Origin of the sequence: Paracoccus sp. P2 (genome assembly GCF_046335115.1) — a bacterium.
GTDB classification, from domain to species: Bacteria; Pseudomonadota; Alphaproteobacteria; order Rhodobacterales; family Rhodobacteraceae; genus Paracoccus; species Paracoccus pantotrophus.
On record NZ_JBGOSN010000028.1, the window covers coordinates 1 to 50,060 of the forward strand.

Genomic DNA, 50,060 nt, shown 5'->3' on the forward strand with positions numbered 1-50,060 from the left:
GCTCCTCGTCTCAGGCTCCTCGTCATCATCTCCTCCTGGCAAATCACAGGAGCAGTGAATCAGACATTGTTCATCGCGTGAATCCTCAAAGCGACCCGGTGTTGGTCAAATTCGCTCTAGGCGTCCGACCTATCGCTGCGATCGGCCCAATCTCATGCTCGGCCTGCTGCGCTGTCTCAGCTTCGGCGGATCCCGTGTGGACGCCGCGATCGCATCGGAGATACTGCGGGTGGTCGAGCCGATGGCGGTCGAGGCCGCGCTGGAGGCAGAGCGGATGCACAGGGAAGGAGAGGCCGAGCGCCGGCGCATAGCCGAACTCGGCCTGCAGCAGTCAGAATACGATGCTTCGCTGGCGGAACGGCGCTATGCCGCCTGCGACCCGGAGAACCGGCTTATCGCGGCCCAGCTTGAGAAGCATTGGGAAGCCATTGATTTTAAACACCCGAAAAATTGCAGAGTCTCAAACCTTTTGTCATCCATCATCACGCCGGGGGCGCGACTCCCCCGGGATATTTGGACAAGGGAGAATGACGGGGGGGCCGGGGCCGTTCAGTTCTCGCGGAAGGCACGGGTGAAGTAATCCGTCAGGGGCTTGGCCAGATAGGCCATCGGGCTGCGTTCGCCCGTCTGGACATAGACCTCGACCGGCATGCCGGGCATCAGGTCCAGCCCCTTCAGTTTTTCGGCCTCGGTGGCGGGGATCGTCACCTCGCCGCGATAATAGGGTACATGCGTGGCCGGGTCGACCAGGGTGTCGGGGGAGACGCGGCTGAGCATCCCGTCGATCTCGGGCGTGGTGCGCGACGAGAAGGACGAGAAGCGCAGCACCACCCTTTGTCCGGGTTGGACCTCGTCGATATTGATGGTGGCGATGCGGGCGGCGACCAGCAGCGGCCGGTCCTGCGGGATGATGAACAGGATCGGATCGGCCGGGCGGATCACCGAGCGCGGGGTGGTGATCTGCAATTCCTGTACCACGCCCGAGACCGGGGCGCGGATGTCCAACCGGGCGATGCGCTCGGCCAGCGCACGGCGGCGCTCGGCCAGTTCCAGCTCGCGATAGCCCAGTTCGCGCAGTTCGGTTTCGGCGACTTCGCGGCGGGTGGCGGTCTTTTCCAGCCGCGACAGGTCGATTTCGGCCAGCTGCGTCACGGCGCGGGCGCGGGTCGCCGTCGCCTCGCCCAGAAGCCCGTCGAGCCGGGCGGCCTCGCGTTCCAGCGCCAGCACGCGCGGGGCCTGCGCCAGGCCCTTTTCCAGCAAGGACCGCTGGTCGCGCAATTCCTGGGCGATGAAGCCGCGCTGCTGCTCCAGCGCCTGGGTTTGCGCGTCCACGCCGCCGATCTGCGACTGCACCTGTTCGGATTGCTTGGCCAATTGGCCCAGGGATTGTTCGAGCGTGTCGAGCCGGGCCTGGAACAGGCTGGCCTGCCCCTCCATCAGCGCGGCGAGTTCGGGGCGGTTGGCGGCGGCCTCGACCAGTTCCTGCGGGAAGGCGATCCGCTTGCGGTCGGCGCGTTCGGCCTCGAGCCGGCCGCGGCGGGCGAGGATCTCGAAATACTGGCCCTCGACGATGGCGAGCTCGGTCCCCAGAAGCGCGCCGTCCAGCCGGATCAGCGGCTGGCCGGCGGTCACGCTTTCGCCGTCATGGATCAGGATCCCGGCCACCACCCCGCCATCGGGGTGCTGGACGACCTGGCGGCGCTGCTCGACCTCGACCTGGCCGGGTGCGACCACAGCGCCGGCGATACGCGCGGTCCAGGACCAGAGCCCGAAGCCGCCGACCAGAACCAGCATCGCCGCCAGCCCCAGGATGACCGGGCCACGCGCCGACCAGTCGGGGCGCCTGGGCGGTGGGGATGGCCCCGGGGCCGGATGCGGCCCGGCGGAAACGCGGGCCACGTCGCCGGGCATGTCGTCGGCCGGCGCGCGGCCGGATCGGTTCGGATCGCTCATGTCACCCCTCCGCCGTGGCCCTGGGCACGGGCGATCTGCTCGGCGTTCTTGACCAGGGATTTCAGCACCTCGTCGCGCGGGCCGAACGCACGGCGCAGGCCCTGGTCCAGCACCAGCAGCAGGTCGCATTCGGTGATCGCAGCCGGGCGATGGGCCATGATGATGACGGCGCCGCCGCGCGCCTTGATGGTGCGGATCGCCAGGTTCAGCGCCGTCGATCCCTCATTATCGAGATTCGAGTTCGGCTCGTCCAGGACGAAGATGACCGGGTCGGCGTAAAGCGCGCGGGCCAGGCCGATGCGCTGGATCTGGCCGCCGGAAAGCTGCCCGCCGGCCTGGCTGACGCGGGTGTCGTAGCCCTGCGGCAGGTCCAGGATCATGCGATGCGCGGCGGCGGCCGTGGCGGCGGCGACGACGCGCTGCGGATCGGGCTGGGGCGAGAGGCGGGCGATGTTCTCGGCGATGGTGCCGTCGAACAGCGTGACCTGCTGCGGCAGATAGCCGATCAGCCGGCCGAGTGCGTCCGGGTCGTATTGGTCCAGCGTCGCCCCCCCGAGCCGGATCGAGCCCGAGGCGACGGGCCAGGCGGCGATCAGCGCCCGCGCCAGCGTGGTCTTGCCGGCGCCCGAGGGGCCGATCACCCCGAGCGCCTGGCCGGGGGCAAGGTCGAAGCTGACCCCGCGCAGCATCGCCGCGCCCTGGCCGGGGGGCACGACGGCCAGGTTGCGCAGCTCGAGCCGGGCCTCGGGTCGGGGCAGGGGCGTGCGCTGCGCGACCGGCGGGTGGCGCGACAGCAGCTCGGCCAGCCGTTTCCAGCCGTCCTGGGCGCGCTGGACCATGGACCAGCCGCCCACCACCTGCTCGACCGGGGCCAGCGCCCGGCCCATCAGGATCGACGAGGCGATCATGGCGCCCGGCGTCACCTGCTGGCGCAGCACCAGCCAGGCGCCGGCGGCCAGCAGCGCGCTTTGCAGAAACAGCCGGAAGGTGCGGGAGAAGACGGTGAAGCCGGTGGCGCGGTCGCTGGCGCGCAGCGTCGCCTCGGTCGCACGGTCGCGCGCCGCCTGCCAGCGGCGGAAGGCCGCCGCCCGCATGCCGAGCGAGCCGATCAACTCGCCCTCGTCGCGGTAGAGGTCGGACATGCGCTCGGCCGATTGCGCGGCGACGCCGGCCTGCTGCAGCAGATCGCGGCTGAGCCATTGGTTCAAGAGCGTCGCCGCGACCAGCACCGCCATGCCCGCCGTCGCCACCGCGCCCAGGATCGGGTGGAAGATGAAGACCGCTGCCAGGAAAAAGGGCGCCCAGGGCAGGTCGAACAGCGCCATCAGCACCGGCGAGGCGATCAGCCGCTGCACTGCCTCGAGGTCGCGCATGCCGCCGCGCACCACAAGGTCCGAGCCGGCGGCCTGGCCGTCCTGAAGCGCGGCGGTGAAGACCCGCCCCTCCATCCGGTCCTGGAAACGGGCGGCGATGCGGGACATCACGCGGTTGCGCGCCAGGTCGATCACCCCCATCAGCGTGAACAGGAACGCGACCAGCAGAAACAGGGCGGTCAATGTTTCGACCGAGCGGCTGGCCAGCACGCGATCATAGACCTGCATCATGAACAGCGGCCCGGTCAGCATCAGCAGGTTCACCGCAAAGGAAAACAGGCCGACAATGGCGTAAAGCTGCCAGGCCAGGCTGCGCGCGGATTGCAGTTCGCGCTGGCCGTCATGTCGCATCGGCGGCAAGGCCATGCCGGTTCCTTCCTCGTTACCATGACCGGGCTTGCCCGGAATCGCCCCAGCGCATATCCCAAAGCGCAGCCGTGAAACAGTCCGCCGCCGCCCCGCCGTCTGCCCCGAGGCGAATCGCCGCCGGTCCTACCAGTCTTAGCTTCAGAAGGTTATCAAAAGCTTGCCTGCGTGGAATCTCCCCCTGCTTCTTGTCGCGGCCGTCGTGCTGGTGGCCTGTTCGAACCGCGACGGTGACGGCATCCATGACCCTTACGAACCGATGAACCGCAAGGTCCATGCCTTCAACCGCGGGATCGACGCGCATGTCGTCAAGCCGCTGGGCGCAGGCATGTCGGGCGGCGAAGGGAGCGGGATCGGCAGCCATGTCGTCGCGGGCCTTGGCAATTTCGGCTCGAACCTGGCACAGCCGGGCAGGGTGGTGAACCACTTGCTGCAAGGCAAGCCGGGGCCGGCCGCGCGCATGACCCTGCGGTTCCTGGTGAACACGACGGTCGGGCTGGCGGGCTTTCTCGATCCGGCCGCCAGCGATTTCTCCCTGCCCGAGGAGGACACGGATTTCGGCCAGACCCTTGCCACCTGGGGGGTGGGCGAGGGGGCCTATCTGGAACTGCCGCTGATTGGTCCCTCGACCCAGCGCGATGCGGCGGGCCGCGTCGTCGATCTGGTCATCGACCCGATGCGGGGCTGGCTGAACCGCGACCAATACCTGATCGGCATGGGGGCACGCGTCGCCTCAAAAGCCGGTGAGCGGGGCCGTTTCGGCGATTCCGTCGATTCCATCCTGCACGAAAGCGCCGATAGTTATGCCCAGACGCGGCTGATCTGGTTGCAGCATCGCCGTCACGAACTGGGCGAGGAAGGAGAGCACATTGACCCTTATGCCGAATGAAACCCGCCGCGGGTTCCTGGGCCTGGTCGGCGCGGGGCTGGCCATCGCCGTCCGGCCCGCCTGGGCGCTGGACACCGGCGAGGCGCGGGCGCTGATCGAGAAATCCCTGGGCGAAGTCTATGCCGTGATCAATTCCGGCCAGCCGCCGGCGCAGATGTATCGCGCCTTCGAGGCGATCTTCGCGCGCTATGCCGATGTCGAGATCATCGCCCGCTCGGCCCTGGGTCCGGCGGCGCGCCAGGCCGGGGCGGCCGAGTTTGCGGCCTATCGCCAGGCGTTCCAGGGCTATATCGGGCGCAAATACGGCAAGCGCTTCCGCGAGTTCATCGGCTCGAAGATCGAGGTCACGGGCGCCAGGCCGGTGAAATCCTTCTTTGCCGTGACCTCGGTCGCCTATCTCAAGGGTCGCAGCCCGATGGAAGTGGAATGGCATGTCTCGGACAAGTCCGGGAAGAGCCGCTATTTCAACATCATCATCGAGGGGGTGAACATGCTCGCCTCGGAACGGGCCGAGATCGGGGCGATGCTGGCGCGGCGCAAGGGCGATCTGGCGGCGCTGACGGCGGACTTGCAGCAGGCAGGCTGAGCCCCGGCGCGCGTCCCGGCGCCAAGGACAAAGCGGCTTCTTCGTTCCCCAAATACCCACCGCGGCGGCGCGGCCGGGCGGGCACAGTGATGACGCCTGCGGCCTGCACGAAAAACAGGAAGGCCGGTCCCGCGGAACCGGCCGTTCCTCATTCCTGATAGACACCCTGGATGCCGCGCAGCGCCTGGGTCAGCGCGTCGTCGGCGCCGGGCGGCGGCATCTCGGCTTCGGGTCCGCTGGTCACGGTCTCGGCCGGGAAGGTGGGCGGGCCGCCGGGCGTCTGCACGCCGGGATCGGGCAGGGCGCGCCCGGCCCCGTCCCCTGGCTGCGCCTGATCCTGGCGCTGGCCTTGCGGCAAGGGCTGGCCAAGCGCCTCGGACAGCGCCGCGGCCAGGGGATCGGCCGCGCCATCGCCGCCGGTGCTGACCACCTGCGGGACGGCACTGTCCGGGTCGAAGGCGAAACTGCCCAGCGATTCGACCGGCAGGCCCTCGTGGATCTCGGCCATCACCGCCTGCCAGATCTCGGCCGGCAGCCCGCCGCCGGTCACGCCCTTCAGCGGCGTGTTGTCGTCATAGCCCATCCAGACGCCGGTGACATATTGCCCGGTGAAGCCGATGAACCAGGCGTCGCGATAGCTCGAGGTGGTGCCGGTCTTGCCCGCCGCCGGACGGCCCGACAGCCTGGCGCGGGTGCCGGTGCCGCGCTCGATCACCTGCTGCATCATGCCGATCAGCTCGCGCGCCGCCTTTTGCGAGATCACGCGCTGGCCCATGCCGCCGGCCTGGCCGATCAGCGCCTGGTCGTCGCCCTTGATGCGCAGCTCCACCAGGCCGTAGGGGCTGACGGCGGTGCCGCCGTTGCGGATGCCGGCATAGGCGCCGGTCATCGCCAGCAGCGTCGATTCCGAGACGCCCAGCCCCAGCGAGGGGCCGCTGGCCAGGTCGCTGGCAAAGCCGAAATCCTGCGCCACGCGGCGCACGGCATCGCGGCCGGCGATTTCCTGCAGGCGGATGGTGGCGGTGTTCAGCGATTGCGACAGGGCGCGGGTCAGCGTCACCTCGCCCGAATAGCGGCGGGTGTAGTTCTGCGGCGACCACGGTCCCGAGCCGCGCACGTTGATGGTCAGCGGCGCGTCCAGCACCGTGTCGTTCGGGCTGTAGCCCTGGTCCAGCGCGGCGGCAAAGACGAAGGGCTTGAAGCTGGAGCCGGTCTGCCGCTTGGCCTGGGTCGCGCGGTTGAAGGTGCCGGTCGCGGTATTGTCGCGCCCGCCGATCATGGCGCGCACGGCGCCGTCGGGCGACATCACCACCACGGCCGCCTGCGCCTTGGAGCCCTCGGCGACCTTTTCGTCGAAGATGCGCTTCAGCGCACGTTCGGCGGCGCGCTGCACGCGCTGGTCGAAGGTGGTGGTGATGGTGACGTCCTCGGTCGTCTCGCTGGTCAGGAAGCCGGGGCCGGATTCCATTACCCAATCGGCAAAATAGCCGCCGGCCCGCGCCGCCGCCGCCTTGGACAGCGCCGCCGGTTGCGCCTTGGCCTCGGCGAATTGCCTGTCGTCCAGATAGCCCTGGTCATGCATCAGCCCCAGGATCACCGTGGCCCGGTCCTGGGCGCGTTGCAGGTTCGAGGTCGGCGCGAAATAGCTGGGCGCCTTGAGCAGCCCGGCCAGCATCGCCGCCTCGGCCGCGTTCACCTCGGCGGCCGACTTGTCGAAGTAACGCTGCGCCGCCGCCTCGAAGCCGCGCGCCCCGGCACCCAGATACGAGCGGTTCATGTAGATGTTCAGGATGTCCTGCTTGGAATACTTGAACTCCATCGCCAGCGCATAGGGCACTTCCTTGACCTTGCGCCAGATCGAGGACTTGCGGCACTCGGCCTCGAACTCGGCCTCGGATTTCCAGCGGATCGGGTCGAAGCTCTCGCCCAGGCACAGAAGCTTGGCGACCTGCTGGGTGATGGTCGAACCGCCGTTGCCCTCCAGCGGGCCGCGGCCGGCGGCCAGGTTGATCTTGATGGCGCTGGCGATGCCCTGCGGGTCCACGCCCGGATGGCGATAGAATCGCTTGTCCTCGGTGGCGACCACCGCGTCCTTCAGCACCGGTGCGATCTTGTCGGCGCTGACCATGCCGAAAGTTTCGCCACGCCAGGCAAAGACCCGGCCCTCGGTGTCCAGCATGGTGACGGAACCGCGGGCACGGCCGTCGAAAAGCGCCGCAGGTTCGGGCAGCGTGGTGTAATAATAGAAGCTGGCGGCCAGCAGAATCAGCGCCACCGTCAGCCCCAGCCGCCAGAAGGCGCCCCAGATCACCCGCCAGACCAGCGCGATGATTCCGGCGATTCCCCGCGTCACCACATTGCCGCCGCGCCGCCGCCTGGGGGGCTTGCCAGGGGATGATCCGCCGGTTCGTTTCTGCGCTTTCTGAGGGGCTTGGTCGAAATTGCGCTTGTCCGCGACGATGCGGCCCTTGCCGGTCGGTTTCTTCATGCCTGCTTTCCTGCCCGGCCGATTGCTCCGGCCCATTGGCGCGCAACATACATCAAAGCCAGGGGCTTGAGAACCGAGATGACCTATCAGTGAACTGCCCCCGCAGGCTGCAAAACCCGGCATTCCTGCCCTTATTTCGGGCAGGCGAGGGGCGGGCCGGGCCGAAAGCTGCACAAACCTTGTGCCTGGAGGGGGGCGGCGGGTTTCCTGACCGGGACATGGAACTGCTGCAACGCAGAAAGAAGGTGCAGGAAACATGATGAGACCTACCGCGATCAAACCCATGATCCCGGCGCTCGCCCTCCCGCTGATCGGGCTGGCGGTGCCGGCCCTGGCGCAGGATGCCGAGGCCCCGGCGGCGACCGTCGAAACCGTCGTCGAGACCCTGGCGCCCATCGTCGACAAGGGCGACACGACCTGGATGATGATTTCGGCCATCCTGGTCATGGCCATGTCCATTCCGGGGCTGGCGCTGTTCTATGGCGGGCTGGTGCGGGCCAAGAACATGCTCTCGGTGCTGATGCAGGTCTTCACCATCTTCTGCATCATGTCGATCCTGTGGGTCTGTTTCGGCTATTCGCTGGCCTTCACCGGCGCCGGCTCGGCCGAGGAGGCGACCTGGCTCACGCCCTTCATCGGCGGCCTCTCCAAGGCGTTCCTGGCGGGGGTGGACAGCGCGTCCCTTGCCGAGACCTTTACCACCAATGTCTATGTGCCGGAATATGTCTTCATCATCTTCCAGATGGCCTTCGCCTGCATCGCGCCGGCGCTGATCGTCGGCGCCACGGTCGAGAGGATGAAATTCGCGGCCGTGCTGGCCTTCGTGGTGATCTGGTTCTTCTTCTCCTACCTGCCCATGGCGCATATGGTCTGGTGGTGGGGCGGGCCCTCGGCCTATGACGCGCCGGGCGGCTTCCTGTTCGGCCATGGCGACCTGGACTTCGCCGGCGGCACGGTCATCCACATCAATGCCGGCGTCGCCGGGCTGGTGGCGGCGCTGGTCGTCGGGCCGCGGCTGGGCTACGGCAAGGAGTTGATGGCGCCGCACAACCTGCCCTTTACCTTCCTGGGCGGCTGCCTGCTGTGGATCGGCTGGTTCGGCTTCAACGCCGGCTCGAACATGGAGGCCACCGGCACCGCCGCCATGGCGATCCTGAACACCACCGTCGCCACCGCCGCCGCCGCGCTGGCCTGGGCCTTCGGCGAATGGCTGCTGCGCGGCCACCCCTCGCTTCTGGGCGGGGTCTCGGGTGCCATCGCCGGCCTCGTCGGCATCACCCCCGCCGCCGGCTTCGTCGGCCCGATGGGCGCCATCGTCATCGGCCTGGCCGCGGGCTTCCTGTGCATGTGGTTCGTCGTCAGCCTGAAGGCGAAGCTGGGCGTGGACGAAAGCCTGGACGTGTTCGGCATCCACGGTATCGGCGGCATCGTCGGCGCCATCCTGACTGGCGTCTTCGCCGCGCCGTCGCTGGGCGGCTCGGGCATCTACGACTATGCCACCGAATCGGTCGTGGCCGGCTATGACATCGCCGGCCAGGTGATGACCCAGACGTTGGGCGTGACCGTGGCGGTGGTCTGGTCGGCCGTGGTCTCGTTCATCGCGCTGATGATCGTTAAGGCGGTGATCGGCCTGCGCGTCTCGGGCGGCGACGAGCGGCAGGGCCTCGATGTCACCACCCATGGCGAGAACGCCTATAACAGCTGAGGCAGGGCTTCAGGCAAAAGGAAAAGCCCGGCTTCTTGCCGGGCTTTTTCGTCGGCGCGGGGCTTGATGGTCAGGACAGGCGCGAGACCACGAAATCCGCCAAGTCCGCCAGGATGCGGCGCAGGGGCTGGTCGGGCGCGGCTTGCAGCGCCGCCTTGGCGCGGCCGGCCCAGGCGATGGCATCGGCGCGGGCGGCCTCCAGCGCCTCGCGGCGGCGCAGGATCTCCAGCGCAGTGGCCAGGTCGGCCTCGTCCTGCCGGCCCTGGCCGATGGTGCGTTCCCAGAAGGCGCGCTCGGCCTCGTCGGCGCGGGCGATGGCCTTGATCACCGGCAGAGTCAGCTTGCGCTCGCGGAAATCGTCGCCGACATTCTTGCCGATCGTGGTGGTCGAGCCGCCGTAATCCAAGAGGTCGTCGACGATCTGGAAGGCGATCCCCAGCGCATCGCCGTAATCGAACAGCGCCCGCTGCACCGCCGGGTCGGCGCCGGCCACCACCGCGCCTGCCTCGGTCGCGGCGGAAAACAGCGCCGCTGTCTTGCCGCGCACGATCTGGATATAGGTGTCCTCGGTGGTCGAGACGTCCTGCGCGGCGGTCAGCTGCAGCACCTCGCCCTCGGCGATGGTGGCGCTGGCATTGGCCAGGATGCGCATGACCTGCATGCTCTCCGTATCCGCCATCAGCTGGAAGCTGCGCGCGAACAGGTAATCGCCGACCAGCACGCTGGACTTGTTGTCCCACAGCAGGTTGGCCGTCGGCCGGCCGCGCCGCTGCCGGCTTTCGTCGACCACGTCGTCATGCAGAAGCGTTGCGGTATGGATGAACTCGACCGCCGCGGCCAGCAGCACATGGCTGTCGCCGCCATAGCCGCACAGCCGCGCGGCCGCCAGCACCAGCATCGGCCGCAGCCGCTTGCCGCCGGCCTCGACCAGATGCGCGGTCACTTCCGGAATGCGGGAGGCGTGGCGGCTGGCCATGCGTTCGCGGATCAGCGCATTGACCCGGCCCATATCCCCGGCCAGTTCCACGGAGAGCCGGTCGAGCGGCTTGGAGACGTTTTCGTTCATGCCCATCAGCGATCCCCTTTTGCTGCCAGCCATTGCCACGCCATGGACACATGCGCAACAGCCGCGTAACTTTGCTGTGTCATGAAAGAGCTTCTGCGCACCACCGATCCACTTCTCATCACCCGCGCCGCCGACCTGCTGGCGGCCGAGGGGATCCATGCCTTTCCGCTGGACCAGCACATGAGCGTGCTGGAAGGTTCGCTGGGCATCCTGCCGCGGCGGCTGATGGTGGCGGATCGCGACCTGTTCATGGCGCGTGCCATCCTGCGGGACAATCGCATCCATCATGACTGAACTGCGCGAGGACGGATTCCTCGGCGGCCGGCTGCGCATTGCCCAGCCCGCGCAGGGCTATCGCGCCGGGGCGGATGCGGTGATGCTGGCGGCGGCCTGCCCGGCGCGACCCGGCGACAGCGTGCTGGAACTGGGCTGCGGGGCAGGGGCGGCGCTGTTGTGCCTGGGCGCGCGGGTGCCGGGCCTGCGGCTGGCCGGGCTGGAACTCCAGCCGGCTTATGCCGAGCTGGCGCGACGCAATGCCGCGGCCAATGCCATTCCGGCCGAGCTGCATGAGGGCGACCTGGCCCGGATGCCTGCCGCCCTGCGCGGCCAAAGCTTCGACCATGTGATCGCCAACCCGCCCTATTTCACCGGCGGCCCGCCGGCGCCCGATGTCGGCCGCGGCCGCGCCCGGCACGAGGCCACGCCCCTGCCGCTGTGGATCGAGGCCGGGCTGCGCCGGTTGCGGCCGGGCGGCTGGCTGACGCTGATCCAGCGCAGCGAGCGGCTGGCCGAGATCCTGGCCGCGCTTTCGGCCGCGGCCGGGGCGATCACGATCCTGCCGGTCGCGGCGCGCGAGGGGCGCGAAGCGGGGCGGATCATCGTCGCCGCGCGCAAGGGCGCGCGGGCGCCGCTGCGCCTGCTGTCGCCCTTTGTCATGCATGCAAAACCGTTACATTCGGCCGATGAAGAAGACCTGACCGGGGCCGCACAGGCGGTTTTGCGCGAGGGTGCGGCACTTTCGCTCGGCGGGCCGAATTTTCGGTGACAATGTGACGATTCTATGCTGCAATCCCTTGGTTCGATCAATCCAAGAGGAGGACGGAATGTCGGTTGAATCCCATGTGCAGGAGCTTCGCCGCAAACATCAGTCACTTTCGAACGCCATCGAGGCCGCGCATCGCAGCCCCGGCACGGATGACCTCACCATCGCCCGGATGAAGAAGGAAAAACTTCGCCTCAAGGAAGAGATCACGCGCCTGTCGCATTGACCTGCGGCGCGGGCGGGCCCGTGCCCGCCCGAAGGCCAGGACCATGGAATGAGAAACGGCCCGCGACATCTCGCGGGCCGTTGCCTGTCGGGGGAGCCGGCTCAGACGAAGAACTGGCCGCCATTGGCGCTGATGGTCGAGCCGGTGATGAAACCGGCATCCTCGGAAGCCAGGAAGACCACGCAGCGCGCGATTTCCTCGGGCTCGCCCAGGCGGCCGACCGGGATCTGGGGGATGATGCGCTCGTTCAGCACCTTCTCGTCGATGGCGCGGACCATCTCGGTGCCGATATAGCCGGGGCAGATCGCGTTCACGGTGATGCCGGCACGGGCGCCTTCCTGGGCCAGCGCCTTGGTAAAGCCCAGGTCGCCTGCCTTGGCCGCCGAATAGTTCGCCTGGCCGGCCTGGCCCTTCTGGCCGTTGATCGAGCTGATGTTGACGATACGGCCGTATTTGCGGTCGCGCATGCCCGACCAGACCGGATGGGTCATGTTGAACAGGCCCGTCAGGTTGGTGTCGATGACCTCTTTCCACTGCTGGGGGGTCATCTTGTGGAACATCGCGTCGCGGGTGATGCCGGCATTGTTGACCAGCACGGCGATGGGGCCAAGCTCCTCCTCCACCTGCTTGATGCCCGCCGCGCAGGCGTCGTAATCCGCCACCGACCATTTGTAGGTCTTGATGCCGGTTTCCTCGGTAAAGGCGCGGGCGGCATCGTCATTGCCGGCGTAATTCGCCGCGACCGTATAGCCGGCCTCCTTCAGCGCCTTCGAGATTGCCGCGCCGATGCCGCGCGACCCGCCGGTCACAAGGGCCACTTTTGCCATTTTTCGTCCCCCTTTGAAAATGGTCGTGAAATTGTGTTACCGAACTGGCACGGCGCGCGCAAGATAGTTGCGCGCGCCTTTTCGGGTCAGGGGCGCTCGAGGCACAGGGCGACGCCCATGCCGCCGCCGATGCACAGCGTGGCCAGGCCCTTTTTCGCGTCGCGGCGCTGCATTTCGAACAGCAGCGTGTTCAGGATGCGGCAGCCCGAGGCGCCGATGGGATGGCCGATGGCGATGGCGCCGCCGTTCACGTTCACGATCGAGGGATCCCAGCCCATGTCGCGGTTCACGGCGATGGCCTGGGCAGCGAAGGCCTCGTTCGCCTCGACCAGGTCCAGGTCGCCGACCGACCAGCCGGCCTTTTCCAGCGCCTTGCGGCTGGCGGGGATCGGGCCGGTGCCCATGATCTGCGGGTCCACACCGGCGGTCGCATAGGAGGCGATGCGGGCCAGCGGCGTCAGGCCGCGGCGAGCGGCCTCGTCCTCGGTCATGACCAGCACGGCGGCGGCGCCGTCGTTCAGGCCCGAGGCATTGCCGGCCGTCACCGTCCCCTCCTTGCTAAAGGCGGGGCGCAGCTTCTCCATTGCCTCCAGCGTGGCGCCGTGGCGGATGTATTCATCGGCATCGACCACCGTCTCGCCCTTGCGGGACTTGATGGTCACGGGCACGATCTCGTCGGCGAACTTGCCGGCCTTCTGCGCAGCCTCGGCCTTGTTCTGCGAGGCGACGGCGAACTGGTCCTGCTCGGCCCGCGAGATTTCCCATTTGCCGGCGACGTTTTCGGCCGTGGTGCCCATGTGGTAATCGTTGAAGGCGTCCCAGAGCCCGTCCTTGATCATGGTGTCGAGCATCTTCATGTCGCCCATCTTCTGCCCGGCGCGGATATAGGCGGCATGGGGTGCCAGCGACATGGATTCCTGGCCGCCGGCCACGACGATCCTGGCGTCGCCCAGCAGAACCTGCTGCGCCGCCAGCGCCACCGTACGCAGACCCGAGCCGCAGACCTGGTTGATGACCCAGGCCGCCGATTCCCGCGGGAAGCCGGCCTTGATATGCGCCTGGCGGGCGGGGTTCTGGCCCTGGGCGGCGGTCAGCACCTGGCCCAGGATGGTTTCGGACACTTCGGAAGGATCGATTCCGGCGCGCTCGACGACCGCTTTCAGGACGATGGCGCCAAGCTCATGCGCCGGCAGGTTCGCAAAGGATCCCAGAAAGCTGCCGACGGGGGTGCGGGCAGCGGAAACGATTACGGCTTTGGTCATGACGGGCTCCTTCCCAGATGGCCGAAAATATTCGGTTACAGGAAGACTGTTTGCCGTTTCGTTACCCGAGGTCAAGCGGACTTGATGCTGTGCTGCTGCCAATAGGCGGCATGGCCGCGAGGCTTGGGCGCCCGTTCGCGCAGGCCGGCAAGCCGCGTGGTCGTGACGCCTGCCAGGCCGATCCGCGCCGGCCGGCCGGTCGGTCGGGAAATCGTCCGCCATCGCTCTGGACCGCGGGCCAGGGCGCCGCCGGTCACCATGGCGGCGGCGGGCATTTCTACCGCAGGGTGAATCGGGTTCAGCTGCGCCGGGCGGCGGTGCTGGGCGATTTCCAGGGCGGCACGATGGTCGGGGCGCCGAAATAATAGCCCTGCAGGCAGTCTATGCCCATGTCGATCAGGAAGGCCGCGTCCTCGGCCGTCTCGACCGATTCCGCGACGGTGAACATGTCGAAATGCCGGGCAATGGATTGCAGCGCCCGCGCCAGCACCTGGTTGTCGCGCTGCGTGGCGATATCGCGGACGAACTGTCCGTCGATCTTGACCATGTCGAAGCAGAAATCCCGCAGGTAGCGGAACGAGGTATAGCCGGCGCCGAAATCGTCCAGCGCGAAGCTGACGCCCTGGGCCTGCAACTCCTGCATGAATTGTTCGACCAGCTCGGGCATGCCCATGGCCGAGCTTTCGGTGATCTCGAGGATCAGCCGCTCGGCGATGCTGACATCGCCGGCGATGCCCTTGCGCAGGGTGCGCAGCCAGGCCGGATAGCCGATGGAGCGCGCCGACATGTTGATCGAAAGCCTGAGCGAGGGCGCTTCGGCCAGGGATTTCAGCCCCAGCGACAGCGACAGGCAGTCGATCTGCCGTCCCAGTTCCGTGGTTTCGGCCAGCGGCAGGAAATCGCGCAGCGGCACGATGCGCCCGGTTTCATCGATGATTCGGATCAGCCCCTCGTGGAAGGCTGCGTGGTCGGTGCGATCCGCCTGCACCACCGGCTGATAGGCCAGGACGGCGTCGCCGCGCGAGACCGCCCGCCGCACCGTCGCCATTGTCACCCGCGCCTGCCGGTCCACGGCGAAATCCAGCGGAGAGCCCATTTCCAGTCGCGAATCGATTTTGTCGGTCATGCCAAGACTCCTGTCATCCACGGCACTCTGGCGATCATCTCCTAAGATCGCGTAAACTGAAGCCGCATTCTCGACTCGAGGTTAACGGATCCTTGCCCGACCTGTCCGAACGCTGCGCCTGGTGCGGCTCCGACCCGCTTTACGTCGCCTATCACGACCATGAATGGGGCGTGCCGGAATACGATTCCCGCGCGCTTTGGGAAAAGCTGGTGCTGGACGGTTTTCAGGCGGGGCTGAGCTGGATCACCATCCTGCGCAAGCGCGAGGCCTTCCGCGAGACCTTCGAGGGCTTCGACCCCGAGCGCGTCGCCGCCTGGGGCGAGCCGCAGATCACGCGCGCCCTGCAAAACCCCGGCATCATCCGCCATCGTGGCAAGATCGAGGCCGCCGTCCGGGGCGCCCGGCTGTTCCTGGAGATCGAGGCGGGCGAGGGGTTCTCGCCCTTCATCTGGTCCTTCGTCGGCGGCCGGCCGATCCAGAACCATTTCACCGCCATGAGCCAGGTTCCCGCCAAGACCGCGGAATCCGAAGCCATGGCCAAGGCATTGAAAAAGCGTGGATTCAACTTCTGCGGGCCGGTGATCACTTATGCCTTCATGCAGGCCTGCGGGCTGGTCAACGACCACATGACCCATTGCCCGGCCCATGCCCGCGTCAAGGCGCTGTCGCCTGCCTGACCAGTTCCTTGGCCGCCTCCGAGGACCAGTCGGCGCCGCCGATCAACCGGGCGATCTCGTTGCCGTCGCGGTCGATCAGCACCGTCACCGGCATGCCCATCACCCCCATTTCGCGCGCAAGTTGCTGGCGCGGGTCCAGATGCACCGGCAGATGGGTGATGCCTTCCTCGTCCAGGAATTTCCTGACCGCGGGCGGCGGGTTGTGGCCGGCGGCAATGGCCAGGACCTCGAAATCCTCGCCGCCCATCTCGGCCTGAAGCGCGTCGAGCGAGGGCATTTCCTCGCGGCAGGGGGCGCACCAGGTGGCCCAGAAATTCAGCAGCACCACCTTGCCCCGCCAGTCGGCCAGGCTGTGCGTGCCGCCCTCGGGGTCGGTGAAGCCGGTTGCGGGCACCGGGGTCGGATCGGTGGGCGCCAGCTTGGCCAGCCCGCCGTCACGGGCGGCCTGCCAGTCGATTTCGCCGGCAAATGCCGGGCCGAAACCCGCATTTGCACCGATCAGCAGCGCCGTATAAAGAACCAGCCAACGCATTCCACCCCCCGAAGGACAAGTCATGACCGAGCAGCCCACCACCGCCAACCAGATGTGGGGCGGACGTTTCGCCGCAGGCCCGGACGCGATCATGGAGGCGATCAACGCCTCGATCGGCTTCGACCGGCGGCTCTATGCCCAGGACATCCGGGGCAGCCGCGCCCATGCCGCGATGCTTGCGGCACAAGGCATCATCAGCACTAGCGATGCCGAGGCGATCGGGGAAGGGCTGCTCACGGTCTTGTCAGAGATCGAGGCGGGCGACTTCCCCTTCTCGACCGCGCTGGAAGATATCCACATGAACGTGGAATCGCGGCTCAAGGAGATCATCGGCGAGCCGGCGGGGCGGCTGCACACGGCGCGGAGCCGCAACGACCAGGTGGCGACCGATTTCCGGCTCTGGGTGCGCGACCAATGCGATGCGGCCATCCAGGGGCTCGATGCGCTGATCCGCGTCGCCCTGTCGCAGGCCGAGCGGGGCGCGGATTGGGTCATGCCCGGCTTTACCCATCTGCAGACGGCGCAGCCGGTCACCTGGGGCCATCACATGATGGCCTATGTCGAGATGTTCGGCCGTGACCTGTCGCGTTTCCGGGACGCGCGCAAGCGCATGAACGAATCGCCCCTGGGCGCCGCCGCCCTGGCCGGCACCGGCTTTCCCATCGACCGCGAGGCGACGGCGCGCGCGCTTGGCTTCGACCGGCCGATGGCCAACAGCCTGGACGCGGTCAGCGACCGGGATTTCGCGCTGGAGTTCCTGTCCTCGGCCGCGATCTGCGCCGTCCACCTGTCGCGGCTGGCCGAGGAGCTGGTGATCTGGTCCTCGGCGCAGTTCCGTTTCGTCACCATGTCGGACCGCTTCTCGACCGGCTCGTCGATCATGCCGCAGAAGAAGAACCCCGACGCGGCCGAGCTGATCCGGGCCAAGATCGGCCGCATCCTTGGGGCGGCCGTGGCGCTGTTCGTGGTGATGAAGGGCCTGCCCTTGGCCTATTCCAAGGACATGCAGGAGGACAAGGAGCAGGTCTTCGATGCCGCGGACAACCTGATGCTGGCCTTGGCGGCGATGACCGGGATGCTGTCGGACCTGACGGCGAACCGCGAGCGGCTGGAGGCGGCGGCGGGCTCGGGCTTTTCCACCGCGACCGACCTGGCCGACTGGCTGGTGCGCGAGGCCGGGCTGCCCTTCCGCGACGCCCATCACGCGACCGGCGCGCTGGTCGCCATGGCCGAGCAGGCCGGCATCGACCTGCCGGAGCTGACGCTTGAGCAGATGCAATCGGTCAACCCCGCGATCACCGCGGATGTCTATAACGTGCTGGGCGTGCATAACTCGGTCGCCTCGCGCATGTCCTATGGCGGCACCGCACCCCGGCAGGTCCGCGCCCAGATCGCCCGCTGGAAAGAGAAACTGGAGGAGAAATCCGCATGACGCAGCATCTGCTTTTGGCCGCTTTCGCGCTGATCCTGGCAAGCCTGGCCGCTTGCGGCGTCGACGGCGCCCCGACCCGTCCCGAGCCCGCCCGCGAAACCGTGCCGGAACCCGGCGTGCATATCAGCGGAGAGGCGCGTTTCGGTGTCGTCACGCAGCTCTGAGCTGACGCCGCTGCGGCTGGCCTGGGCCGCGCTTGCGCTGGCCGGCCTGGTGGCGGCGCTGTGGCGGGGCGAGGCGTCGTGGCAGGGCGCGGGCGGGTCCGAGCTGGTGGCACACGCAACGCTGACGCTGTGGTGCCTGGTCGAGACCATGCAGCGCCGCAACTGGGCGGCGCTGCTGACGCTGCCGGCGCTGGCGCTGGGGATCGGCTTTGCGCTGCCGCTTTATCTGTTCATCCGCTCTCGCAGGATCACCTGATGGATCACTTCAACTATGTCGATGGCTGGCTGCATGCCGAGGAGGTGCCGCTGGCCCGCATCGCGGCCGAGGTCGGCACCCCGGTCTATGTCTATTCCACCGCGACGCTGACCCGGCATTTCAAGCTGTTCCAGCAGGCGCTGGACTGGACCGACCACCTGGTCTGCTTTGCGGTCAAGGCGAATTCGAACATCGCCGTGCTGAAGCTTCTGGGCGACCTGGGCGCGGGCATGGACATCGTCTCGGCCGGGGAATATGCGCGGGCCAGGGCGGCAGGTGTGCCGGGCGAGCGAATCGTGTTCTCCGGCGTCGGCAAGCTTGAATCCGAGATGCGCATGGCGCTGGAAGGCGGCATCCGCCAGTTCAATGTCGAATCCGAGCCGGAGCTGGAATTGCTGTCGCGCGTCGCCACCTCGATGGGCGTCGAGGCGCCGATCGCCGTGCGGGTGAACCCGGACGTGGATGCCAGGACGCATGAGAAGATCGCCACCGGCAAGTCGGAAAACAAGTTCGGCATCCCCATCGCGCGGGCGCGCGAGGTCTATGCCCATGCCGCGCGCCTGCCCGGCATCCGGGTGGTCGGCATCGACATGCATATCGGCAGCCAGCTGACCGACCTGGAGCCCTATCGCCAGGCCTATGCCAAGATGGCCGAGCTGACCCGCGCGCTGCGCGCCGACGGCCATGCCATCACCCGGCTCGACATGGGCGGCGGCCTGGGCATCCCTTACCGGCGCGACAACAACGCGCCGCCCCTGCCGATCGAATACGGCCAGGTGATCCGCGACGCCGTGGGCGACCTGGGCTGCGAGATCGAGATCGAACCGGGGCGCAACATCGCCGGCAATGCGGGCATCCTGCTGGCCTCGGTGATCTACCTGAAACAGGGCGAGGGGCGGGATTTCCTGATCCTCGACGCCGCCATGAACGACCTGATCCGGCCGGCGATGTATTCGGCCCATCACGACATCGTCCCGGTGCGCGAGCCGGCGCCGGGGGCGGAGGCCGCGCCCCATGACGTGGTCGGCCCGGTCTGCGAGACCGGCGACACCTTCCAGAAGGCGGTCGATCTGCCGGTGCTGGGGCCCGGCGACCTGGTGGCGCTGCGCTCGGCCGGGGCCTATGGGGCGGTGATGGCCTCGGAATACAATTCGCGGCCCCTGGTGCCCGAGGTCCTGGTCAGCGGCGATCAATTCGCCGTCATCCGGGCGCGACCGACGCTTGAGGAAATGCTGGGACGCGATACCATCCCGGAATGGCTTTAGGTATCGCTTCCTGCTGCGTGGTCGCCGGGGGTTTCACACCCCCGGACCCCCGTGGGATATTTGCCCAAGAAAGAAGCGGCCATGGCTGAACCGCGCCGCATCGGATGGGCGGTCGGACTGACCCGTGCCGGCATGTGGTGGGAGGCGCTGGCCGCGGCCTTCTGGCCCCTGGGCGTATTGCTGGCGCTGGTCCTGGCGGCGTTGGCCTTTGGCGCGGCCGAGCTTTTCTCCTCGCAGGCGCTGATGGGGCTGATGGGCCTGGTGGCCCTGGTCGCCGTGCTGGCTTTCGGCCGGGGGCTGCGGCGCTTTCGTCGACCCTCGGCCCTGGCGGCGCGGGTGCGGGTCGACCTGACCCTGCCGGGGCGGCCGCTATCGGCCCTGCGCGACCGCCTGGCCCTGGGGGCCGGGGACGAGGGTGCGGATGCGTTGTGGCGCGCGCATCTGGCGCGGATGCAGATGGCGGCGGCGGCGGCGCGCCCCGTGCCGCCCGATGCACGGCTGCGCTGGCGCGATCCGGCCGCCCTGCGGCTGGCCAGCGTGGTGGCGCTGGTCATGGCGCTGGTCTTTGCGCCGGCGGGGCAGCTGGGGCAGGGCCTTGCCGCCCTGGGCGCGACCTTCCGGCCCCTGCCCGAGGCGCGGCCTGGCGCCGAGGCCGGCCCGTCATGGGAGGGCTGGGCCGAGCCCCCCACCTATACCCGACGCCCGACGCTGTATCTGAACGCCCTGCCCGAGGGGCAGGGGCTGGAACTGCCCAAGGGCTCGAAGCTGAGCTTCCGGCTTTACGGCGAGGGCGCCGAGATCGCGCAGGACATCGGCGCGGCGGTGCCGGGCGGCGAGCCTGCCACGCCGGAGTTCATGGCCGAGCGCGACGGGATGATCGAGGTCGCCGGGCGGCGCTTCGACGTGACGGTGCTGCCCGATGCGGTGCCGGTCGTGGCGCCCGGCAAGGCGCCCGAGCGGCGTGCCGACGGTCGGCTGGTGCAGGAATTCACCGCCAGCGACGACAACGGCATCGCGGCGGGCCAGGCGGTCATCGTGCTGGACCTGGATGCGGTGGACCGCCGCTTTGGCCTGGCCCCGGAGCCCGAGCCGCGCGAGGCGGTGGAACTGGCGCTGCCCCTGCCCGCGACCGGCAGCCGCAAGCAGATCCGCGGCCGGCTGGTGGGCGACCTGGCGCGCCACCCCTGGGCCAATCTGCCGGTGACGGTTTCGCTGAAGGTCGAGGACGGGATCGAGCAGCAGGGCGTCTCGGCCCCCATGCGCATGGTCCTGCCGGGGCGGCGCTTCTTCGATCCGCTGGCGGCGGCGCTGATCGAGGTGCGGCGCGACCTGCTGTGGTCGCGCGACAATGCCGCCCGCAGCGCCCAGATCCTGCGCGCGGCGAGCTGGCAGCCCGAGGGTTTCATGGAGGAGGAGCTTTATCGCGGTCTGCGCGGCGCCATCGGCACGCTGGAATCCGGCAACCTGGGCGAGGAGGCGCGCAACAAGCTGGCGCAGCTGCTGTGGGATGCCGCCGTGGCGCTGGAGGATGGCGGGCTGGCCGATGCGCTGGAACGGATGAGCCAGGCGCAGGAGCGGCTGAGCGAGGCGATCCGCAACGGCGCCAGCCCCGACGAGATCCAGCGCCTGATGGACGAGTTGAAGCAGGCCACAGACGATTACCTGGACATGCTGGCCCAGCAGCAGGGCGAGGATCCGGCCGAGCGCTTCGATCGCTCGGCCCGGGACCGCCAGCAGATCACCGGCGACCAGATCCAGCAGATGATGGACGAGATCCAGCGCCTGATGAACGAGGGCCGCATGGCCGAGGCCCAGGAATTGCTGGAGCAGTTCAACCGCATGATGCAGAACATGCGGGTGACGCAATCCGAAGGCGGCGAGGCCGGCCGCCAGCGGCCGATGAACAGGCTGGCCGAGACCCTGCGCGACCAGCAGAAGCTGGCCGACGAGGCCATGCGCCAGATGCAGGATCGGTTCGGCCAATGGCAGCCGGGCGAGGAGGAGGGGCAGGGCAGCCAGGACAACCAGCAGCTTGCCGACCGCCAGCGCGAATTGCGCGAGGATCTGGGCCGCCAGCGCGGTCTGCTGCCCGGCCGCGGCACCCCGCAGGGCGAGGAGGCGCGGCGCCAGTTGGACGAGGCCGGCCGCGCCATGGAGGATGCCGAGCAGGCGCTGCGCGAGGGCGATGCGGCCGGCGCGATGGAGCGCCAGGCCCAGGCGATCCAGTCCATGCGCGAGGGGATGCGGGCGCTTGGCGACATGATGGCGCAGGACCGGCAGCAGGGCCAGGACGGCCAGCCGCAGCAAGGCGGGCAGCAGGACGGCCCCGAAGGGCCCTCGGGCGATCCGCGCGGGCGGCGCGGGCTGGCGCAGCCCTATGACCGCCAGCCGCAGACCGATCCGCTGGGACGGGCGCTGTCGGGCGACGGCGGCTCGATCACTTCGGGCGATCCCCTGGCCGAGGGGGGGGATCCCTCGCGCAAGGCCCGCGAATTGCAGGACGAGATCCGGCGGCGCAGCGGCGAACGCGAGCGGCCGCGCGACGAGCGCGACTACCTGGGGCGGCTGCTGGAGAATTTCTGAAGACGCGCTGCCGGCCCTTGCGGCGGGGCCGTTCGGTTCGGCGAAGCCCCTATCGACCCAGGAGGCGGTCGTGGAGCCAGAGCCGGGCCTGGTCGACCTGCTGGCGCCAGTCGGCGAGCCAGCCGCCGCCTTCCTCGGCCGGGATCTGGGGAGCCAGCACATAGAGGATCACCGCCCCCAGCGCCAGCATCGCGGCAAGGCCGAAGCCCATGCCATAGCCGCCGCGCTGTCGGCGCACCGGCACCAGGGCGGGGACCGGCGCCTCGCGCGGGACGGTCGCCGCGGCGGTCGCTGGCGGCGTAGCCGCGGCCGGGATTTCCGGCAAGGCCGGGCGGATCAGCGGCGCGACGGCCGGGGGCGGCTCCTCGGCCGTGATGGCCGCGTCGGGCCGTGGCGGGCTGGTGCGGGTCAGGGTCGCGGCCAGTTCCTCGGCATCGGGCAGGGCGGGGGCGACCGGCTCGGGCCAGTCCGGGGACGCGGGCCTGGCGGCAGGGGCTTCCGCGGCCGGGCTTTCCTGCTGGGGCACAGGCGGCATTTGCGGGTTGGCGGGGGCCTTCTTGCCGGCGACGGGTTCGGCAGGCGCCGCGGCGCTGCTGGTTTCGGTCACGGTGACGGCAGGCCAGTCGATCGGTGGCTCGGCCTTGGCGCGGCGTTCGCCTGCGGCAGGCTGTGCCGCGTCCTGTGCCGCCTCCTGTGCCGCTGCCGGGGTCGTCGCGGGAATGTGATCGGGGCTGGATTTTCGTGCCGGCGCCTCGCGGGCGCGCAACTCGCGCGCAGCTTCCTCGCGCAGGATGGCCAGCACCGATTCGTCCAGCGGCCGGTTCAGGACCGGGCGCGCCTGCGGGTCATAGGCGCCAGGGGCGGCGGCAGCGGCGGCAGCAGGGGCGGGCGGCGCGGACTTTCCCGCGCCGGGCTGGCGCCAGACATGGCCGCAGGCCGAGCATTCGACCTCGCGCCCCGAGGCGGGAATGGCGGATTCCGCGATCTCGTACTGGGCAGCGCAGCGGGGGCAGGTCAGGCGCATGGGCTGGTCTTTCGGCTCCGGTAGGGGGATGGTTTCGATCATGCGGGCGTCTCGCATTCGCCGCACGACTGTTCTATCAAGCCACGAACCGCGCGCCAAGCAGCCCGCTCGGAAAGGGACCACCAGTGATCGAGATGCAGAACCTGTCCTTCGGCTACAGCGGCAACGATCCGCTGCTTGCCGACATGTCGCTGACGCTTCAGCCGGGTTCCTTCCATTTCCTGACCGGTCCCTCGGGCGCGGGCAAGACCACCTTCCTGCGGCTGTGCTATGCCGACCTGCTGCCCTGCGGCGGGCGGATGACGGCCTTCGGCCAGGACGTGCAGGCGCTGTCGCGCGACGGCATCGCCGGGCTGCGGCGGCGGGTGGGCGTGGTGCATCAGGACACGCAGTTCCTGGACCACCTGCCTGTCGCGGAAAACATCGCCCTGCCGCTGCTGGTCTCGGGCGAGCAGGTGGACATGGGCGCCCTGGGCGAATTGCTGGCCTGGGTGCAGCTGTCGGGCCATGCCCGCGCCATGCCGCCGGAACTGTCGGGGGGCGAGCGGCAGCGCGCCGCGCTGGCCCGCGCCGTCATCATGTCGCCCGACCTGATCCTGGCGGACGAGCCGACGGGGAACCTGGACTGGGACATGTCGATGCGGCTCTTGCAATTGCTGATCGAACTGAACCGTTCTGGCAAGGCGGTGCTGATCGCCACCCATGACCTGAACCTGATCCGTGCCGCCAAGCAGCAGGTGCAGGCGCGGGTGCTGCGCATCGCGGGCAAGAGGCTGCAACTGGCGGGGGCGGACCTGTGAAGAAAGCCGATCTGAAATCGCTGGACCTGGCAACGCTGTGGCGGGGGCTGACCCGGCCCGACCCGGCGGGAACGGACCGCGTGGTGCCGCCGACCGGCTTCACCGCGCAGCTGACGGTGTTCTCGGCTGGCGCCATGGCCTTCCTGGCGGTCTTTGCCCTGGCGCTGGCGCTGGCCACCGGCCGGCTGGCCGAACGCTGGTCGACCGAGCTGGCCCAGACCGTGACCGTGCGCATCTCGGCCCCCGAGGACCAGATCGACGAGCAGACCGTGACGGTGATGGAGGCGTTGAAGACCACCCCCGGCATCGCCGAGGCGCGGCTCTTGCCCGATGACGAGGTGGAAAGGCTGCTCGAGCCCTGGTTCGGTCCCGATGTCCCGGTCGAGGCCCTGCCGGTGCCGCGCCTGATCGAGATCGCCCAGGCCGCCGAGGGTTTCGATGCCGAGGCGCTGCGCCTGCGGCTGGAGGGCGAGGCGCCGGGCGCGGTGCTGGACGACCATACCCGCTGGCGCCAGCCGCTGGTCTCGGCGGCGAACCGGCTGCGGGTGCTGGGGCTTGTCTCGCTGCTGCTGATCGCTGCCGCCTCGGGGGCGATGATCACGCTGGCCGCGAAGGCGGCGCTGGCGGCAAACGGGCAGGTGATCCGGGTGCTGCGCCTGATCGGGGCGCGCGACATCACCATCGCCACCGCCTTCGTGCGCCGCTTTACCCGCCGCGCCGCCATGGGTGCGGCCGGGGGCACGGTGCTGGGCATGGCGGCGATCTGGGCGCTGCCCTCGATGGACCAGGCGGGCAGTTTCCTGACCGGGCTGGGGTTTCAGGGCTGGGGCTGGCTCTGGCCCCTGCTGATCCCGCCCGCCGCCGCCGCCATCGGATTCGTCGCGACCCGCTGGGCGGCGCTGAAGATGCTGCGCGAGGTGCGCTGATGAGCGCCTATCACCCGCGTCGGGCCTCGATCCTCGACTGGCCGCGCACGGTGCTTTATTACCTTTATGCGGTTCTGGTGACGCTGGTTCTGGGGCTGTGGGGCCTGCCGCAGGTGCTGGTCCATCCCGAGCGCGCGCATCGCGTGGCCAGCCTGTGGCTGGACCAGATGCTGGGCGCGGCGCGGCTGCTCCTGGGGGTGCGTATCGAATATCGCGGCACGCCGCCCGCGGGAGAATGCATCGTGGCCTCGAAGCACCAGAGCTTTCTCGACATCCTCGCGCTGGCCCGCGCCTGCCCGCGCCGCGCCTTCGTGATGAAGCGCGAGGTGCTGCGGGTGCCGGTCATGGGCTGGTTCGCGCGCAAGGTCGGCTGCATCCCCATCGACCGCGCGCGCGGCAAGGAGGCGATGAAGCAGATCATCGCCGGCATCGAGGCTGCCCGCGCCCGCCCCGAGGGTCTGGGCCAGCTTATCATCTATCCCGAGGGCACCCGCACCCGGCCGGGGCAGAAACTGCCCTACAAGCACGGCGCCGGCACGATTCAGCGCGCGACCGGCCTCTCCATCCGTCCCGTTGCGGTGAATTGCGGCCTGTTCTGGCCCAAGCGCGGCATCCCGATCCGCGGCGGCATCGCGGTGATCGAGTTCCTGCCGCCGATCCCGGCCGGCCCGCGCTCGAGCGCGGTGATGGAGCTTCTGGAGGCGCGGATCGAGGCCGCCAGCGACCGGCTGCTGGCCGAAGCGGGCGGCCTGCCGCCGGCCTGACGGTTGACGCAAGGTCAGGGGCGTTTTCGCCATTGCGCCCGCCCGTGGTTGCGGTCCACCCTGCCCGGCGGATTTGCGGGCCTTCGGGCCAGAACAGGGGGACGGGATGCGTCCGATCATCGACATCGACCATGTTTCCAAGCGCTACGGCAGCGGCACGGTGGCGCTGAACGACGTCTCGCTGCAGATCGAGGAGGGCGAGATCCTGGCGCTGCTCGGCCCGAACGGGGCGGGCAAGACCACGCTGATCTCGATCATCTGCGGCCTAGTGGTGCCCAGCGGCGGCACGGTGCGCGTCGGCGGCCACGACATCGGCCGCGACTGGCGTGCGGCGCGCAAGCTGATCGGTCTGGTCCCGCAAGAGGTCGCGCTGGAGCCCTTCGAGAGCGTCATCGACTGCGTGCGCTTTACCCGCGGGCTTTACGGCGAGCCGCCGGACGACGCCTATATCGAGCAATTGCTGCGCAGCCTGGCGCTGTGGGACAAGCGCGAGGCCAAGACGCGCGAGCTGTCGGGCGGCATGAAGCGCCGGGTGCTGATCGCCAAGGCGCTGTCGCACCGGCCCAAGGTGCTGTTCCTGGACGAGCCCACGGCCGGGGTGGACGTGACGCTGCGGCGCGAGATGTGGCAGGTGGTGCGGCAGTTGCGCGCCGAGGGCGTGACCATCATCCTGACCACGCATTACCTGGAAGAGGCCGAGGACATGGCCGACCGTATCGGCGTCATCAACCGTGGCGAATTGCTGCTGGTCCGGTCCAAGGACGCGCTGATGGGCGAATTCGGCAAGAAGCGCCTGACCGTCTCGCTTTCCGAGCCGCTGGCGGCGCTGCCCGCCGAACTGGCGGGGCGCGGGCTGGTGCTTTCGGCCGACGGGCGCGAACTGGGCTATGACTACGACACCAGGGCCGAGCGCACCGGGATCGCGCATCTGCTGGCCGAGCTGGCGGGGCTGGGCCTGGCGGTGCGCGACGTGTCGACCAAGCAAAGCAGCCTCGAGGAAATCTTCATGTCGCTGGTCGAGGAGGAAACCGCATGAACTGGCGTTCCGCCCGCGCCGTCTTCGGACATGAGATGGCGCGGTTCTTCCGCACGATCTGGCAGTCGCTGGCCTCGCCGGTGCTGTCCACGGTGCTTTACTTCGTTGTCTTCGGCGCCGCCATCGGCGGGCGCATCCAGGCGGTCGAGGGCGTGGCCTATGGCGCCTTCATCGTGCCGGGGCTGATGATGCTGACCGTGCTGCAGCAATCGGTGGCCAATGCCAGCTTCGGCATCTATTTCCCGAAATTCGCCGGCACGATCTACGAGATCCTCGTCGCGCCCACCGGCTGGATCGAGGTCACGCTGGGTTTCGTCGGCGCCGCCGCCACCAAGGCGGTGATGATCGCGCTGGTGATCCTTCTGACCAGCTTCTGGTTCACCGGCGTGCATATCGCGCATCCGTTCTGGATGCTGGCCTTCCTGGTCCTGACCGCCGTCGCCTTTTCGCTCTTGGGCTTCATCATCGGTCTTTGGGCGAAGAATTTCGAACAGTTGCAGATCGTGCCGATGATGGTCATCACGCCGCTGGTGTTCCTGGGCGGCGCCTTCTATTCGGCCTCGATGCTGCCGCCCTTCTGGGAGGGGGTCGCCAAACTCAACCCGGTGCTTTACCTGATCTCGGGCTTCCGCTGGAGCTTCTTCGGCTTTGCCGATGTGCCGGTCGGGCTGTCCTTGGGCGCGGTGGCGCTGATGATCCTGGTCTGCATGGGCGCGATCCGCTGGATCTTCCTGACCGGTTGGCGGCTGCGGGAGTGACCGCGCCTATGGGGTGCGTTCAGGCGCACCCCATAGGCGCCGCCCATTTACGGCCGGCACGGTGTCCCGGCCTTGGCCATCTGCGCCGCGTGCCGGCCAAGCGCCGCCGCCTGCCGTTGCAGCCAGGCATCCGCCGCCTTGCGCCCCTGCGCCTGCAACCGCCGGTGGTATTCCGGCCGCAACTGCTCGCGGCTGGCCGAGATCGAGCAATCGGCCGTCNTGCAGCCAGGCATCCGCCGCCTTGCGCCCCTGCGCCTGCAACCGCCGGTGGTATTCCGGCCGCAACTGCTCGCGGCTGGCCGAGATCGAGCAATCGGCCGTCCGCACCGGCTTCTTGCCCGCCTTGCCGGCGGGCGCGCCGCCGTTCGGTGCGGTCTGCTGTTCCAGCAGGTCGCCCTGATGCATGATCATCGCCTGGTTTCCGGCGTCGAACCACGGCGTCTGCGCGCCGGCCGAGCCAGCCCAAATCACGGCCGCGGCGACCGCGGCCCATCCTTGTCCCGACATGGCTGTCCTCCTTTGCGCCGAGCCTGCCATAAAACCGCGCCCCGGTCATCCCTTGGGATGCGCCTCAGCCCCGGCACAGCCGGGTCTGCGGGTCCAGCCGGACATATTCGCGGGCCGAGATCCTGTGCATCTTCAGCGAATGCTTCCATTGCGTGTTCCACATACGCAGGATGCCGTTTCGGTAATATTGCGCCATCAACTCGTCCACGATGGGCGGGATGATGGTGGTGCCGGGGATGCGGGGGGCGTGAAAGCCGACCGTCGCCTTCGGTCCCAGACAGGCATTGGGCAGGGTGATATAGATCGTGCAGGCCGAGCGGCAATAGCCCCTGACCTCGACCGGCCGGCCGCTGGCGGCCAGCTTGTTGCGATAGCGGATCGCCTCGACGACATTGCCGCCACGATTGTTCATGATCACGATCGGCTTGCCGCGCGGCTGCGCCTCGGCGGGCGCGGGCAGGCCGGCGACACCGGCGACGCCGGTGCCAAGGGCCAGCGACAGGGCAAGCGCCGAAGAAAGGCGGGTCAGAAGGGAAGACATGTTCATGTCCTTTGCTATGCCTCGCTGAACGCGCAAGTCCAAATGACGTTCCGGCGAGCCGCGCTTCCTGCTTAACAAGCGGCCTGCTTGCCACTATATGCCGCGCATCATGAGCCAGAACCCGCCCCTGTTGCGCCCCGATCTAGCCCCCAGCCCGATCTTCGACTCTGCACAAGGGGAGGGGGGGCGAAGGGACGGGCAACCGACCATCGGCATGGTCAGCCTCGGCTGTCCCAAGGCGCTGGTGGACAGCGAGCGCATCCTGACCCGCCTGCGGGCCGAGGGCTATGCCATCAGCCCCGACTACAAGGGCGCCGGCGCGGTGATCGTGAACACCTGCGGCTTCCTCGATTCGGCCAAGGCGGAATCGCTGCAGGCCATTGGCGAGGCGCTGGCGGAAAACGGCAAGGTCATCGTCACCGGCTGCCTGGGCGCCGAGCCCGAATATATCACCGGCGCGCATCCCTCGGTCCTGGCCGTGACGGGGCCGCAGCAATACGAGCAGGTGCTGGATGCGGTGCATTCTGCCGTGCCGCCCTCGCCCGATCCCTTCGTGGACCTGCTGCCGGCCTCGGGCGTGAAGCTGACCCCGCGCCATTACAGCTACCTGAAGATTTCCGAGGGCTGCAACCACGCCTGCAAGTTTTGCATCATCCCCGACATGCGCGGGAAACTGGTCAGCCGCCCGGCGCATGCGGTGATCCGCGAGGCCGAGAAGCTGGTCGAGGCCGGCGTGCGCGAGCTTCTGGTGATCTCGCAGGACACCTCGGCCTATGGGCTCGACCGCAAGTTCGCGGAGGAGCGCGGGCATCGGGCGCATATCACCGACCTGGCGCGCGACCTGGGGTCTTTGGGCGCCTGGGTGCGGCTGCATTACGTCTATCCCTATCCGCATGTGCGCGACCTGATCCCCTTGATGGCCGAGGGGCTGGTGCTGCCCTATCTGGACATCCCCTTCCAGCACGCCCACCCGGATGTGCTGAAGCGCATGGCGCGGCCGGCGGCGGCGGCCAAGACCCTGGACGAGATCGCCGCCTGGCGGGCCGCCTGTCCCGAGATCACCCTGCGCTCGACCTTCATCGTCGGCTATCCCGGCGAGACCGAGGCCGAGTTCCAGACCCTGCTGGACTGGCTGGACGAGGCGCAGCTGGACCGGGTCGGCTGCTTCCAATACGAAAACGTCAAGGGCGCGCGCGCCAACGAGTTGCCCGACCACCTGCCCGACGAGGTCAAGCAGGACCGTTGGGACCGCTTCATGCAGAAGGCGCAGGCGATTTCAGAGGCCAAGCTGGCGGCCAAGGTCGGCAGCCGCATCGAGGTGATCGTGGACAGCGTGGACGACGAGGGCGCGACCTGCCGCACCAAGGCCGATGCGCCGGAAATCGACGGCAACCTGTTCATCGACCAGGGGTTCGAGGCACTGGCGCCGGGCGACATCGTCAGCGTCACCGTGGACGAGGCCGGCGAATACGACCTCTGGGGCCGGCTCTAGGCGGCGACAATCGTGCCGGTTGTGGCGCCGGCGCCGCTGGCTTAATCAGGCGGCAGCGCGACGCAACAAGGCGGCATGGATGAACTGGGATCCCGAAGGCAAACCCCGAAAACCCGATGTCCTGGGCATCGGCGCGCAAAAGGCCGGCACCACCTGGCTGTCGCAGATGCTGGGCCAGCATCCTGATGTCTGGGCTCCCCCCTTCAAGGAGGTGCAGTTCTTCAATCACCGCTTCGTCGAAGAGCATCGCAAATGGCTGCCCTGGCATTTCCGCCGCGGCCGCCAGAACATCGAGAAACGCTGGGCCGCCCGCGGCGAGGAGATGCCGCGCGCGATGGTGCGCTATCTGGACCGCGTCACCCGTGAACCGATGTTCACCAACCATTGGTACAAGCTGGTCTTCGCCCCCGCGCCCCAGGGGACAAAGGCGATCGACGTTACCCCGGAATATTCGACCCTTCCGCCGGAAGGCGTGGATTTCGTGACGAAATTCCTGCCGCAGGCGAAGTTCGTCTATATCATCCGCCACCCCGTCGATCGCGCCATCTCGCAGCTCAAGATGAACCTGACGCGGGCGGGGCGAAAGCCGGCGACCGTCGAGGACTGGCTCAAGGAGGTCGAGGCTCCCGAGCTGATGGATCGTGGCGATTACATGAGCTATGTGCCGCGCTGGAACGCGCATTTCGGCCCCGACCGGCTGCTTTACCTGCCCTTCGGCATGATCGCCCGCGATCCGCTGAGCTTCCTGCGCCGGGTCGAGGACTTCCTGGGCCTGGCCCCGCACGACTATCGCGACCTCGGCAAGAAGGTCTTCGCCTCGGACAATGCGCTGGTGGTGCCCGACCGGGCCCGCGCCCGGCTGCGCGAGAAGCTGGAACCGCAATTCGAGTTTCTCGACCGGACCTTCGGGCCGGAATTCATCCGGCAGTTCCGCTGAGCCTTCCCCTTTCGCCGCTGCTCGACTACATAGCGCGCAACTTCACGGGTTCAGCAACGAGGAAAGATCATGGCCTCCTACCAGTTCGTTTACCACATGGACGGGGTGTCCAAGACCTATCCGGGCGGCAAGAAGACCTTCGAGAACATCCGCCTGAACTTTCTGCCCGGCGTCAAGATCGGCGTCGTGGGCGTCAACGGCGCCGGCAAATCCACGCTGCTGCGCATCATGGCCGGCATCGACAAGGACTTTACCGGCGAGGCCTGGGCGGCGAAGGGCGCGACCGTAGGCTACCTGCCGCAAGAGCCGCAGCTCGACCCCGCCTTGAACGTGCGCGGCAACGTCATGGAGGGCGTCAAGGCCAAGCAGGCCAAGCTCGACCGCTACAACGAGCTGGCCATGAACTACTCGGACGAGACCGCCGAGGAGATGGCCAAGCTGCAGGACGAGATCGATGCCGAGAACCTCTGGGATCTCGACAGCCAGATCGACGTGGCCATGGAGGCGCTGCGCTGCCCGCCGGACGATGCCGATGTGGAAAGCCTGTCGGGCGGCGAGCGCCGCCGCGTCGCGCTGTGCAAGCTGCTCTTGGAACAGCCCGACATGCTGCTTCTGGACGAACCGACCAACCACCTGGATGCCGAGACCATCGCCTGGCTGCAAAAGCACCTGATCGAATATCCCGGCACCATCCTGATCGTCACCCACGACCGCTATTTCCTGGACGACATCACCGGCTGGATCCTGGAACTCGATCGCGGCCGCGGCATCCCCTATGAGGGCAATTACTCGGCCTGGCTGGAGCAGAAGGCCAAGCGGCTGGAACAGGAAGCGCGCGAGGACAAGGCCAAGCAGAAGACGCTGGAGCGCGAACTGGAATGGATCCGCGCCGGCGCCAAGGCGCGGCAGGCCAAGCAGAAGGCCCGGATCAACGCCTATAACGAACTGGCCAGCCAGTCCGAGCGCGAGAAGCTGACCCGCGCCCAGATCATCATCCCCAACGGCGAGCGGCTGGGCAGCAAGGTGATCGAGGTCAACGGGCTGAAAAAGGCCATGGGCGACAAGCTGCTGATCGAGGATCTGAGTTTCAGCCTGCCGCCGGGCGGCATCGTCGGCGTGATCGGCCCGAACGGCGCCGGCAAATCGACGCTGTTCAAGATGCTGACCGGGCAGGAACAGCCCGATGCCGGCGAGATCACCTATGGCGACACGGTGAAGCTTTCCTATGTGGACCAGTCGCGCGACGCGCTGGATCCCAACAAGACGGTGTGGGAGGAAATCTCGGGCGGGGCCGAGCAGATCGAGCTGGGCGACGCCACGATGAACAGCCGCGCCTATTGCTCGGCCTTCAACTTCAAGGGCGGCGACCAGCAGAAGAAGGTCGGCCTGCTCTCGGGCGGCGAACGCAACCGGGTGCATATGGCCAAGCTGCTGAAATCCGGCGGCAACGTGCTGCTGCTGGACGAGCCGACCAACGACCTGGACGTGGAAACCCTGCAGGCGCTGGAGGCGGCGCTGGAGGATTTCGCCGGCTGCGCGGTCATCATCTCGCACGACCGCTTCTTCCTCGACCGGCTCTGCACGCATATCCTGGCCTTCGAGGGCGACGCGCATGTGGAATGGTTCGAGGGCAACTTCGAGGATTACGAGGCCGACAAGATCCGCCGCCTCGGCCCCGATTCGGTCGAGCCGAAGCGGGTGAAATACAAGAAGTTCACGCGGTAATAAGATGGAGGAAAGGGGGCAGATCTGCCCCCTTTTTTCTTCGCAGGCCGTTATCGAAATCCGGCGGCCTTCATGCCCGTTTCCGACAGGTAGTCGAAATGCCGCGTGATCAGGCGATCCAATTCGTCGCGCGGGGCTTTCTTCATGCCCCTCTTGGCCAGGATTTCCTTGGCGTGCCGCGGCGTGTCGTTCATCCCATAATGGGTCACGATGCTGGGAACCGAGGGGTCGGTCAGGGCGACCATCACTGTCGGGATGCGATAATGGGCAAAGCCGAATACCGTGCGCTGGGGATGGCGCACGGCGACACCCACGCCAAGGAAGGGGTTGAACCAGCGGTAAAGCCCCTGCGTCGGCCCGTCGATGACCGAATAGATCACCGTGGGGAAGCTGACGGCGAAGACCCCATGCGCCTTCCACAGGGTATCGCCATGCTTGCGCAGCTTCCTGATATAATCCTTGGAAAGGCAATCATCGTCATCGAGGCGGAATTGAAGGCAATCCTGCAGTTCCAGTCCGATTTCCTTGAGGGTCTGGACCTGGGCATCGGCGACATGCATCGGCGGGACAAAGCGCAGAACCACATAGGGGCGTGCGTCGCAAAGCCTTTGCAGCTGGTCGCGATAGACCTTGGGCATCCGGTCCGAAGAGATGACGAGCAGCTTGAAATCGGGATCGGTCTGCGCGTCCAGGGAGGCGAGCGTCAACTGCTCGAACGTCACGAAACGGGCCTTCATTCGCTCGTCGCCGAAAAGCTCCTGCTCCTTTTGCTTGTAGATCGGCTCCAGGTCGCTTTCCGCGACGTTGCGATAGGCTTTCCAGTCGCCACGCCCGATCATGGAAAAGCGGCAAATCCCGACTATGGTCGTAACATTTTTCATGGCTCGTACCGTTTTTCGACCGGCGTGAAGGCAAGGCCTCTCTTTGCGCGGGATTCGGCCACAGCCACATCGGCCTGAATGATTTCATCTGTGGGGATGTCCCACTGAACGTCAGGGTCCACGAAACCTCCTTTGACCAGGGCATCGCGGATCTCGTTGAAGTCCGCCTCCCCCCAGCTATCATGGTTCGGCTTCTTGCCGGGAACCAGATACTCGTTCACCAGGCTGTTGATCAGAAGGATATCCTTGCCGATCATGCCCCGGAGTTGCAGACGCATGCAGTGATGCTCGGTATTGTTGCGGCGCAGGATGACGGCAATGTCCTTATCCGGGTCCGCCGCCATGCCGGCCATGTGCAGAGCCGATGTGTCGATGCTGATGATCTTGCGCGCAGCGCGATAAAGCGCCAGCTGATCCGTCCAGGTCATCTTTTCGGGATAGACAGGCACATAACCGGCCCGTTCGAGGTTCGCCTCAAGCACCTGCTCGCCCAAAAGGCCGCCGGTGGCCGCGTATTTCGTGCGTGAGATATAGATCTTTTCGGGGCCGTTTGGTGGAACCTTCCCGACAGTATTGCGCAGGAAGTTGCGATATTCTTCGGTCCCGGTTGCGATCGCGCCCAGGCCGAAGCCTTGGCCAGGGATGGAGAGCTTTTCGATCCGGGTGGGTGTGGGGAGCAGAATCACCGGGCAGGTGATGCCGAAAATCTTGAACAGTTCTCGGTGGTGCTTTTTGAAATGCGTCAGGTTGGCATGTTTGGGCGTGAAAACGATGCCATCATAGCTGTCATTCGATGCCCAGAGCCGGCAGATCGTTTCGGTGATGAACAGGCCAAAATGGCCAAAGAACATGCCGCCGAACAGATAATGTCCCTCGCGCTTTTCCGTCGCTTCGGGCTCTTCGGTCAGGGGAAGCGACATGCGTCCTTCAAAGCGCCAGATTGCGGCTTGAGCAATGTCGCCATCCTTCCACACGCCGGTTGGGGTCCGGGGACGGGATTCTGTTGGAGGCGCGATAATTGCATCCTCTACTTTAACTATTTCTTTAGACCAACCCTGATCAGGTAGCGGAGGACAAGGCTCGCTCACGTTTACTCTCTCAAAATTATAACACGTCGATTCGCTTGCGAGAGACAGATGTCCCCGACATTACACTTGTTTGGCAATATCTACTTGGCTGTGCAACCCAAATTGGAGTGCGGCGGAAAGCCGCGCGCCTAAGGGTTTATTTGGCAACGCAGCCTCAGGCCCATTCCCAGGGCAGGGCCATTTGGCCAAGCAACTTGGCGACGGCCTCGCGGTCCACTTCGGCCGTGGGCTTGATCTGCGCGACAAGGCCACGTTTCTTGTCGTCGATGACCTCGGCGACTTCGGCGGCGAGGCCCGCGCCTTGCAGAATCTCATCATAGACGCGGCGGATCGCCAGCTTGCGCAGGTCGGGCTTGAAGATCTTGCCCACCGCGGTCTTTGGCAGCTCGGGCAGGATCTCGACGTGCTTGGGCACCGCCGCGCGTTCGTGGATATGGGCGCGGGCATGCTCCATCAACTCGTCCAGCGAGACCTCGGCCCCGGCGATCAGCTCGACATAGGCGCAGGGCAGTTCGCCCGCGAAGGAGTCGGGCTGGCCGATGGCGGCGGCGGCGGCGACCTTGGGGTGGGACAGCAGCGCGTCCTCGATCTCGGCGGGGTCGATATTGTGGCCGCCGCGGATGATCAGATCCTTGGCGCGCCCGGTGATCCACAGATAGCCGTCGGCGTCCATCCGGCCCAGGTCGCCGGTGCGCAGGAAGCGGCTTTCGGCGAACAGGTCGTGGTTCTTGTCGGCCTCGGTATAGGTCGAGCCCTCGAAGACGCCGGGATTGGCCACGCAGATCTCGCCGATCTCGTCGGTGGCGCATTCGTGGAAATCGCCGTTGCGGCGCTGCAGGATGCGCACATGGGTATAGGGCAGCGGGATGCCGACCGAGCCGACCTTCTTGAGCCCGTCGATGGGGTTGCAGGAGACCAGGCAGGTCGCTTCGGTCAGCCCGTAGCCTTCGGCGATCTCGACCCCGGTCGCAGCCTTGAAGCGGTTGTAAAGCTCGATCGGCAGCGGCGCCGAGCCCGAGATCGCGGTCTTGAGCGAGGTGACATCGGCATCGACCGGGCGCTGCATCAGCGCGGCGATGGCGGTGGGCACGGTGATCAGGAAGGTCGCCTGCCAGCGTTCGATCAGCTTCCAGAAATTGTCGAACACGCCCTCGCCGCGATAGCCGGCGGGCGTCGGCATGACCAGCTGCGCCCCCGACATCAGGCAGGACATCAGCACCGGATAGGCCGCGAAGACGTGGAACATCGGCAAGGGGCACATCAGCACGTCGGTCTCGGTGAACAAGAGCGTGGCGCCCAGCCAGCCGTTATAGACCATGCCCGATTGCTTGTGCTGGGCGACCTTGGGCATGCCGGTGGTGCCGCCGGTGTGGAAAAAGGCGGCGACGCGGTCCTCGGCCGGCTCGTCGAAGGTCAGGCGGTCGTGCTTTTGCGCGCTGGCGGCGGCTTCGAAATCCATGACCTTGGCATGGTGCCGGGCGGGAACCTTGGGCCGCATCAGCGGCACCAGCAGGCGCTTGATCCCGGTCAGGTAGCCGCGCAGGTCGACCTCCAGCACGGTCTGCACGTCCGGGGCCTGCGCCACCGCCTCGGCCGCCTTTTGCGCGACCTCGGATTTCGGAAAGCTTTTCAGTGTCACCAACACCTTGGCGCCGGTTTCGCGCAGGATGGCCGCGATGTGGTCGGGCTCCAGCAGCGGGTTGATCGGGTTCACGATCCCCGCCGTCGCGCCGGCCAGCAGCACGACCGGCGCCTCGACGCAATTGGGCAGCAGATAGGCCACGACATCGCCCGGCCCGACGCCCAGGCTGCGAAACAGGTTCGCCGTCTCGGTCACGCGCTCGTGCAGCTCGCTCCAGGTCAGGGTCCGGGCCGGTGCCTTGGGGTCCGAGAACAGCTGGAAGCTGATCGCGGGACGCTGGGGATGGCGGTCGCGGGTCTGGGTCAGCGCCTGATAGACGGTGCGCGGCACCTGGCGCTGCGCATAGGACATTTCCGTCTCGACCGCATCGCGGTCTGCGACGCTCGCGAACCTGGCCATTCCCTTACCTCCCGTTCTCCCATTCGGGGTCGTGCCCCACTGACAGGCAGAATGGTGCAACGATCAGCATGATGGCAAGCATTCCGCGACGCCATGCCGGCGTCAAAACGCTGCGTCGCTTCGCGGGCTCAGCCCTGGGGAATGCGCAGGGTCTGGCCGGGATAGATCTTGTCGGGATGGCTGAGCATGGGCTTGTTGGCCTCGAAGATCTCGGGGTAGCGGCCGGCTTTGCCCAGGTATTTCTGCGCGATGGCCGACAGCGTCTCGCCTTTCTGCACGGTATGGAACACGGGCATCGCCGCCGCGGGGGCGGGGGTTTCGGTGCCGGCGCCCTCGGCCAGCTCGACATGGGCGATGCCCTTGATGTTGCCGACCGCCAGGATCAGCTTTTCCAGGGTCTCCTGATCGCGCGCCTTGCCCGAGATGACCACCGTATCGCCGCGCAGGGTCAGGTGCACGTCCTTGCCGGTCAGGCCCAGGGCCGAGAGTTCGGCCTTGAGCGCGGCCACCTTGCGGTCGGTGTCGCTTTGCGGGGCAGGGGCGGGGGCGGGTGCCTCTTGCGCCTCGGCCTCGGATCCGAAAAGCGATTTTCCGGCGTCCTTCACGAAATCCCAGATGGCCATGACCTCTCCTTTCAGGGCTGTGTCTGGAGCGGCAACGTTTCGCCGAAAGCGGCGGTTCCAGACAAATTTCAGCAATCTGAGGTTGAGGAATGCCGGGCCGATCCCTAGCTTTCGCGGGTCTTAGGGGATAGAAAATTTGAACAAATACTGCAAATCACTGGTTTTGGCGTCTTTTCTTGGATTGGCGGCGCTGCCCGCCCTTGCCGAGGATGGGGTGCGAATCTCGACCAAGTCCAATGCGGGGGATCCGGCGCGTCCGGGAAGCGTCACCTGCTTCCAGACCTCGATGCGCGAAAATGAGGCAGCGGTCCGCGCCACCAATGCCACGCGCCAGGCGCGCGGGCTGTCGCCGCTGAAGCCGAATCGCGACCTGGCCGCGGCTGCGGCCCGCCATGCCTGCGACATGGCCCGGCGCGGGGTGATGTCGCATCGGGGCAGCAAGACCAAGGGGCCGATGCAGCGGCTGAAGCAGGAAGGCTACCGCCCGAGCATCGCGGCCGAAAACATCGCCGCCGGTCCCTGGGGGCAGGATCGCGTTCTGGTCGAATGGGCGCGTTCCAGCGGGCACCTGGCCAATATCCTGATCCCGCAGGCCCGCCATTACGGCATCGGCAAGGCCTTGGGGGCGGATGGCAGGACCGTCTTCTGGGCGGCGGTCTATAGCGCGCCGCGCTGAGCGGCGGCGCGCGCTGCGGCCGGCAAGCCGGGGCAGCAGGCTTTTCATCCCCGGCCGTGCCTGCGGGCTTGCGTCGCCTGGTCGCGCGACTGGTTGCCGGCGGCTTGGCCCGCGGCCTGTCCTTGCGGTCAGGCGATACCCTCCACCACTTCCGCCGCTTCCATGGTTCCCTCGGTGAATTGCAGCCGTGCCAGCCGGGCATAAAGCCCGCCCTGCGCCACCAGTTCCTCGTGCCGGCCCTGGGCCACGATGCGGCCATGGTCGAAGACGACGATCCGGTCGGCCTTCTTCACCGTGGCCAGCCGATGCGCGATGATGATCGTGGTGCGGGTCCGGGCCAGCTCGTCCACGGCATGCTGCACCAGCCGCTCGGATTCGGCATCCAGCGCCGAGGTCGCCTCGTCCAGAAGCAGGATCGGCGCGTCGCGCAGGATGGCGCGGGCGATGGCGATGCGCTGCTTCTGCCCGCCCGACAGCATCACCCCGCGCTCGCCGACATAACTGTCATAGCCTTCGGGCAGCAGGTTCAGGAACTCGTCGGCATGGGCGGCGCGGGCCGCGGCCTCGACTTCGGCATCCGAGGCGTCGGGGCGGCCGAAGCGGATGTTCTCGCGCGCTGTGGCGGCAAAGATCACCGGGTCTTGCGGCACCAGCGCGATGGCCTGGCGGAAATCGCCCCGCGCCATGTCGCGCAGGTCGATGCCGTCGATGCGCACCGCGCCGGAATCGGGATCCCAGAAGCGCAGCAGCAGCTGGATCACCGTGGTCTTGCCGGCGCCCGAAGGCCCGACCAGCGCCACCGTCTCGCCGGGGCGGATGTCCAGCGTGACCCCTTCCAGCGCCGAGCGGTCGGGACGCGAGGGATAGTGGAAGGTCACATCGTCGAGGCGGATCGCGCCCTGGACCGGCCGGGGCAGGGCAATCGGCTGGGCCGGATCGGTCAGCGAATCCTGCGCCGTCAGCAGCTCGGTCAGCCGCTCGGTGGCGCCGGCGGCACGCTGCAATTCGCCCCAGATCTCGGACAGCGCGCCCACCGCGCCGGCGACCAGCACCGCGTAGATGACGAACTGCACCAGCTCGCCCACGGTCATCATCTCCAGCCGCACGTCGCGGGCGCCGATCCACAGCACCCCCAACACGCCCGAGAAGATCAGGAAGATGACGATCACCGTCATCACCGTCCGGGTCCTGACCCGGTTCAGCGCCGAATCATAGGACCGCTCGGTCACGTCGTCGAAGCGCGCGCGCGTCGGCCCCTCTTGGGTAAAGGCCTGCACGGTCTGCGCCGAAAGCAGGCTTTCCGATGCCGCGCCCGATGATTGCGCGATCCAGTCCTGGTTCTCGCGCGACAGCTTGCGCAGCCGCCGGCCCAGCACCACGATGGGCACCACGATCACCGGCACCAGCAGCAGCACCAGGCCCGACAGCTTGGCCGAGGTCCAGACCAGCATCGCCATGCCGCCGACCAGGATCAGGAAGTTGCGCAGCGCGATCGACACGGACGAGCCGATCACCGACTGGATCAGCGTGGTGTCGGTGGTGATGCGGCTGATGATCTCGCCGGTCAGCACCCGCTCGTAGAAGGCCGGGCTCATGGCGATGACGCGCTGGAAGACGGCCTTGCGGATGTCGGCGACCACCCGCTCGCCCAGCCGGGTGACGAGGTAATAGCGCATCCCCGTCCCCAGCGCGAGCAGCGCCACGATGGCCAGCGCCGCGCCGAAATACTGGTCCAGGAGATGCGCGCCGGCGTCGAAGCCGTCCACGACGCGTCGCACCGCCAGCGGCAGGACCAGGCTGATGCCCGCCGTGACCGCCAGCGCCAGCAGCGCCGCCGCCAGCAAGCCGCGATAGGGCCGGATGAAGGGCCAAAGCGCACGCAGCGCGCCGATACGTTTCGTGGTCGGCCGATCCACGATGGGTTTGGGTCCGCGTGCCATTTATCCTCCCTGGGTCGCCGGATGGCTGCCTGCTGGCGCGTTCACAGCGGCTTGGTGCCGCCGGCCAGTTCCAGAATGATTTCCCATTCCGCATCCGAGACCGGCTGCACCGAAAGGCGCGAATTGTTGACCAGCACCATGTCCTTCAGCCGCGGCTCGGCCTTGGCCTCGTCCAGCGAGACGGGGCGGTTGACGCGGGCGACGGCGCGGACATCGACGCATTCCCATTTCGGGTCGGCGGCTGTCGTGTCGGGATGTGCCTCGGCCACCACCTCGCAGATGCCGACGATCTCCTTGCCGATGTTCGAGTGATAGAAGAAGCCGCGCTCGCCCTTCTTCATGGCGCGCATGTTGTTGCGGGCCTGGTAGTTGCGCACGCCGTCCCATTGCTCGCCCGTCTCGCCGCGGCCGATCAGGTCGTCGAAGCTGAAGACGTCCGGCTCGGATTTGAACAGCCAATACGCCATCAGCCGATCACCTTCTTCCACTCGATCACCTCGACCGAGGCGAACAGTCCGGCTGCCTTGTAGGGATCCTGTGCCGCCCATTCCTTGACCTCCGTCAAGTTCTCGCCCTCGACCAGCAGCAGCGAGCCGCAGGGCTGGCCGTTCTCGACCAGCGGGCCGGCCAGCTTGACGCCGGGCTGCGCGCCCAGGAAGGCCAGATGGCTTTCGCGGGTGTCGAGACGGGTTTGCAGCTTGCCGGCATGGTCGCGGCAGATGACGGCGAAAAGGGGCATCATTCCTCCTTGAGGGGGCGGTTGAGCAGAAAATCCAGCGCATGTTCCATGGCGATGCTGCCTTGGGCAAGCCCCGCCACCAGATTCGAGATCGGCATCTCGATCCCCAGCCTTTCGGCCAGCCGGGTGACGGCGCGGGCGGTGGCGGCGCCCTCGACCGTGGTGCCGGCGGCGAAGTCGCGCCCGGCGCCCAGGGCCAGCCCATAGCGGAAATTGCGCGACTGTTCCGAGGTGCAGGTCAGCACAAGGTCGCCCAGGCCCGACAGGCCCGGCAAGGTCTCGGGCCGGGCGCCGAGCGCGGTGGCCAGCCGCAGCATCTCGGCAAAGCCGCGGGTGACGATGCTGGCCCGCGCGCTGTCGCCATAGCCCGCGCCGATGGCGGCGCCGGCGGCGATGGCGATGATGTTCTTCAGCGCCCCGCCCAGCTCGGCCCCGGCCATGTCGGTGGTGCGGTAAAGCCGCAGCGTGGCGGTGGAAAGCTGGCGTTGCAGCGCCTCGGCCGCCCCTGCATCGGCGCAGGCAAGCGTTAGCGCCGTGGGCAGGCCGCGGGCGATGTCGGCGGCAAAGCTGGGGCCGGTCAGCACCGCCACCGTGGCATGCGGGCAGGCGGCGGCGATCAGCGCCGAGGGCCCGGTCAGCGTGGCGAGGTCGATGCCCTTGGCGCAACTGACCAGGTTGCGGCGGTCGAAGCGCGCGCCATGCTCGGCCAGAAACCCGCCCAGCACCTGCGCGGGCAGCGCGAGCAGCACGGTTTCGGCCGCGATCTGGTCCAGCCGGCCGGTGACATGCAGCGCCGGCGGCAGGGCGACGCCGGGCAGGCGCGGGTTCTCGCGCGCCACGGCCCAGCCGGTATCGCGGCCCCAGAGCGTGACCGGCCCCTTGCTTGCCAGCGAAACCGCCAGCGCCGTGCCGAATGCGCCTGCGCCGATGATCGCCACGCTCATGCCTTGGCCCCCCGCTTGCCGGCGCCCAGCATCGGCGCGGCCTTCTGGTCCAGCGGCCAGCGCGGGCGCGCGGCCAGTTCCATGCCGTCGCGCCGGCCGGCCTGGTAGGCCTCGATCCCGGCCCAGGCGATCATCGCGGCATTGTCGGTGCAAAGCCGCAACGGCGGCGCCAGGAAGGTCGCGCCGGCCTCGGCCGCGACCCGCTGCAAGGCCGCGCGCAGGGTTTCGTTGGCCGCGACCCCGCCCGCCACGGCAAGCACCGGGGCAGGGGTCAGCGCCAGCGCCCGGCGGGTCTTTTCGGCCAGCACTTCGGCGACCGCCGCCTGGAAGCCGGCGCATAGATCGGCGCGGTCCTGTTCGTGCAGGCCGCCCTGCGCCGCGACCAGATCGTCGCGCTGGCGCAGCACGGCGGTCTTGAGACCGGAAAAGCTGAGGTCGCAGCCCGGCCGGTCCAGCAACGGCCGGGGCAGGGCGAAGCGGCGCGGATCGCCCGCCCGCGCGGCGGCCTCGACCGAGGGACCGCCGGGTTGCGGCAGACCCAGAAGCTTGGCCGCCTTGTCGAAAGCCTCGCCCGGCGCGTCGTCGATGGTGCCGCCCAGCCGGGTGAAGTCCTGGGGGCCGTCCACGCGCAGGAACTGGCAATGCCCGCCCGAGACCAGCAGCATCAGATAGGGAAAGGGAACGCCGTCGGTCAGCCGCGGCGTCAGCGCATGGCCGGCTAGGTGGTTCACGCCGACCAGCGGCAGGCCGCTGCCCGCCGCCAGCCCCTTGGCCAGCATCACCCCCGACAGCACGCCGCCGATCAGCCCCGGCCCGGCGGTGACGGCGATGCCGTCCAGGTCTGGCAGCCGCAGCCCGGCTTGGGCCAGCGCCTCTTCGACGCAAAGATCCAGCCTTTCGGCATGGGCGCGGGCGGCGATCTCGGGCACCACGCCGCCGAAATCGGCATGCAGCGCCGTCTGCCCGGCCACGACCGAGGCCAGGATCGCGCGGTCGCCGCGCACCACCGCCGCGGCACTGTCGTCGCAGCTGCTTTCGATGCCCAGAAAGGTCAGTCCCATGCTCATCCTTGTTCCCGCGCCGCCAAGGGCCTAGGCAGATGCGAAGTAACATCTTGTCAGGCCGATTGCCATGCCGCCGAACCCCGCGCCCATCCTGCTTCTGACCCGACCCGAGCCGGCCTCGCGGCGATTTGCCGCAGAGGTCGCGCCGCTTGGGCTGGAGGTGCTGATCTCGCCCGTGCTGCGCATCCGTCCAGTCGTGCATGACGCGGCGCGGCTGGCCGCGGCGCAGGGGCTGGTCTTCACCTCGGTCAACGCGGTGCCGGCGGCGGGGGCGGGACGCGGCCGGCCGGCGATCTGCGTCGGCCCCGCTACGGCCGAGGCGGCGCAGGCGGCGGGTTTCGACGTGACCGAAGGGCCGGGCGACGCGGCGCGGATGCTGCCGATGCTGGACGGGCTGGGCGAGGGCTGGCTGCATCCGCACGGCGCCCATGTCGCCAAGGTGCTGCCGGTGCCGGGCATGGTGGTCTATGACCAGTTGCCCGAACCGCTGAATGCCGTGGCGCTGGCGGCGCTGGCGGGGCGCGCGCCGGTGATCCTGCCGCTGTTCTCGCCCCGCTCGGCGCGGCTGCTCTCGGGCCAGGCGGCGGGCGCGCGGGCGCCCTTGTGGCTGGCGCCGATCAGCCCGGCGGCGCGGGATGCCTGGCAGGGTCCGGCAGCGCGCTGCGTGCCGGCGCCGACCCCGGATGCCGAGGGGGTGCTTCGCGCCATCCAGCGGCTGCTGGCCGCGGAACAATCCACATGAGGGCGGTTGAGGCGCCACGCACCGCCGACTAGACTGCCGGCTGGAGCCAATCATGATTGCGGGCGGCAGGGGCGGGCCTCGCCCCATGCCAGCCGGGCCGCGATGCGAAAGGGAACGGGGAAGAATTGTGAAGAAGCCAGAAACCAATTCCAGCGAGAACAAGGCAAGCCCCGGAAAAGACGGCAAGAAGAAGGCGGTTTCGGGCTCGGTCATCGACAGCCGCCCGGTCGGTTCCGGTGAAGGTGCCCAGGCCGCAAAGCCCGAGCCCAAGCCGCAGATCGAATCAAGGCTGGTCGGCACCGGCCCCGGTCCCGAAGCCGCCGCGCCCAAGCCGGACGCGGGCCGGTCCGCTGCCGGCGAGGCGGTTGCCGAATCGAAGCCCCCTTCATCCCAGGCTGCGACCGAAGCGAAGCATGGCGGCGTGCCGCCGGTCGCCAGGCCGGAGGCTGTGCCGATCCCGCCCCAGCCGGCCAAGGTCGAGACCCGCGTGGTCGAGGTGCGCAAGGCCGGTTTCATGCCGACCTTCCTGGGCGGCGTCGTCGCCGCCGGCCTGGGTGCTGCCGCAGCCTGGTGGGCGATCCCGCATCTGCCGCCAGCCTGGCAGCCGCTCGGTGCCGACCCGGCCCCGACCGAGGCGCAGATCGCCGCTGCCCGCGAGGCGGCCGTCGAGGCGGCGCGCGAAGAGATCCAGACCCAGGCCGACGCCTTTGCCAACCGCGCCTCCGAGGCGGGTGCGGATGCGGCACGACAGGCGCTGGCCGATGTCGAGGCGCGGGGCGGCGATGCCGAGGCGTTGCAGGCGCAGCAGGAAAAGCTGGCCGCGCTGGAAAAGACCCTGGCCGATCTGGCCGCGCGGCCCGTGGTGGCGCCCGTGGTCTCGGGCGAGGGCAGCGACGGGCTGCAGCAGGTGCTGAACGAATTGACCGCGCGACTGGCGGCGCAGCAGAACCGCATCGATGCGCTGGCCGCGCGGCCCGACGCGCAGGCGGCGGCAGGGCAGGTCCAGGAACTGACCGCCCAGGCCGAGGCGCTGCAAGCCCGCATCACCGCCGCGGCGGATGAGGCCGAAAAGCGCATCGCTGCCGCCCAGGCGCAGGCATCCGTGCTGCAGGAGACGGCCGAGGCGGCGAACCGCCGCGCCCAGGCGGCCAAGGCCGCCGCCGCGCTGCAGGCCGCGATCGAGACCGGCGGCCCCCGCGATCAGGCGCTGGCCGATCTGCGCGCCGCCGGGGTCGAGCCGCCGGCCGCGCTGACCGGCGATATCCCGACGCTGGCCCAGTTGCGCGCGGGCTTTCCCGCCGCCGCGCGCGAGGCACTGGCCGCCGCGCGCCAGGAGGCGCCGCAGGACGGCGCGCTGGGGGCGATCGGGAATTTCCTGCGCGTGCAGACCGGCGCCCGCTCGGTCGAACCGCGCGAAGGCAGCGATCCCGATGCCGTGCTGTCGCGCGCCGATGCCGCGGTGAATGCCGGCGACATCAAGGGCGCGCTGGCCGAGATCGCCGCCCTGCCGCAATCGGCCCAGGCGGCGATGGCCGACTGGACTGCCGGGGCCCAGGCCTGGGTCGAAGCCAATGCCGCGCTGGCCGCTTTGGCCGCGGGCAGCATGTAAGGGGCGCGCCATGCTGCTTTCGGCACTGAAAATCCTGATCTTTTTCGCCATCGTGCTGGTTTTGACGCTGGGTGCGATGCAGCTTTCGGAAACCGGCCAGGGCTTGAGCATGGTCTATGGCGGCACCGAATACACGCTGGGTCCGGTGCAACTGGTGATCGCGGCGCTGGTCGTCGTGCTGCTGGGCTGGATCACCGTGCGGCTGCTGGGGCTGCTTCTGGCCTTCCTGCGCTTCCTTCTGGGCGACGAGACGGCGATCAATCGCTATTTCGCCCGCTCGCGCGAGCGCAAGGGCTATGATGCGCTGTCCGAGGGCATGCTGGCCGTCGCCTCGGGCGAGGGCAAGCTTGCGCAGGACAAGGCCGCCAAGGCGGCCAAGCTTCTGGACAAGCCGCATGTCACCGACCTTCTGGCCGCCCAGGCGGCCGAGGTGGCGGGCGACCGCCGCAAGGCCGGCGAGGTCTATCGCCGGCTGCTGTCGGATCCGCGCACGCGCTTTGTCGGCATCCGCGGGCTGATGCGCCAGAAACTGGATGAAGGCGATACGGCTACCGCGTTGAAACTGGCCGAGAAAGCCTATGCGCTGAAGCCGAAGCACGCCGAGTTGCAGGACACGCTCTTGCAACTGCAGACCCGCGAGGGCGACTGGAAGGGCGCGCGCGCCGTGCTCAAGGACAAGCGCCAGCAGGGCCAGCTGCCCAAGGACGTGCATGTCCGCCGCGACGCGGTCCTGGCGCTGAAGGAGGCCTCCGAGGTGCTGGCGCATGGCAATTCGATCAGCGCCCGCGAGGCGGCGATTTCCGCCAACCGCGCCAGCCCCGACCTGATCCCGGCCGCGGTGCTGGCGGCGCGCAGCTATATCGCGCAGAACGATCCGCGCAACGCCAGCCGGGTGCTGCAAAAGACCTGGAGCGTGCGCCCGCATCCCTCGGTCGCCGCGGCCTATGCCGAGATCGTGCCGGATGAAAAGCCGGCCGCGCGGCTGCGCCGCTTCGAGGATCTGATGCGGCAGAACCCGGATGACGAGGAAACCCGGCTGCTGCGTGCCGAACTGCTGCTGGCGGCCGAGGATTTCCCCGGCGCCCGCCGCGCGCTCGGCAATCTGGCAGAGAAGCATCCCACGGTGCGTTCGCTGTCGATCCTGGCCGCCGTGGAACGGGGTGAGGGTTCGGACGACGCGGTGGTGCGCGGCATCCTGGCGCGGGCGCTGGTTGCCAGCCGCGGCCCGCAATGGGTCTGCGACAAGTGCCACAATGTCATGGCCGATTGGTCGCCGACCTGCGACAGCTGCGGCGGTTTCGACACGCTGACATGGCGTGAGCCCGACACCCCCGCTTGGGGCGCCACCGCCCCGAACGGGGTCGAGATGCTGCCGCTGCTGGTGGGCACGGCGCATGGCACGGCAGCGGGAACCGCGGCGGCCGAGCCGAGCGCCCCGGCCGCCGCGGATCCTGCGGTTGCCGCCGGCCCCGCCGGCATGGGCGGTCCGCAACCCGAGCCGCGCAAGCCGCCGGAGACGACCGGCCCGGTCGAGATCGCGGATGTTTCGCCCGGCATGGTGCCGCGCGAATCGGATTATCGCCGCGTCTCTCCGGCTGCGGCCGCATCCGAGCCGGCGATGACCGTCACCGATCCCGAACCGGTGCTGGCCGCGCCGTCTGCGCCCGAACCCGCAGGCCGGCCGGCGCTTGACGAACCGGGCGATCTGCTGCCCGTGCGCCCCGATGTCGAGCCGATCGACGAGGAGGAAGTGAAGATGGCGGGGAAAAATCGCTGACCCCCCTTTTCGCCCGCGCCGGAACCTGCTATCCGGCGCGGCACATGAGAGGCCGGTGTAGCTCAGCTGGTAGAGCACGTCATTCGTAATGATGGGGTCGGGGGTTCGAGTCCCTTCACCGGCACCATGAACCAGCGAAAACCCACGCAACTTCAATTGGTTGCGTGGGTTTCTCTTTGTTCAATCCACCTTTCTGCCCACCTTCCGGCGCTAGTGTCCTCTCTATCCTGTTGAAGGAGGGTAGACGCGCAGTCCTGTCTGGTGCGGAGAATCCACAACACATCAACCCGTCTTCCTAGAATTGCGCATGTCGGAAGTCTGGAATTGCGCGTGTCGAAAGATGGCGCTCTTACCCCGGTGCAACGGGTTGCACATGTTCTCCCTGCCCATCACCTGATTCTGAAATCGGCGTCCCGATAGAACCCAAAATCATTCAGCCAAGTAACGCCGCAGACATTGCACACATCGGGCACTTTCCGATTGGCGCGCTGCTTCGACGGCTTGGATAGCTCCTTTGTGACCACAGTGCGATCTAACTTGCCAATGGCGTAGGCGACGAGGAACGGGTCTTTTCCGATCTTCTGCATTTCAGTGGAGTCCAGATCGGGAGCATAGCCGTGAGCAACAACATGACGGAGGGCAGCCACGTCAACCTTCTCGCCCAAGCGAAGCGCGCTCTTAGCGTTTTCCTCCTTCAGCCAGTCGGCGACGTCATCTCGCCCGGCTGTCACCTCGTCGGCGATTTCGTTCGGGATTTTCACGCGACCAGCGTGGCCGCAGTCGATTAGCCAGTCCCAAAACTGCGGGATGCGGTCAATCGGGTAGTAGTCAGCATTTGCCCGGATCAATGTGTTGGCATCAAGAAGGTAGAGCACTAGGTCGCCTTCCTCCTCGGGGTTCCGTTGCCCAGCCCCATGACGCTGGACAGCAGAGGTTCAACCGCGCCCGGTCGAACGCCAAGAACTCTCGCCGCTGTGGTATGCGTTACCGCGTCAGCCCGAAGCCCATGTCCTACAAAACGCAGCAGGGCATCTCCTAACCTGTGCCGCCGGACAATGTAATAATTCGGCCCACTGTCGCTGTTCCGATTTTTCTCTTTATCCCGAGCGCGCTGGCGTTGCCATTGGTCGGCGAGGATACGTACAACTGCACCATAAGTCTCGACATCGGTTTTCCGCTCGCGCCAAAGCCGGTAGGCGGCCATCGCTTTGCTGACATGCCAGTCCCGGCACAGCGTTTCGGCTTCTCGCATGACCGCTTCGGTTGTCGCCAGCCGTGGCACCCGGGCCAAAGCCTGATCTGGAAGGAGCACTTCTCCGGCAACGTCGTTGCAGAACTGTTCGACGCGGGCGCTTGGTGTGTGAGGCGTGCCCGTTTCAGGGAGTCCGCTGACACCAGTATTGCCGACAAAGATATGAGCCAACTCGTGGATCAGGGTGAAAGACCATGCGGCCTTCGCGTCTTGATCATTGATCACGACCATAGGGGCAAGCCTGTCGGCCACGGCAAAGCCTCGAAAGACCTTCGGAGAAATTGCTGTGTGATGGCTCCCAAGGTCACCCAACAGGATTACGAAGACGCGAAGGGATTCGGTCCGGCGCCGCAGTTCGGCAAAGAGGTCTTGAGGCTCCCGCATCCCCCTCCGAAAGCTGCGGTCATCGTCGATTCCGAGTGCGGATTTGATCCGATTGGCAGCTTGCGCAATCGGTGTGGCGATGGACAGCGTTCCCACGAAGCTGACAGGCTCCGCGTCTTCGTCGTCTTCCATCATATCCCGCAAAATGCTCTGCCGGGTCCGCACATCTCGGACCAAGGCGTCAAGCCTTGCAGCCTCTTTGGGTGGAACTGGTGTTTTCATGGTGCGGAAGTCCTCGCCTCGGTCTGCCGGACGAGGAGGCTCTGCCATGTAAAGTGCGAGAAGCGGGCGATGATAGGCTGCCGCCATCTTGGCAAGCTGTGTGCCGGATGGTACCCGCGCGCCGCTCTCCATCGCTTCGAGCTTTTCAGCAGCCGTGCCGCGCGCGCCGGTGGTCAAACCAATCTTGTGCGCGGCCTCCTCTATGGAGAGCCCCGCCGTCTCGCGCGCCCAGACTAGGACTGCTGGATTGACTACTTCCTCAACGCTCATGTGCTTGCCGTGTCGGCTCGTGCCTTCTGCTGTGCTTCATTCTCCCCAGGTGGGACAGAAATGCCAGTGAAAGCGTTCAACAACCATCGCTAGGTTTGGCGCTCGTGCTAATGTGAGTCCGCTATGCAACTCACAGCCTGCTTCCTGCTCGCAATCATATGGTGACGGGTGCAACGGGTTGCAAATATCGCTCCCCCCAGTGGCGATACCAGTCTGCGTGTGCGCAGGGGGAACTGTGCGTGTCGGAAGTCGTCAGCGTGCCCTTTGGGGCGATGTAGCTGCGGATGATGCGCTTGGGCAGTTCATGCCACGCGATGTTGAACGCGCAGAGGCGCGGATAGAAGCACATCTCGGAATACGGCAGGTGGTCATGTATCCACCACGCCAGCGCCCGCCAGTCCTCGCCCGCCGCGTAGCGATCAGCGAACCATGGGATGACGATGCAGGCCGTGGCCCCGAACGCGCCGTTTTCATCCCGGACGTCCCAGATGTGCCGCGCGAAGTTCCGCCAGTTGCTGGCACAGCCGTAGCCTTTCCGGTGCCCGAGGTCGTTGATGATGGCGGATCGGTAGGCCGAGCGAATAGCGATGCGCCCGAAGGTGTCCTGAAGCGGTTCCAGCAGGTCTTCGCAGAGGCGTTTCCCGGCACGGATGGCGAGTTCTGGATCAGATGGCAGGTTGGGGATGCCCTCGAACTGGCTGATCTCGCTGTGCAGGAAGTCGCGCATGTAGAAGCTCTTCGAGAGGCGGGCCCTGCCGAAGTTCTCGATGTCGCGGATGGATCGGAAGGCGTGTGGAGACATGTGATGCGCTATATCCTTTGAATATAAAGGATTTTATCACACTCCCAGCACAGGGGTTCATCTTTCTGCCGTTAATACGGGGATTCTGACCAGCCGCGTTGCAACAGGTTGCATCATATGGAGGTGCGGGTGCGCGACCCGCTCCCCCTGCTCGCGGAGTTCCTAGAATGCGTGCGTCTTGCCCAGCGAGCAACATCAGGCGATCTTGAAGTCAAGCGGCAGGCCACTTGGGGAATGTCGGATGAAAGTGTGTCAAAAATGGCACCGGTAAGGAAATGCACCACTCGACGGACTCCACATCGGCGAAAAGCCGCTTATACGACTCTGGCGCGAACGTTTTTTGTCGGAGAGTGAGATGAAGACAGTTTTTTACGCAGCAGCCGCAAGCCTCATTGCAAGCGCATCATTCGCAGGCGGCTTTGTGGCTCCAGTTGCCCCTGCTGATCCGGTGGTTGTTGCGCCAGTGGTGGTTGCTTCGGATTGGTCCGGCTTCTACGCGGGTGCGAACATCAACTGGGGCGAGGCCAAGGGTAAAGCAATTGGCGAGCTCGGAGATATGATCAGCGCCGAGGGTTTTAGGTCATGTTGACAAATGGCGGAGCCAGAGGCGGATCGACGTGATGTCGATGAAGCCCAGGAAGCTTTCGGCGGTCTTGTCGTAGCGGGTGGCGACGCGAC

At 67.6% G+C, this 50,060-nt stretch carries 49 protein-coding genes, 1 tRNA gene and 1 pseudogene; 27 read left to right on the forward strand and 24 right to left on the reverse strand.

The window, feature by feature from the left end:
- The first annotated feature begins 154 nt into the window (after positions 1 to 154).
- On the forward strand, positions 155 to 580 hold the full coding sequence (locus tag ACDP63_RS16390) for a hypothetical protein (protein WP_024845051.1): 426 nt from the start codon (positions 155 to 157) through the stop codon (positions 578 to 580).
- Here the strand turns inward: ACDP63_RS16390 and ACDP63_RS16395 are convergent.
- A complete protein-coding gene (locus ACDP63_RS16395) occupies positions 550 to 1,953 on the reverse strand; it encodes an HlyD family type I secretion periplasmic adaptor subunit (RefSeq protein WP_024845050.1) in 1,404 nt (467 codons plus the stop codon). The two genes, ACDP63_RS16390 and ACDP63_RS16395, sit on opposite strands and share 31 nt — an antisense overlap.
- Positions 1,950 to 3,692 carry a type I secretion system permease/ATPase gene (locus ACDP63_RS16400; RefSeq protein ID WP_024845049.1) on the reverse strand — a complete coding sequence of 581 codons (1,743 nt, stop codon included), beginning with the start codon at positions 3,690 to 3,692 and terminating at the stop codon, positions 1,950 to 1,952. Before ACDP63_RS16400 ends, ACDP63_RS16395 begins: the two co-directional genes overlap by 4 nt.
- A gap of 160 nt (positions 3,693 to 3,852) precedes the next feature.
- Here ACDP63_RS16400 and ACDP63_RS16405 point away from each other — a divergent pair, with 160 nt between their 5' ends.
- Complete coding sequence (locus ACDP63_RS16405) at positions 3,853 to 4,581, forward strand: VacJ family lipoprotein (protein WP_024845048.1); 729 nt, start codon at positions 3,853 to 3,855, stop codon at positions 4,579 to 4,581.
- The gene (locus ACDP63_RS16410; protein WP_024845047.1) at positions 4,571 to 5,167 is read left to right on the forward strand and encodes a phospholipid-binding protein MlaC; all 597 of its coding nucleotides are present in this window, start codon (positions 4,571 to 4,573) and stop codon (positions 5,165 to 5,167) included. Before ACDP63_RS16405 ends, ACDP63_RS16410 begins: the two co-directional genes overlap by 11 nt.
- A 148-nt stretch (positions 5,168 to 5,315) precedes the next feature.
- Here the strand turns inward: ACDP63_RS16410 and ACDP63_RS16415 are convergent, their stop codons facing one another.
- Complete coding sequence (locus tag ACDP63_RS16415; RefSeq protein WP_024845046.1) at positions 5,316 to 7,655, reverse strand: transglycosylase domain-containing protein; 2,340 nt, start codon at positions 7,653 to 7,655, stop codon at positions 5,316 to 5,318.
- 259 nt (positions 7,656 to 7,914) lie between these two features.
- On the opposite strand from ACDP63_RS16415, the gene ACDP63_RS16420 reads away from it, so the two are divergent.
- A complete protein-coding gene (locus ACDP63_RS16420; protein ID WP_197029443.1) occupies positions 7,915 to 9,360 on the forward strand; it encodes an ammonium transporter in 1,446 nt (481 codons plus the stop codon).
- Between the two features lie 70 nt (positions 9,361 to 9,430).
- Here the strand turns inward: ACDP63_RS16420 and ACDP63_RS16425 are convergent, their stop codons facing one another.
- A complete protein-coding gene (locus tag ACDP63_RS16425; RefSeq protein WP_409928286.1) occupies positions 9,431 to 10,432 on the reverse strand; it encodes a polyprenyl synthetase family protein in 1,002 nt (333 codons plus the stop codon).
- Positions 10,433 to 10,507: 75 nt separating this feature from the next.
- Here ACDP63_RS16425 and ACDP63_RS16430 point away from each other — a divergent pair, with 75 nt between their 5' ends.
- Genes ACDP63_RS16430 through ACDP63_RS16440 form a run of 3 tightly spaced genes read left to right on the forward strand, consistent with a single transcriptional unit; the run spans position 10,508 to position 11,694 of the window.
- On the forward strand, positions 10,508 to 10,720 hold the full coding sequence (locus tag ACDP63_RS16430) for a DUF2007 domain-containing protein (protein WP_024845043.1): 213 nt from the start codon (positions 10,508 to 10,510) through the stop codon (positions 10,718 to 10,720).
- Positions 10,713 to 11,471 carry a tRNA1(Val) (adenine(37)-N6)-methyltransferase gene (locus tag ACDP63_RS16435; protein ID WP_024845042.1) on the forward strand — a complete coding sequence of 253 codons (759 nt, stop codon included), beginning with the start codon at positions 10,713 to 10,715 and terminating at the stop codon, positions 11,469 to 11,471. The genes ACDP63_RS16430 and ACDP63_RS16435 overlap by 8 nt, the downstream gene beginning before the upstream one ends.
- A gap of 58 nt (positions 11,472 to 11,529) precedes the next feature.
- A complete protein-coding gene (locus ACDP63_RS16440) occupies positions 11,530 to 11,694 on the forward strand; it encodes a YdcH family protein (protein ID WP_072461905.1) in 165 nt (54 codons plus the stop codon).
- 101 nt (positions 11,695 to 11,795) lie between these two features.
- Here the strand turns inward: ACDP63_RS16440 and ACDP63_RS16445 are convergent, their stop codons facing one another.
- From ACDP63_RS16445 to ACDP63_RS16460, 4 genes are all read right to left on the reverse strand, one after another.
- Positions 11,796 to 12,521, reverse strand: coding sequence for a beta-ketoacyl-ACP reductase (locus tag ACDP63_RS16445; RefSeq protein ID WP_024845041.1), 726 nt, complete (start codon positions 12,519 to 12,521; stop codon positions 11,796 to 11,798).
- An 86-nt stretch (positions 12,522 to 12,607) separates the two neighbouring features.
- Positions 12,608 to 13,783, reverse strand: coding sequence for an acetyl-CoA C-acetyltransferase (locus tag ACDP63_RS16450; RefSeq protein WP_024845040.1), 1,176 nt, complete (start codon positions 13,781 to 13,783; stop codon positions 12,608 to 12,610).
- A gap of 71 nt (positions 13,784 to 13,854) precedes the next feature.
- Positions 13,855 to 14,058 carry a hypothetical protein gene (locus ACDP63_RS16455; RefSeq protein WP_024845039.1) on the reverse strand — a complete coding sequence of 68 codons (204 nt, stop codon included), beginning with the start codon at positions 14,056 to 14,058 and terminating at the stop codon, positions 13,855 to 13,857.
- A 23-nt stretch (positions 14,059 to 14,081) separates the two neighbouring features.
- A complete protein-coding gene (locus ACDP63_RS16460; protein WP_024845038.1) occupies positions 14,082 to 14,909 on the reverse strand; it encodes an EAL domain-containing protein in 828 nt (275 codons plus the stop codon).
- A 92-nt stretch (positions 14,910 to 15,001) separates the two neighbouring features.
- Between ACDP63_RS16460 and ACDP63_RS16465 the strand changes: the two genes are divergently transcribed.
- On the forward strand, positions 15,002 to 15,586 hold the full coding sequence (locus tag ACDP63_RS16465) for a DNA-3-methyladenine glycosylase I (protein ID WP_028710544.1): 585 nt from the start codon (positions 15,002 to 15,004) through the stop codon (positions 15,584 to 15,586).
- Here the strand turns inward: ACDP63_RS16465 and ACDP63_RS16470 are convergent.
- The gene (locus ACDP63_RS16470; RefSeq protein ID WP_024845036.1) at positions 15,564 to 16,118 is read right to left on the reverse strand and encodes a TlpA disulfide reductase family protein; all 555 of its coding nucleotides are present in this window, start codon (positions 16,116 to 16,118) and stop codon (positions 15,564 to 15,566) included. The two genes, ACDP63_RS16465 and ACDP63_RS16470, sit on opposite strands and share 23 nt — an antisense overlap.
- A 22-nt stretch (positions 16,119 to 16,140) precedes the next feature.
- Here ACDP63_RS16470 and argH point away from each other — a divergent pair, with 22 nt between their 5' ends.
- From argH to ACDP63_RS16495, 5 genes are all read left to right on the forward strand, one after another.
- Positions 16,141 to 17,550 carry an argininosuccinate lyase gene (gene argH / locus ACDP63_RS16475; RefSeq protein ID WP_024845035.1) on the forward strand — a complete coding sequence of 470 codons (1,410 nt, stop codon included), beginning with the start codon at positions 16,141 to 16,143 and terminating at the stop codon, positions 17,548 to 17,550.
- Positions 17,547 to 17,714, forward strand: a complete 168-nt coding sequence (locus ACDP63_RS16480; protein WP_024845034.1) for a hypothetical protein — start codon at positions 17,547 to 17,549, stop codon at positions 17,712 to 17,714. Before argH ends, ACDP63_RS16480 begins: the two co-directional genes overlap by 4 nt.
- Complete coding sequence (locus ACDP63_RS16485) at positions 17,695 to 17,970, forward strand: DUF2834 domain-containing protein (protein WP_024845033.1); 276 nt, start codon at positions 17,695 to 17,697, stop codon at positions 17,968 to 17,970. Before ACDP63_RS16480 ends, ACDP63_RS16485 begins: the two co-directional genes overlap by 20 nt.
- Positions 17,970 to 19,235 carry a diaminopimelate decarboxylase gene (gene lysA / locus ACDP63_RS16490; RefSeq protein ID WP_024845032.1) on the forward strand — a complete coding sequence of 422 codons (1,266 nt, stop codon included), beginning with the start codon at positions 17,970 to 17,972 and terminating at the stop codon, positions 19,233 to 19,235. Before ACDP63_RS16485 ends, lysA begins: the two co-directional genes overlap by 1 nt.
- An 81-nt stretch (positions 19,236 to 19,316) precedes the next feature.
- The gene (locus ACDP63_RS16495) at positions 19,317 to 21,818 is read left to right on the forward strand and encodes a DUF4175 domain-containing protein (protein WP_409928287.1); all 2,502 of its coding nucleotides are present in this window, start codon (positions 19,317 to 19,319) and stop codon (positions 21,816 to 21,818) included.
- 49 nt (positions 21,819 to 21,867) lie between these two features.
- Here the strand turns inward: ACDP63_RS16495 and ACDP63_RS16500 are convergent, their stop codons facing one another.
- Positions 21,868 to 22,842: a zinc-ribbon domain-containing protein gene (locus ACDP63_RS16500; RefSeq protein ID WP_409928288.1), complete on the reverse strand. Its 975-nt coding sequence runs from the start codon at positions 22,840 to 22,842 to the stop codon at positions 21,868 to 21,870.
- A gap of 125 nt (positions 22,843 to 22,967) precedes the next feature.
- On the opposite strand from ACDP63_RS16500, the gene ACDP63_RS16505 reads away from it, so the two are divergent.
- From ACDP63_RS16505 to ACDP63_RS16525, 5 genes are all read left to right on the forward strand, one after another.
- Entirely contained in the window at positions 22,968 to 23,642 is a 675-nt protein-coding gene (locus ACDP63_RS16505; protein WP_409928289.1) for a cell division ATP-binding protein FtsE, read from the forward strand.
- The gene (locus ACDP63_RS16510) at positions 23,639 to 24,568 is read left to right on the forward strand and encodes a cell division protein FtsX (RefSeq protein ID WP_036747884.1); all 930 of its coding nucleotides are present in this window, start codon (positions 23,639 to 23,641) and stop codon (positions 24,566 to 24,568) included. Before ACDP63_RS16505 ends, ACDP63_RS16510 begins: the two co-directional genes overlap by 4 nt.
- Positions 24,568 to 25,332 carry a lysophospholipid acyltransferase family protein gene (locus ACDP63_RS16515; RefSeq protein WP_024845027.1) on the forward strand — a complete coding sequence of 255 codons (765 nt, stop codon included), beginning with the start codon at positions 24,568 to 24,570 and terminating at the stop codon, positions 25,330 to 25,332. Before ACDP63_RS16510 ends, ACDP63_RS16515 begins: the two co-directional genes overlap by 1 nt.
- A gap of 106 nt (positions 25,333 to 25,438) precedes the next feature.
- Positions 25,439 to 26,368, forward strand: a complete 930-nt coding sequence (locus ACDP63_RS16520; protein ID WP_024845026.1) for an ABC transporter ATP-binding protein — start codon at positions 25,439 to 25,441, stop codon at positions 26,366 to 26,368.
- The gene (locus tag ACDP63_RS16525; RefSeq protein WP_024845025.1) at positions 26,365 to 27,126 is read left to right on the forward strand and encodes an ABC transporter permease; all 762 of its coding nucleotides are present in this window, start codon (positions 26,365 to 26,367) and stop codon (positions 27,124 to 27,126) included. Before ACDP63_RS16520 ends, ACDP63_RS16525 begins: the two co-directional genes overlap by 4 nt.
- 571 nt (positions 27,127 to 27,697) lie before the next feature.
- On the opposite strand, the gene ACDP63_RS16530 is transcribed toward ACDP63_RS16525, so the two are convergent.
- Positions 27,698 to 28,174, reverse strand: coding sequence for a hypothetical protein (locus ACDP63_RS16530; RefSeq protein ID WP_114669383.1), 477 nt, complete (start codon positions 28,172 to 28,174; stop codon positions 27,698 to 27,700).
- A 109-nt stretch (positions 28,175 to 28,283) separates the two neighbouring features.
- Between ACDP63_RS16530 and rimO the strand changes: the two genes are divergently transcribed.
- From rimO to ettA, 3 genes are all read left to right on the forward strand, one after another.
- Positions 28,284 to 29,666 (forward strand): 30S ribosomal protein S12 methylthiotransferase RimO, encoded by a 1,383-nt coding sequence (gene rimO, locus ACDP63_RS16535; protein ID WP_024845022.1) that lies wholly within the window; start codon positions 28,284 to 28,286, stop codon positions 29,664 to 29,666.
- Between the two features lie 79 nt (positions 29,667 to 29,745).
- The gene (locus tag ACDP63_RS16540) at positions 29,746 to 30,603 is read left to right on the forward strand and encodes a sulfotransferase family protein (RefSeq protein ID WP_024845021.1); all 858 of its coding nucleotides are present in this window, start codon (positions 29,746 to 29,748) and stop codon (positions 30,601 to 30,603) included.
- Positions 30,604 to 30,672: 69 nt separating this feature from the next.
- A complete protein-coding gene (ettA, locus tag ACDP63_RS16545) occupies positions 30,673 to 32,328 on the forward strand; it encodes an energy-dependent translational throttle protein EttA (protein WP_024845020.1) in 1,656 nt (551 codons plus the stop codon).
- A 50-nt stretch (positions 32,329 to 32,378) separates the two neighbouring features.
- Here ettA and ACDP63_RS16550 read toward each other — a convergent pair whose 3' ends face one another.
- The 4 genes from ACDP63_RS16550 to lysM all read right to left on the reverse strand — a co-directional run bounded on the left by ACDP63_RS16550 (position 32,379) and on the right by lysM (position 36,961).
- A complete protein-coding gene (locus tag ACDP63_RS16550) occupies positions 32,379 to 33,209 on the reverse strand; it encodes a glycosyltransferase (RefSeq protein WP_074990852.1) in 831 nt (276 codons plus the stop codon).
- Positions 33,206 to 34,129 (reverse strand): glycosyltransferase 61 family protein, encoded by a 924-nt coding sequence (locus tag ACDP63_RS16555; protein WP_028710541.1) that lies wholly within the window; start codon positions 34,127 to 34,129, stop codon positions 33,206 to 33,208. Before ACDP63_RS16555 ends, ACDP63_RS16550 begins: the two co-directional genes overlap by 4 nt.
- Before the next feature lie 322 nt (positions 34,130 to 34,451).
- Entirely contained in the window at positions 34,452 to 36,338 is a 1,887-nt protein-coding gene (locus ACDP63_RS16560) for an acyl-CoA synthetase (RefSeq protein ID WP_024845017.1), read from the reverse strand.
- Positions 36,339 to 36,466: 128 nt separating this feature from the next.
- Positions 36,467 to 36,961 (reverse strand): peptidoglycan-binding protein LysM, encoded by a 495-nt coding sequence (lysM, locus tag ACDP63_RS16565; protein WP_024845016.1) that lies wholly within the window; start codon positions 36,959 to 36,961, stop codon positions 36,467 to 36,469.
- A 214-nt stretch (positions 36,962 to 37,175) separates the two neighbouring features.
- Here lysM and ACDP63_RS16570 point away from each other — a divergent pair, with 214 nt between their 5' ends.
- The gene (locus ACDP63_RS16570) at positions 37,176 to 37,637 is read left to right on the forward strand and encodes a CAP domain-containing protein (RefSeq protein WP_231486838.1); all 462 of its coding nucleotides are present in this window, start codon (positions 37,176 to 37,178) and stop codon (positions 37,635 to 37,637) included.
- Positions 37,638 to 37,765: 128 nt separating this feature from the next.
- On the opposite strand, the gene ACDP63_RS16575 is transcribed toward ACDP63_RS16570, so the two are convergent.
- From ACDP63_RS16575 to tsaD, 5 genes are read right to left on the reverse strand one after another with little or no spacing between them, the layout of a single operon-like run.
- The gene (locus ACDP63_RS16575) at positions 37,766 to 39,577 is read right to left on the reverse strand and encodes an ABC transporter transmembrane domain-containing protein (RefSeq protein WP_024845014.1); all 1,812 of its coding nucleotides are present in this window, start codon (positions 39,575 to 39,577) and stop codon (positions 37,766 to 37,768) included.
- Between the two features lie 41 nt (positions 39,578 to 39,618).
- Positions 39,619 to 40,044, reverse strand: a complete 426-nt coding sequence (locus ACDP63_RS16580) for an EVE domain-containing protein (RefSeq protein ID WP_024845013.1) — start codon at positions 40,042 to 40,044, stop codon at positions 39,619 to 39,621.
- A complete protein-coding gene (locus tag ACDP63_RS16585) occupies positions 40,044 to 40,316 on the reverse strand; it encodes a YciI family protein (protein ID WP_024845012.1) in 273 nt (90 codons plus the stop codon). Before ACDP63_RS16585 ends, ACDP63_RS16580 begins: the two co-directional genes overlap by 1 nt.
- Positions 40,316 to 41,260: an NAD(P)H-dependent glycerol-3-phosphate dehydrogenase gene (locus ACDP63_RS16590; RefSeq protein WP_409928290.1), complete on the reverse strand. Its 945-nt coding sequence runs from the start codon at positions 41,258 to 41,260 to the stop codon at positions 40,316 to 40,318. The genes ACDP63_RS16585 and ACDP63_RS16590 overlap by 1 nt, the downstream gene beginning before the upstream one ends.
- On the reverse strand, positions 41,257 to 42,327 hold the full coding sequence (gene tsaD, locus ACDP63_RS16595) for a tRNA (adenosine(37)-N6)-threonylcarbamoyltransferase complex transferase subunit TsaD (RefSeq protein ID WP_024845010.1): 1,071 nt from the start codon (positions 42,325 to 42,327) through the stop codon (positions 41,257 to 41,259). The genes ACDP63_RS16590 and tsaD overlap by 4 nt, the downstream gene beginning before the upstream one ends.
- Positions 42,328 to 42,391: 64 nt before the next feature.
- On the opposite strand from tsaD, the gene ACDP63_RS16600 reads away from it, so the two are divergent.
- From ACDP63_RS16600 to ACDP63_RS16615, 4 genes are all read left to right on the forward strand, one after another.
- On the forward strand, positions 42,392 to 43,066 hold the full coding sequence (locus tag ACDP63_RS16600; RefSeq protein ID WP_024845009.1) for a uroporphyrinogen-III synthase: 675 nt from the start codon (positions 42,392 to 42,394) through the stop codon (positions 43,064 to 43,066).
- Between the two features lie 127 nt (positions 43,067 to 43,193).
- The gene (locus ACDP63_RS16605) at positions 43,194 to 44,675 is read left to right on the forward strand and encodes a hypothetical protein (RefSeq protein ID WP_024845008.1); all 1,482 of its coding nucleotides are present in this window, start codon (positions 43,194 to 43,196) and stop codon (positions 44,673 to 44,675) included.
- Between the two features lie 10 nt (positions 44,676 to 44,685).
- Complete coding sequence (locus tag ACDP63_RS16610; RefSeq protein ID WP_024845007.1) at positions 44,686 to 46,452, forward strand: heme biosynthesis protein HemY; 1,767 nt, start codon at positions 44,686 to 44,688, stop codon at positions 46,450 to 46,452.
- Positions 46,453 to 46,503: 51 nt separating this feature from the next.
- Positions 46,504 to 46,579 (forward strand) — tRNA-Thr (locus ACDP63_RS16615).
- Between the two features lie 262 nt (positions 46,580 to 46,841).
- Here ACDP63_RS16615 and ACDP63_RS16620 read toward each other — a convergent pair.
- From ACDP63_RS16620 to ACDP63_RS16630, 3 genes are all read right to left on the reverse strand, one after another.
- On the reverse strand, positions 46,842 to 47,327 hold the full coding sequence (locus ACDP63_RS16620; RefSeq protein ID WP_409928291.1) for a DUF4411 family protein: 486 nt from the start codon (positions 47,325 to 47,327) through the stop codon (positions 46,842 to 46,844).
- Complete coding sequence (locus ACDP63_RS16625; RefSeq protein WP_409928292.1) at positions 47,327 to 48,580, reverse strand: ImmA/IrrE family metallo-endopeptidase; 1,254 nt, start codon at positions 48,578 to 48,580, stop codon at positions 47,327 to 47,329. The genes ACDP63_RS16620 and ACDP63_RS16625 overlap by 1 nt, the downstream gene beginning before the upstream one ends.
- 154 nt (positions 48,581 to 48,734) lie before the next feature.
- Entirely contained in the window at positions 48,735 to 49,307 is a 573-nt protein-coding gene (locus ACDP63_RS16630) for a hypothetical protein (protein WP_409928293.1), read from the reverse strand.
- 430 nt (positions 49,308 to 49,737) lie between these two features.
- Between ACDP63_RS16630 and ACDP63_RS16635 the strand changes: the two genes are divergently transcribed.
- Entirely contained in the window at positions 49,738 to 49,971 is a 234-nt protein-coding gene (locus ACDP63_RS16635; RefSeq protein WP_409928294.1) for a hypothetical protein, read from the forward strand.
- Here the strand turns inward: ACDP63_RS16635 and ACDP63_RS16640 are convergent.
- A pseudogene (locus ACDP63_RS16640) lies at positions 49,963 to 50,060 on the reverse strand (IS5/IS1182 family transposase); the annotation flags it as partial. The gene ACDP63_RS16635 and the pseudogene ACDP63_RS16640 overlap by 9 nt on opposite strands.

Bases quoted from the DNA above. Each gene is read 5' to 3' on its own strand.
- ACDP63_RS16390 (WP_024845051.1), top strand. From the start codon at position 155: ATGCTCGGCCTGCTGCGCTGTCTCAGCTTCGGCGGATCCCGTGTGGAC.
- ACDP63_RS16395 (WP_024845050.1), bottom strand. From the start codon at position 1,953: ATGAGCGATCCGAACCGATCCGGCCGCGCGCCGGCCGACGACATGCCC.
- ACDP63_RS16400 (WP_024845049.1), bottom strand. From the start codon at position 3,692: ATGGCCTTGCCGCCGATGCGACATGACGGCCAGCGCGAACTGCAATCC.
- ACDP63_RS16410 (WP_024845047.1), top strand. From the start codon at position 4,571: ATGCCGAATGAAACCCGCCGCGGGTTCCTGGGCCTGGTCGGCGCGGGG.
- ACDP63_RS16415 (WP_024845046.1), bottom strand. From the start codon at position 7,655: ATGAAGAAACCGACCGGCAAGGGCCGCATCGTCGCGGACAAGCGCAAT.
- ACDP63_RS16420 (WP_197029443.1), top strand. From the start codon at position 7,915: ATGAGACCTACCGCGATCAAACCCATGATCCCGGCGCTCGCCCTCCCG.
- ACDP63_RS16425 (WP_409928286.1), bottom strand. From the start codon at position 10,432: ATGGGCATGAACGAAAACGTCTCCAAGCCGCTCGACCGGCTCTCCGTG.
- ACDP63_RS16430 (WP_024845043.1), top strand. From the start codon at position 10,508: ATGAAAGAGCTTCTGCGCACCACCGATCCACTTCTCATCACCCGCGCC.
- ACDP63_RS16435 (WP_024845042.1), top strand. From the start codon at position 10,713: ATGACTGAACTGCGCGAGGACGGATTCCTCGGCGGCCGGCTGCGCATT.
- ACDP63_RS16440 (WP_072461905.1), top strand. From the start codon at position 11,530: ATGTCGGTTGAATCCCATGTGCAGGAGCTTCGCCGCAAACATCAGTCA.
- ACDP63_RS16445 (WP_024845041.1), bottom strand. From the start codon at position 12,521: ATGGCAAAAGTGGCCCTTGTGACCGGCGGGTCGCGCGGCATCGGCGCG.
- ACDP63_RS16450 (WP_024845040.1), bottom strand. From the start codon at position 13,783: ATGACCAAAGCCGTAATCGTTTCCGCTGCCCGCACCCCCGTCGGCAGC.
- ACDP63_RS16455 (WP_024845039.1), bottom strand. From the start codon at position 14,058: ATGCCCGCCGCCGCCATGGTGACCGGCGGCGCCCTGGCCCGCGGTCCA.
- ACDP63_RS16460 (WP_024845038.1), bottom strand. From the start codon at position 14,909: ATGACCGACAAAATCGATTCGCGACTGGAAATGGGCTCTCCGCTGGAT.
- ACDP63_RS16470 (WP_024845036.1), bottom strand. From the start codon at position 16,118: ATGCGTTGGCTGGTTCTTTATACGGCGCTGCTGATCGGTGCAAATGCG.
- argH (WP_024845035.1), top strand. From the start codon at position 16,141: ATGACCGAGCAGCCCACCACCGCCAACCAGATGTGGGGCGGACGTTTC.
- ACDP63_RS16480 (WP_024845034.1), top strand. From the start codon at position 17,547: ATGACGCAGCATCTGCTTTTGGCCGCTTTCGCGCTGATCCTGGCAAGC.
- lysA (WP_024845032.1), top strand. From the start codon at position 17,970: ATGGATCACTTCAACTATGTCGATGGCTGGCTGCATGCCGAGGAGGTG.
- ACDP63_RS16495 (WP_409928287.1), top strand. From the start codon at position 19,317: ATGGCTGAACCGCGCCGCATCGGATGGGCGGTCGGACTGACCCGTGCC.
- ACDP63_RS16500 (WP_409928288.1), bottom strand. From the start codon at position 22,842: ATGCGCCTGACCTGCCCCCGCTGCGCTGCCCAGTACGAGATCGCGGAA.
- ACDP63_RS16515 (WP_024845027.1), top strand. From the start codon at position 24,568: ATGAGCGCCTATCACCCGCGTCGGGCCTCGATCCTCGACTGGCCGCGC.
- ACDP63_RS16520 (WP_024845026.1), top strand. From the start codon at position 25,439: ATGCGTCCGATCATCGACATCGACCATGTTTCCAAGCGCTACGGCAGC.
- ACDP63_RS16525 (WP_024845025.1), top strand. From the start codon at position 26,365: ATGAACTGGCGTTCCGCCCGCGCCGTCTTCGGACATGAGATGGCGCGG.
- ACDP63_RS16530 (WP_114669383.1), bottom strand. From the start codon at position 28,174: ATGTCTTCCCTTCTGACCCGCCTTTCTTCGGCGCTTGCCCTGTCGCTG.
- rimO (WP_024845022.1), top strand. From the start codon at position 28,284: ATGAGCCAGAACCCGCCCCTGTTGCGCCCCGATCTAGCCCCCAGCCCG.
- ACDP63_RS16540 (WP_024845021.1), top strand. From the start codon at position 29,746: ATGAACTGGGATCCCGAAGGCAAACCCCGAAAACCCGATGTCCTGGGC.
- ettA (WP_024845020.1), top strand. From the start codon at position 30,673: ATGGCCTCCTACCAGTTCGTTTACCACATGGACGGGGTGTCCAAGACC.
- ACDP63_RS16550 (WP_074990852.1), bottom strand. From the start codon at position 33,209: ATGAAAAATGTTACGACCATAGTCGGGATTTGCCGCTTTTCCATGATC.
- ACDP63_RS16555 (WP_028710541.1), bottom strand. From the start codon at position 34,129: ATGTCGCTTCCCCTGACCGAAGAGCCCGAAGCGACGGAAAAGCGCGAG.
- ACDP63_RS16560 (WP_024845017.1), bottom strand. From the start codon at position 36,338: ATGGCCAGGTTCGCGAGCGTCGCAGACCGCGATGCGGTCGAGACGGAA.
- lysM (WP_024845016.1), bottom strand. From the start codon at position 36,961: ATGGCCATCTGGGATTTCGTGAAGGACGCCGGAAAATCGCTTTTCGGA.
- ACDP63_RS16575 (WP_024845014.1), bottom strand. From the start codon at position 39,577: ATGGCACGCGGACCCAAACCCATCGTGGATCGGCCGACCACGAAACGT.
- ACDP63_RS16580 (WP_024845013.1), bottom strand. From the start codon at position 40,044: ATGGCGTATTGGCTGTTCAAATCCGAGCCGGACGTCTTCAGCTTCGAC.
- ACDP63_RS16585 (WP_024845012.1), bottom strand. From the start codon at position 40,316: ATGCCCCTTTTCGCCGTCATCTGCCGCGACCATGCCGGCAAGCTGCAA.
- ACDP63_RS16590 (WP_409928290.1), bottom strand. From the start codon at position 41,260: ATGAGCGTGGCGATCATCGGCGCAGGCGCATTCGGCACGGCGCTGGCG.
- tsaD (WP_024845010.1), bottom strand. From the start codon at position 42,327: ATGAGCATGGGACTGACCTTTCTGGGCATCGAAAGCAGCTGCGACGAC.
- ACDP63_RS16600 (WP_024845009.1), top strand. From the start codon at position 42,392: ATGCCGCCGAACCCCGCGCCCATCCTGCTTCTGACCCGACCCGAGCCG.
- ACDP63_RS16610 (WP_024845007.1), top strand. From the start codon at position 44,686: ATGCTGCTTTCGGCACTGAAAATCCTGATCTTTTTCGCCATCGTGCTG.
- ACDP63_RS16625 (WP_409928292.1), bottom strand. From the start codon at position 48,580: ATGAGCGTTGAGGAAGTAGTCAATCCAGCAGTCCTAGTCTGGGCGCGC.
- ACDP63_RS16630 (WP_409928293.1), bottom strand. From the start codon at position 49,307: ATGCGCGACTTCCTGCACAGCGAGATCAGCCAGTTCGAGGGCATCCCC.
- ACDP63_RS16635 (WP_409928294.1), top strand. From the start codon at position 49,738: ATGAAGACAGTTTTTTACGCAGCAGCCGCAAGCCTCATTGCAAGCGCA.